At 44.2% G+C, this 56,005-nt stretch carries 67 protein-coding genes and 3 tRNA genes (1 of these 70 running past the window's edge); 38 read left to right on the top strand and 32 right to left on the bottom strand.

Going from position 1 to position 56,005, the window contains the following annotated elements; all coding sequences use genetic code 11:
- From AYW75_RS05985 to AYW75_RS05935, 11 genes are all read right to left on the bottom strand, one after another.
- A protein-coding gene (locus AYW75_RS05985; protein ID WP_231886153.1) for a pseudouridine synthase crosses the window boundary here: on the bottom strand, positions 1-350 show its start. The gene continues 364 nt to the left of window position 1, outside the view; the window shows 350 of its 714 coding nt (coding positions 1-350); its start codon is at positions 348-350; its stop codon lies off the left edge, out of view.
- 158 nt (positions 351-508) lie between these two features.
- The gene (locus AYW75_RS05980) at positions 509-1,126 is read right to left on the bottom strand and encodes a YitT family protein (RefSeq protein WP_067096851.1); all 618 of its coding nucleotides are present in this window, start codon (positions 1,124-1,126) and stop codon (positions 509-511) included.
- A 186-nt stretch (positions 1,127-1,312) separates the two neighbouring features.
- Positions 1,313-1,768, bottom strand: coding sequence for a hypothetical protein (locus AYW75_RS05975; protein WP_067096848.1), 456 nt, complete (start codon positions 1,766-1,768; stop codon positions 1,313-1,315).
- A 79-nt stretch (positions 1,769-1,847) separates the two neighbouring features.
- Positions 1,848-2,459 carry a cob(I)yrinic acid a,c-diamide adenosyltransferase gene (gene cobO, locus AYW75_RS05970; RefSeq protein WP_082856413.1) on the bottom strand — a complete coding sequence of 204 codons (612 nt, stop codon included), beginning with the start codon at positions 2,457-2,459 and terminating at the stop codon, positions 1,848-1,850.
- 1 nt (position 2,460) lies between these two features.
- A complete protein-coding gene (locus tag AYW75_RS05965; protein WP_067096846.1) occupies positions 2,461-3,081 on the bottom strand; it encodes a trimeric intracellular cation channel family protein in 621 nt (206 codons plus the stop codon).
- A gap of 13 nt (positions 3,082-3,094) precedes the next feature.
- Positions 3,095-3,676, bottom strand: a complete 582-nt coding sequence (locus tag AYW75_RS05960) for a histidine phosphatase family protein (protein ID WP_067096843.1) — start codon at positions 3,674-3,676, stop codon at positions 3,095-3,097.
- Positions 3,676-4,449 carry an adenosylcobinamide-GDP ribazoletransferase gene (locus AYW75_RS05955; protein ID WP_067096840.1) on the bottom strand — a complete coding sequence of 258 codons (774 nt, stop codon included), beginning with the start codon at positions 4,447-4,449 and terminating at the stop codon, positions 3,676-3,678. Before AYW75_RS05955 ends, AYW75_RS05960 begins: the two co-directional genes overlap by 1 nt.
- Positions 4,439-5,515, bottom strand: coding sequence for a nicotinate-nucleotide--dimethylbenzimidazole phosphoribosyltransferase (cobT, locus tag AYW75_RS05950; RefSeq protein WP_231886152.1), 1,077 nt, complete (start codon positions 5,513-5,515; stop codon positions 4,439-4,441). The genes AYW75_RS05955 and cobT overlap by 11 nt, the downstream gene beginning before the upstream one ends.
- Positions 5,516-5,535: 20 nt before the next feature.
- Entirely contained in the window at positions 5,536-6,300 is a 765-nt protein-coding gene (rlmB, locus tag AYW75_RS05945) for a 23S rRNA (guanosine(2251)-2'-O)-methyltransferase RlmB (RefSeq protein ID WP_067034507.1), read from the bottom strand.
- 31 nt (positions 6,301-6,331) lie between these two features.
- On the bottom strand, positions 6,332-8,920 hold the full coding sequence (rnr, locus tag AYW75_RS05940) for a ribonuclease R (protein WP_067096837.1): 2,589 nt from the start codon (positions 8,918-8,920) through the stop codon (positions 6,332-6,334).
- Positions 8,921-9,237: 317 nt separating this feature from the next.
- Positions 9,238-10,041: a pyruvate, water dikinase regulatory protein gene (locus AYW75_RS05935; protein WP_067034512.1), complete on the bottom strand. Its 804-nt coding sequence runs from the start codon at positions 10,039-10,041 to the stop codon at positions 9,238-9,240.
- Positions 10,042-10,226: 185 nt separating this feature from the next.
- On the opposite strand from AYW75_RS05935, the gene ppsA reads away from it, so the two are divergent.
- Positions 10,227-12,623, top strand: coding sequence for a phosphoenolpyruvate synthase (gene ppsA / locus AYW75_RS05930; RefSeq protein ID WP_067096834.1), 2,397 nt, complete (start codon positions 10,227-10,229; stop codon positions 12,621-12,623).
- A gap of 102 nt (positions 12,624-12,725) precedes the next feature.
- Here ppsA and AYW75_RS05925 read toward each other — a convergent pair whose 3' ends face one another.
- Positions 12,726-12,992, bottom strand: coding sequence for a DksA/TraR family C4-type zinc finger protein (locus AYW75_RS05925; protein ID WP_067034518.1), 267 nt, complete (start codon positions 12,990-12,992; stop codon positions 12,726-12,728).
- Positions 12,993-13,224: 232 nt separating this feature from the next.
- On the opposite strand from AYW75_RS05925, the gene AYW75_RS05920 reads away from it, so the two are divergent.
- From AYW75_RS05920 to AYW75_RS05905, 4 genes are read left to right on the top strand one after another with little or no spacing between them, the layout of a single operon-like run.
- Positions 13,225-13,737, top strand: a complete 513-nt coding sequence (locus AYW75_RS05920) for a helix-turn-helix domain-containing protein (protein ID WP_067096831.1) — start codon at positions 13,225-13,227, stop codon at positions 13,735-13,737.
- A 49-nt stretch (positions 13,738-13,786) separates the two neighbouring features.
- Positions 13,787-15,232 (top strand): CHASE2 domain-containing protein, encoded by a 1,446-nt coding sequence (locus AYW75_RS05915; RefSeq protein WP_067096828.1) that lies wholly within the window; start codon positions 13,787-13,789, stop codon positions 15,230-15,232.
- A 32-nt stretch (positions 15,233-15,264) separates the two neighbouring features.
- Positions 15,265-15,639 carry a hypothetical protein gene (locus AYW75_RS05910; protein WP_067096826.1) on the top strand — a complete coding sequence of 125 codons (375 nt, stop codon included), beginning with the start codon at positions 15,265-15,267 and terminating at the stop codon, positions 15,637-15,639.
- A complete protein-coding gene (locus AYW75_RS05905; RefSeq protein WP_067096824.1) occupies positions 15,632-16,621 on the top strand; it encodes a M48 family metalloprotease in 990 nt (329 codons plus the stop codon). The genes AYW75_RS05910 and AYW75_RS05905 overlap by 8 nt, the downstream gene beginning before the upstream one ends.
- Positions 16,622-17,055: 434 nt before the next feature.
- On the opposite strand, the gene AYW75_RS05900 is transcribed toward AYW75_RS05905, so the two are convergent.
- The gene (locus tag AYW75_RS05900) at positions 17,056-17,298 is read right to left on the bottom strand and encodes a DUF1127 domain-containing protein (protein ID WP_067096822.1); all 243 of its coding nucleotides are present in this window, start codon (positions 17,296-17,298) and stop codon (positions 17,056-17,058) included.
- A gap of 128 nt (positions 17,299-17,426) precedes the next feature.
- Here AYW75_RS05900 and AYW75_RS05895 point away from each other — a divergent pair, with 128 nt between their 5' ends.
- Positions 17,427-18,386 carry a LysR substrate-binding domain-containing protein gene (locus AYW75_RS05895; RefSeq protein ID WP_067096819.1) on the top strand — a complete coding sequence of 320 codons (960 nt, stop codon included), beginning with the start codon at positions 17,427-17,429 and terminating at the stop codon, positions 18,384-18,386.
- Positions 18,387-18,568: 182 nt separating this feature from the next.
- On the opposite strand, the gene AYW75_RS05890 is transcribed toward AYW75_RS05895, so the two are convergent.
- Complete coding sequence (locus AYW75_RS05890) at positions 18,569-19,618, bottom strand: phage integrase (protein ID WP_067096816.1); 1,050 nt, start codon at positions 19,616-19,618, stop codon at positions 18,569-18,571.
- Between the two features lie 3 nt (positions 19,619-19,621).
- On the bottom strand, positions 19,622-20,269 hold the full coding sequence (locus tag AYW75_RS05885) for a LexA family transcriptional regulator (protein ID WP_067096814.1): 648 nt from the start codon (positions 20,267-20,269) through the stop codon (positions 19,622-19,624).
- Positions 20,270-20,402: 133 nt separating this feature from the next.
- Between AYW75_RS05885 and AYW75_RS05880 the strand changes: the two genes are divergently transcribed.
- From AYW75_RS05880 to AYW75_RS05800, 19 genes are all read left to right on the top strand, one after another.
- The gene (locus tag AYW75_RS05880) at positions 20,403-20,660 is read left to right on the top strand and encodes a hypothetical protein (RefSeq protein WP_067096811.1); all 258 of its coding nucleotides are present in this window, start codon (positions 20,403-20,405) and stop codon (positions 20,658-20,660) included.
- Positions 20,661-20,802: 142 nt separating this feature from the next.
- A complete protein-coding gene (locus tag AYW75_RS05875; RefSeq protein WP_067096808.1) occupies positions 20,803-21,354 on the top strand; it encodes a hypothetical protein in 552 nt (183 codons plus the stop codon).
- Entirely contained in the window at positions 21,347-23,059 is a 1,713-nt protein-coding gene (locus tag AYW75_RS05870) for a replication endonuclease (protein ID WP_067096804.1), read from the top strand. Before AYW75_RS05875 ends, AYW75_RS05870 begins: the two co-directional genes overlap by 8 nt.
- Positions 23,060-23,072: 13 nt before the next feature.
- Positions 23,073-23,273, top strand: coding sequence for a hypothetical protein (locus AYW75_RS05865; RefSeq protein ID WP_067096801.1), 201 nt, complete (start codon positions 23,073-23,075; stop codon positions 23,271-23,273).
- On the top strand, positions 23,263-23,715 hold the full coding sequence (locus tag AYW75_RS05860; RefSeq protein WP_067096798.1) for a hypothetical protein: 453 nt from the start codon (positions 23,263-23,265) through the stop codon (positions 23,713-23,715). The genes AYW75_RS05865 and AYW75_RS05860 overlap by 11 nt, the downstream gene beginning before the upstream one ends.
- A 2-nt stretch (positions 23,716-23,717) precedes the next feature.
- The gene (locus AYW75_RS05855; RefSeq protein ID WP_067096795.1) at positions 23,718-24,191 is read left to right on the top strand and encodes a hypothetical protein; all 474 of its coding nucleotides are present in this window, start codon (positions 23,718-23,720) and stop codon (positions 24,189-24,191) included.
- Positions 24,175-24,789 (top strand): hypothetical protein, encoded by a 615-nt coding sequence (locus AYW75_RS05850; protein ID WP_067096792.1) that lies wholly within the window; start codon positions 24,175-24,177, stop codon positions 24,787-24,789. Before AYW75_RS05855 ends, AYW75_RS05850 begins: the two co-directional genes overlap by 17 nt.
- Before the next feature lie 136 nt (positions 24,790-24,925).
- Positions 24,926-25,081 carry a hypothetical protein gene (locus AYW75_RS18770; RefSeq protein WP_156490817.1) on the top strand — a complete coding sequence of 52 codons (156 nt, stop codon included), beginning with the start codon at positions 24,926-24,928 and terminating at the stop codon, positions 25,079-25,081.
- Positions 25,082-25,084: 3 nt separating this feature from the next.
- Complete coding sequence (locus AYW75_RS05845) at positions 25,085-25,948, top strand: major capsid protein P2 (protein WP_067096788.1); 864 nt, start codon at positions 25,085-25,087, stop codon at positions 25,946-25,948.
- 15 nt (positions 25,949-25,963) lie between these two features.
- The gene (locus AYW75_RS05840; protein WP_067096785.1) at positions 25,964-26,296 is read left to right on the top strand and encodes a hypothetical protein; all 333 of its coding nucleotides are present in this window, start codon (positions 25,964-25,966) and stop codon (positions 26,294-26,296) included.
- Positions 26,296-26,559: a hypothetical protein gene (locus tag AYW75_RS05835; protein WP_067096782.1), complete on the top strand. Its 264-nt coding sequence runs from the start codon at positions 26,296-26,298 to the stop codon at positions 26,557-26,559. The genes AYW75_RS05840 and AYW75_RS05835 overlap by 1 nt, the downstream gene beginning before the upstream one ends.
- Positions 26,559-27,206, top strand: coding sequence for a hypothetical protein (locus tag AYW75_RS05830; protein WP_067096779.1), 648 nt, complete (start codon positions 26,559-26,561; stop codon positions 27,204-27,206). Before AYW75_RS05835 ends, AYW75_RS05830 begins: the two co-directional genes overlap by 1 nt.
- A 3-nt stretch (positions 27,207-27,209) precedes the next feature.
- Complete coding sequence (locus AYW75_RS05825; RefSeq protein ID WP_067096776.1) at positions 27,210-28,034, top strand: DUF3060 domain-containing protein; 825 nt, start codon at positions 27,210-27,212, stop codon at positions 28,032-28,034.
- The gene (locus tag AYW75_RS05820; RefSeq protein WP_067096774.1) at positions 28,034-28,798 is read left to right on the top strand and encodes a hypothetical protein; all 765 of its coding nucleotides are present in this window, start codon (positions 28,034-28,036) and stop codon (positions 28,796-28,798) included. The genes AYW75_RS05825 and AYW75_RS05820 overlap by 1 nt, the downstream gene beginning before the upstream one ends.
- A 2-nt stretch (positions 28,799-28,800) precedes the next feature.
- On the top strand, positions 28,801-29,265 hold the full coding sequence (locus tag AYW75_RS05815; RefSeq protein ID WP_067096771.1) for a hypothetical protein: 465 nt from the start codon (positions 28,801-28,803) through the stop codon (positions 29,263-29,265).
- Entirely contained in the window at positions 29,246-30,190 is a 945-nt protein-coding gene (locus tag AYW75_RS05810; protein ID WP_067096768.1) for a transglycosylase SLT domain-containing protein, read from the top strand. Before AYW75_RS05815 ends, AYW75_RS05810 begins: the two co-directional genes overlap by 20 nt.
- Positions 30,190-30,543: a hypothetical protein gene (locus tag AYW75_RS05805; protein WP_067096765.1), complete on the top strand. Its 354-nt coding sequence runs from the start codon at positions 30,190-30,192 to the stop codon at positions 30,541-30,543. Before AYW75_RS05810 ends, AYW75_RS05805 begins: the two co-directional genes overlap by 1 nt.
- Positions 30,544-30,551: 8 nt before the next feature.
- Complete coding sequence (locus AYW75_RS19120; protein ID WP_269447777.1) at positions 30,552-30,677, top strand: hypothetical protein; 126 nt, start codon at positions 30,552-30,554, stop codon at positions 30,675-30,677.
- A gap of 183 nt (positions 30,678-30,860) precedes the next feature.
- Complete coding sequence (locus AYW75_RS05800; protein ID WP_067096760.1) at positions 30,861-31,442, top strand: hypothetical protein; 582 nt, start codon at positions 30,861-30,863, stop codon at positions 31,440-31,442.
- Between the two features lie 149 nt (positions 31,443-31,591).
- Here the strand turns inward: AYW75_RS05800 and AYW75_RS05795 are convergent.
- The 8 genes from AYW75_RS05795 to AYW75_RS05760 form a co-directional block, all read right to left on the bottom strand.
- Positions 31,592-31,678 (bottom strand) — tRNA-Leu (locus AYW75_RS05795).
- Positions 31,679-31,688: 10 nt separating this feature from the next.
- A tRNA-Cys gene (locus AYW75_RS05790) sits at positions 31,689-31,762 on the bottom strand.
- A 26-nt stretch (positions 31,763-31,788) separates the two neighbouring features.
- Positions 31,789-31,863 (bottom strand) — tRNA-Gly (locus tag AYW75_RS05785).
- Positions 31,864-32,001: 138 nt separating this feature from the next.
- Complete coding sequence (gene pgsA / locus AYW75_RS05780; protein ID WP_067096757.1) at positions 32,002-32,562, bottom strand: CDP-diacylglycerol--glycerol-3-phosphate 3-phosphatidyltransferase; 561 nt, start codon at positions 32,560-32,562, stop codon at positions 32,002-32,004.
- Positions 32,563-32,607: 45 nt separating this feature from the next.
- A complete protein-coding gene (gene uvrC / locus AYW75_RS05775) occupies positions 32,608-34,425 on the bottom strand; it encodes an excinuclease ABC subunit UvrC (protein ID WP_067096754.1) in 1,818 nt (605 codons plus the stop codon).
- A gap of 11 nt (positions 34,426-34,436) precedes the next feature.
- Positions 34,437-35,078, bottom strand: coding sequence for a response regulator (locus AYW75_RS05770; protein WP_067096751.1), 642 nt, complete (start codon positions 35,076-35,078; stop codon positions 34,437-34,439).
- Between the two features lie 218 nt (positions 35,079-35,296).
- Positions 35,297-36,103: a replication protein P gene (locus tag AYW75_RS05765; protein WP_231886151.1), complete on the bottom strand. Its 807-nt coding sequence runs from the start codon at positions 36,101-36,103 to the stop codon at positions 35,297-35,299.
- A complete protein-coding gene (locus tag AYW75_RS05760) occupies positions 36,012-36,845 on the bottom strand; it encodes a DnaT-like ssDNA-binding domain-containing protein (RefSeq protein ID WP_067096745.1) in 834 nt (277 codons plus the stop codon). The genes AYW75_RS05765 and AYW75_RS05760 overlap by 92 nt, the downstream gene beginning before the upstream one ends.
- A gap of 247 nt (positions 36,846-37,092) precedes the next feature.
- Between AYW75_RS05760 and hpf the strand changes: the two genes are divergently transcribed.
- The 6 genes from hpf (at position 37,093) to AYW75_RS05730 (ending at position 39,655) form a co-directional block, all read left to right on the top strand.
- The gene (hpf, locus tag AYW75_RS05755; protein WP_067096740.1) at positions 37,093-37,410 is read left to right on the top strand and encodes a ribosome hibernation-promoting factor, HPF/YfiA family; all 318 of its coding nucleotides are present in this window, start codon (positions 37,093-37,095) and stop codon (positions 37,408-37,410) included.
- A gap of 151 nt (positions 37,411-37,561) precedes the next feature.
- Entirely contained in the window at positions 37,562-38,218 is a 657-nt protein-coding gene (locus AYW75_RS05750; RefSeq protein ID WP_067096737.1) for a Bax inhibitor-1/YccA family protein, read from the top strand.
- Positions 38,219-38,298: 80 nt separating this feature from the next.
- Positions 38,299-38,691, top strand: a complete 393-nt coding sequence (gene tusD / locus AYW75_RS05745; RefSeq protein ID WP_067096732.1) for a sulfurtransferase complex subunit TusD — start codon at positions 38,299-38,301, stop codon at positions 38,689-38,691.
- Position 38,692: 1 nt separating this feature from the next.
- A complete protein-coding gene (locus tag AYW75_RS05740) occupies positions 38,693-39,037 on the top strand; it encodes a DsrE family protein (RefSeq protein ID WP_067096728.1) in 345 nt (114 codons plus the stop codon).
- A 9-nt stretch (positions 39,038-39,046) separates the two neighbouring features.
- A complete protein-coding gene (locus AYW75_RS05735) occupies positions 39,047-39,331 on the top strand; it encodes a DsrH/TusB family sulfur relay protein (RefSeq protein ID WP_067096725.1) in 285 nt (94 codons plus the stop codon).
- Positions 39,332-39,334: 3 nt separating this feature from the next.
- Positions 39,335-39,655: a TusE/DsrC/DsvC family sulfur relay protein gene (locus tag AYW75_RS05730; protein WP_067096722.1), complete on the top strand. Its 321-nt coding sequence runs from the start codon at positions 39,335-39,337 to the stop codon at positions 39,653-39,655.
- A gap of 40 nt (positions 39,656-39,695) precedes the next feature.
- Here AYW75_RS05730 and cobA read toward each other — a convergent pair whose 3' ends face one another.
- From cobA to AYW75_RS05695, 7 genes are all read right to left on the bottom strand, one after another.
- Positions 39,696-40,436: a uroporphyrinogen-III C-methyltransferase gene (gene cobA / locus AYW75_RS05725; protein WP_067096719.1), complete on the bottom strand. Its 741-nt coding sequence runs from the start codon at positions 40,434-40,436 to the stop codon at positions 39,696-39,698.
- A gap of 65 nt (positions 40,437-40,501) precedes the next feature.
- Positions 40,502-41,797 (bottom strand): serine--tRNA ligase, encoded by a 1,296-nt coding sequence (serS, locus tag AYW75_RS05720; RefSeq protein ID WP_067096715.1) that lies wholly within the window; start codon positions 41,795-41,797, stop codon positions 40,502-40,504.
- 55 nt (positions 41,798-41,852) lie between these two features.
- A complete protein-coding gene (crcB, locus tag AYW75_RS05715) occupies positions 41,853-42,224 on the bottom strand; it encodes a fluoride efflux transporter CrcB (protein ID WP_082856411.1) in 372 nt (123 codons plus the stop codon).
- Positions 42,224-43,573, bottom strand: coding sequence for a replication-associated recombination protein A (locus tag AYW75_RS05710; RefSeq protein WP_067096712.1), 1,350 nt, complete (start codon positions 43,571-43,573; stop codon positions 42,224-42,226). Before AYW75_RS05710 ends, crcB begins: the two co-directional genes overlap by 1 nt.
- Before the next feature lie 3 nt (positions 43,574-43,576).
- Entirely contained in the window at positions 43,577-44,182 is a 606-nt protein-coding gene (lolA, locus tag AYW75_RS05705) for an outer membrane lipoprotein chaperone LolA (protein WP_067096708.1), read from the bottom strand.
- Between the two features lie 24 nt (positions 44,183-44,206).
- Positions 44,207-47,032, bottom strand: coding sequence for a DNA translocase FtsK (locus AYW75_RS05700; RefSeq protein WP_067096705.1), 2,826 nt, complete (start codon positions 47,030-47,032; stop codon positions 44,207-44,209).
- Positions 47,033-47,135: 103 nt separating this feature from the next.
- Positions 47,136-48,008 carry a hypothetical protein gene (locus AYW75_RS05695; protein ID WP_067096701.1) on the bottom strand — a complete coding sequence of 291 codons (873 nt, stop codon included), beginning with the start codon at positions 48,006-48,008 and terminating at the stop codon, positions 47,136-47,138.
- A gap of 469 nt (positions 48,009-48,477) precedes the next feature.
- Between AYW75_RS05695 and aat the strand changes: the two genes are divergently transcribed.
- Together aat and infA are read left to right on the top strand one after the other, a co-directional pair.
- Positions 48,478-49,245, top strand: coding sequence for a leucyl/phenylalanyl-tRNA--protein transferase (gene aat, locus AYW75_RS05690; RefSeq protein WP_067096698.1), 768 nt, complete (start codon positions 48,478-48,480; stop codon positions 49,243-49,245).
- A gap of 127 nt (positions 49,246-49,372) precedes the next feature.
- The gene (gene infA / locus AYW75_RS05685; protein ID WP_055461515.1) at positions 49,373-49,591 is read left to right on the top strand and encodes a translation initiation factor IF-1; all 219 of its coding nucleotides are present in this window, start codon (positions 49,373-49,375) and stop codon (positions 49,589-49,591) included.
- A gap of 108 nt (positions 49,592-49,699) precedes the next feature.
- Here the strand turns inward: infA and clpA are convergent, their stop codons facing one another.
- Positions 49,700-51,961 (bottom strand): ATP-dependent Clp protease ATP-binding subunit ClpA, encoded by a 2,262-nt coding sequence (gene clpA / locus AYW75_RS05680; RefSeq protein ID WP_067096695.1) that lies wholly within the window; start codon positions 51,959-51,961, stop codon positions 49,700-49,702.
- Positions 51,962-51,981: 20 nt separating this feature from the next.
- Positions 51,982-52,329, bottom strand: coding sequence for an ATP-dependent Clp protease adapter ClpS (gene clpS / locus AYW75_RS05675; protein WP_082856410.1), 348 nt, complete (start codon positions 52,327-52,329; stop codon positions 51,982-51,984).
- 270 nt (positions 52,330-52,599) lie between these two features.
- On the opposite strand from clpS, the gene AYW75_RS05670 reads away from it, so the two are divergent.
- The 5 genes from AYW75_RS05670 (at position 52,600) to hflD (ending at position 55,834) form a co-directional block, all read left to right on the top strand.
- Positions 52,600-52,845 carry a cold shock domain-containing protein gene (locus tag AYW75_RS05670; protein WP_067096692.1) on the top strand — a complete coding sequence of 82 codons (246 nt, stop codon included), beginning with the start codon at positions 52,600-52,602 and terminating at the stop codon, positions 52,843-52,845.
- Positions 52,846-52,955: 110 nt separating this feature from the next.
- The gene (locus AYW75_RS18615) at positions 52,956-53,663 is read left to right on the top strand and encodes a pseudouridine synthase (protein WP_082856409.1); all 708 of its coding nucleotides are present in this window, start codon (positions 52,956-52,958) and stop codon (positions 53,661-53,663) included.
- Positions 53,596-53,985: an NUDIX domain-containing protein gene (locus AYW75_RS05665; RefSeq protein WP_082856408.1), complete on the top strand. Its 390-nt coding sequence runs from the start codon at positions 53,596-53,598 to the stop codon at positions 53,983-53,985. Before AYW75_RS18615 ends, AYW75_RS05665 begins: the two co-directional genes overlap by 68 nt.
- Before the next feature lie 83 nt (positions 53,986-54,068).
- Positions 54,069-55,178: a tRNA 2-thiouridine(34) synthase MnmA gene (gene mnmA / locus AYW75_RS05660; protein ID WP_067096689.1), complete on the top strand. Its 1,110-nt coding sequence runs from the start codon at positions 54,069-54,071 to the stop codon at positions 55,176-55,178.
- Between the two features lie 26 nt (positions 55,179-55,204).
- Positions 55,205-55,834 (top strand): high frequency lysogenization protein HflD, encoded by a 630-nt coding sequence (gene hflD / locus AYW75_RS05655; RefSeq protein ID WP_067096686.1) that lies wholly within the window; start codon positions 55,205-55,207, stop codon positions 55,832-55,834.
- The last annotated feature ends 171 nt before the right edge of the window (positions 55,835-56,005 follow it).

The following is a 56,005-nucleotide window of genomic DNA, read 5'->3' as shown; positions in this document are numbered from 1 at the left end:
AACAGTCCAGTAGTGTCCATATCTAATCGACCAACAACACGCAGGTCTTTTTGCTCATGAGCTTCAATCAAGTCAAGCACGACAGGGTGCTCACCGTCTTCGGTAGCACACACGTAACCTGCAGGCTTATTAAGTAAGAAGTATTTTTCTTGGGGCCACGCTAAACGTTTATCGCGTAAAAAGACCTCATCCGTCTGCTGCACAGAATGATTGGCTTTTTTTATCTCAACGCCATTAACTGTCACATTTCCTTTACCAATTAATACTTTGGCTTCTTTACGGGACAAGCCCAATGTGTGGGAAACATAGAAATCTAGGCGCACAATGGCATCTGAAAAAGATTTTGACATATATTTTATGGCTGGCTCATTTGATTGGTAAAAGATGTCCTAACAAGACACGCAAATAAGCCATAAAGCAGAGGAAAGTACGGCGTTGCGGGCCTTTAGGGAATGATGATAATCATACCTGACCCGCACCGTTTAAGAAATGGAGTTCTAGATCGTTATTAAAAGGAAACGCTGTAACGACCTGGTTTGTGATTCATGACCAACATAAAGTTCAGCACAATCGCACCCAGCACTGAAATCGCAATCAACGAAATATCGACAACAAAAATAGACATCAAAACAACCAAACAATCGACGGTCATCATAAATTTACCAATCGGTACACCACGTGTTTGGAATAAATAACGCGCTAAAATGTTCAAACCACCTAAACTTGCATTATGACGAAACAACATCACAAAGCCGACACCAATTAGAAAACCACCAGCTATGGAGGCATAAATTGGGTTGATATCATTCAAATGCAAAAACATCGGTGTGATATCAGAAAACGCAGAAACGAGGAACACGGCAGCAAACGTCTTTAACGTAAATTCCCAACCAATACGACGAATCGATAACCAATAGAATGGTAAATTGATCACAAAGAAAATTTGGCCAAATGAAAATGATGTCAGATAGTTCAATAAAAACGCGATCCCTGCGGTACCACCAGTCAACAGCCCAACTTGGGTATAAAAATTAATACCTAGAGCAATCATCAAGGTACCTGCAATGATTGCTTGCGCATCCTCTAAAAAAGTATGGCGCTTGATATCAGACACAGCCACGGACATAAAAACCTCAAATTCAAAAACCTAATAAGCGTGTATTTTAGTCTCTGACACCGGTCTACTCTATGGGAGTCGCTCTCTTTAAAAGACACATCAACTGCAAAGTGTCCAAATTTTTGGACACATCAAGAACGCAACAATGTCATTATTAATAATAACAAGATTGCCCCCAGTGCCAGCATCAACAGATCAGTAACCATAACTTTCATGCCATACTGTTTCAGAAGCGCTTTGCTGCTTTAACCAATTAACACGATGAGCCCGCTTTGCAACAGCCAACTTGTTGCCGTACGTTTGCTGAAATAACTGCCATTCAAAGCGAATATGGTTAGCAACGTGGTCAATCAACTGACGATGCTCTGGCAGGATGCTAGGGTCAACTATGGTATTTTGTAGAAAATGTATGCCGCGTTCAAAATAGTCGTTTGCCTGAAGCCACTCCTTCATTGAAATGGACACTTCAGCCAAACTCATATAGCTGACAACCACCGCAGAAACAGCGGATTCCGCATCGAGATGAAAAGCGTCTTCAAAGGTAGCTTCAGCACAGGCTAAGGCTTTTTTACCCAGTTCCTGTGCGTCAACATAGTCTGCACGCGTATGTGCTTCATTTGCTTGTCGAGTTAAATGTTGCCAGTAAACCATAAGACTCCCCCTCTTTAGATAAAAATGATTATCATCTACAAGATAAAGAAAGTCCACACAAATGAGAAAGATTCTCAAATTACCATTCAATTCCCGGCTGTGCTTTGACACCATGCTCAAACGCGTGACGCTCGTTCGCAATTTTACTGTGTGTGTCAACACTATCGAGTAGCTCACGAGGCGCTGTCCGCCCCGTCATCATGACATTCTGATGCGCTGGTCGATCAGCAAGTGCTTGCACTAAGTCTGCTGCATTTAAGTAGCCGTACTTGTACATATAGGTAATTTCATCCAACAATACAAAATGCACCTCTGGGTTAGACAATGCTTGCTGCGCGACTTCCCATGCTTGATTAGCCGCTTTCTGCTCAAGCTCAGGATCACGTGTTTCCCAAGTAAAGCCATGCCCCATCACATGAAAGTCTACTTGCGGGTGCTGGCCAAAAAACAATTGCTCGCCTGTCTCTTTGCGACCTTTGATAAACTGCACAACAGTGGCTTTTTGTCCATGGCCAAGGGAACGCGCCATCGTACCAAACGCACTGGAGCTTTTGCCTTTACCGTTGCCAGTCAAAAGGATGCTGACACCACGCTCTTGCGTGGCAGCAGCAATCTTTTTATCGACCACTTCTTTTTTCTTTAAGCGCTTAGCCATCTCGATTTCAGCTAGCTGTTCTGGGGTTCTCTCCATTTTATGAGTCTCTTTTTTTAAATAGTAACCAGCTTGGGTAATACAAGCCTTTATGAATTGCGAGGATTCTAAGTATAAAAATCAAAAAGGCCGCGTAAATCGAGTTATATTCATGCCAACGCAAATTTTGTTCCAATAACACCATGAGTATAGCGCCCAAGAAGGCTGGCGTTGCATAGAATTCTTTACCTAAGATTAAAGGTGCGCGATCACTCAATAAGTCGCGGATGATGCCACCCGCCACGCCGGTAATCACACCCATGATGATGGCAATGATCGGAGAAAAGCCCAGCGTTAATACACGCTCTGTTGCCAAAATCGTGAACAAGGCTAAGCCAAATGAATCCGCATAATGAAACACTTGTTGACGATGCTCGATGACACGGACTGCAAAAAACGCAAACATAGATGACACAATCGCGATCCAAAGATAAGACGTATCTTCGACCCAATACACCGCATCCATCCGCAGCACGACATCTCGAATCGTCCCCCCTCCTAGCGAAGCAACCATCCCCAACAGCACAATGCTGAAAATGTCCATATTACGACGCCCAGCTGAAATCACACCCGTGATGGCGAAGGCTGCAATACCAAACATGCCTAATACATACAGCAGCATCTTATCTCCTCACCTACGCGGTCCAGTCGCCTGAGCCTAAACGGTTAAGCAAAGCAAAGCCTTCTCCGATATCAAGTTCCGTAATACTGGAATAAGTCGGATTAAAGCGGAAACACTGCTCTAGAGGAAGCTCACACAACGCCACCAGCATCACCTTAATCACACCAGAATGGGTCACCAACACCGTGTCTTGATCGGCCTTTCGTATACTTTCAAACCAAGCCATTAGCCGTGACAATAAATCATTCAAAGACTCTCCTTGATAAGGCGAAGAATGCATTAGATCGGTGCGCCAAGCATCGATTTCTGACTTAGGAATGTCATTCCATAAACGATTTTCCCAATTGCCAAAATCCACTTCTTTTAACGCCTCAACAGGTTTTGAAGCTGAGTTCAACTGCTCTGCTAACAGGCGTGTTCGTGTTAACGGGCTATGATAAAACTGCCACGCTTTGTCTGGATAATAACGTGTCAGCCAATCGTCAATTGCTTGAGCATCACTCTGCCACGTCGCAACAATTGGCACATCCGTCTGCCCATAACACAACCCTTTCGCAACATCCGGCTCGGGATGTCGAATCAACAACAGCTTCATTACGCTTGCCATCCTAATAATGTAAACAATAGCAACAGTTCTGCGATTTGCTCGCTCGCACCTAACGTGTCGCCGTTATAACCTTGTATGCGTCGGCGTAAATACACTATGCACGCAATGAAACACATAGCCAGTGTAAACAACATCGATACAAACATTGCTCCACCCACCATCAGAGCAACACACAGCATCGACAGCACCACCCATAGAACACCACGCACAGTAAAAGGCGAGATCATTGCGCGTGCTTTACTACCACTCGGATTGACATAAGTAAGACTCGCCATAATCGCCAAAGGTAGCCAGCGAGCGCCAACATGAACACTGATCCACCCCATCAACACAACCCCTATATCGGCGTGCCAATTGGCTTGGATCAACCACTGACTCAGCAGCCACCACTTCAAAGCAAAACTAAACAGGCCGGCTAAAACACCATAACTACCAACACGAGAATCTTTCATAATGGATAAACGTTGCTCAGGCGTCCAACCGCCGACTAAGCCGTCGCAGGCATCCATTAAGCCATCCTCATGGAAAGCCCCTGTCAGCAACACCGCCGACAGCATCATTAAAATGGCCTGAAACGAGGCAGACCATTCTGACATTAGCAGTGGCCAAGCGCTGATCAGTGCGACAATGACACCGACCCATGGTAAAAAGCACACGCTAGGCGTGTGCTTTTTTGGGGAGTCCCACTCAATGTTTAGCGGGATTCGTGTGTAGGTAGCAAGGCTTCTTAAAAAGCCCTGCCAATCCTGGTCAAGTCGCATTACTCACTCCTGCCGATTCAAAGCTAGCCATCTCATTAAAAAATGCTACTGCACTTTGAATTATCGGATAACTCAGAATCGCACCCGATCCTTCGCCCAAACGTAGATCCAGTTTCAGAATAGGCTCCGCATTGAAATACTCGAGCAGCGCTTGATGGGCTTGTTCATTCGACTGGTGAGCAAAAATAGCGTAATCCACCACATGGCTCTGTAGCTTACTGGCAAAAAGCAACGCTACTGTGCAAATAAAGCCATCTACCACAAACGGTTTGCCTAACTCAGCACAGCGTAGCATCGCACCAGACATCGCCAGTATTTCTAAACCGCCCACTTGCGTCGCTACTTCCCAAGGTGCCCACTCGCCGATAGGCTTATTCAATTCCGCCTCAGCTCGTTGCAATGAAGCGGCTATGATATCCGCTTTTCGCGAAACACCTTGTTCGTCTAAGCCGGTGCCGCGACCTGCAGTTTGCTCTGGTGCTTGACCGGTCATTGCACTCAACATGCACGACGACACGCCAGTATTACCAATGCCCATCTCACCAAAAAGTAAGATATCGACACCGGATTTTTCAGCACTCTCGACTTCCTTTGCACCAGCTTCGAGCGCTTGATTCACTTGCTCAAGCGTGAGTGCGGGCGCCACAGAAAAGTCTTGGCTTGCGTAAGCCACTTTACGCTTTGACAGTAGCGGATGATCCGGTAAATCGACCTTCACCCCGACATCCACGACTTTCAGAGCGACGCTATGCTGACGACAAAAAACACTGACGGCGGCACCACCGGCCAAGAAATTCGTCACCATCTGCGGCGTCACTTCTTGGGGGAAAGCACTAATACCTTGATCCACTGCGCCATGATCGGCCGCAAAGACCAGCATCTGCGCACGTTGCAACGACGGCACCAAGGTACGTTGAATACGCGCAACTTGAAATGCAATCGATTCTAACCCACCAAGCGAACCTGGTGGTTTCGTTTTAAAATCAATTTTATGTTGAATATCGTTGTCTAACTCACCACTTAGCGCAGTGACTTCAAAGCTTTTTAACACGACCGTTTCACTCACCTAATAACCATCAACGCAGATTATACACCTGCTTTCACAGCACGTTGACGTACAACTTCATACAAACAAACGCCCGTTGCCACGGAAACGTTCAGACTGGTGACAACACCCGCCATTGGCAGTTTGATCAGGTAATCACATTGTTCGCGTGTCAAACGACGCATGCCGTCACCTTCCGCGCCCATAACAATGGCAGTTGGAATGGTTAAATCTTGCTGATAAAGCGTTTGCGTTGCTTCGCCTGCGGTGCCAAAAATCCAAACACCAAGATCCTGAAGCTTCTTCATCGCACGCGCCAAGTTTGTCACCGAATACACAGGCATACTTTCTGCCGCGCCACAGGCTACTTTGCTTACCGTTGCGTTTAGCGTCGCCGATTTATCTTTTGGAATAACAAGTGCATGTGCGCCGGCCGCATCGGCACTTCGTAAACAAGCGCCTAAGTTATGCGGGTCTGTGACACCATCAAGAATAATGATCAGTGGTGTTTCCTCGAGGTTTTTCACCATACGCTCGAGATCTTTCTCATCACCCATTTTGGTCACCTCAGCGTAGGCAACCACGCCTTGATGAACCACACGATCTTTACTGCTGGTAAACAGCTGATCAAGATCACGACGAGGCACTTGCTGAATGCGAATTTTTTGTTCCTGACACAACTTAATAATACGCTGCATCTTCTTGTCGTCTCGCCCCTCTTGGAGGCGAACTTCTTTCACTTTACCGTCTTGGCCTAGTGCGTTTTCTACGGCGTGAAGGCCATATACCCAATCTAAATCTGCCATTTGGCTGTACTACTCTTTTCAGAAATTGTGGTTAATCTTTAGCACGCGCTTTGGCATTGCTTTTCTTTTTCACCTTGGTCTTAAGCTTCTTGGCTTTGTTACCAATGGCTTTCTTTGCTTTTTTCAAAGGTGATTTTTTATCAGTTTCAGCGGCAGGCTTTTTACTTTTGGGCTTTTTGCCTTTGCTTGAATCCTTTTTCTTATTGGATTTTTGCTTAGGTTTGTTGCTCCATTCCTCTTCAGCTGGCGCTTTTTGCCCTGCACGATCACCCGTTTCTTTGGGCTTCGAACGTCCACCAAGCTCGATAGGAGGCAATTGAGCCAACTGCATTTCAAGCTCGGTCAGCTCATTACGGTCCATACGAGGCTTAGGTTTTGGCTTCGCACGGTTAGCAACCATTTTTAGGTCAATTTTGCGCTGCTCTAAGTTAACACTCGCAACCGTGACACGAACCTGTTCACCCAAACGATAAACTTTACCCGTACGTTCGCCGATCATCGCTTGATGCTCAGGGTCATGCACAAAGTAGTCATCGCCTAAGCCTGATACGTGAACCAAGCCATCGACATACAAACCACCCAGCTCAACAAACAAGCCAAATGGTGTTACGGCTGTTACGATGCCATCAAATTCTTGATCAAGATGCTGCTCTACATACTGACACTTCAACCAAGACTCTACATCACGCGTGGCTTCATCAGCGCGGCGCTCAGTAACCGAACAGTTTTCACCAAACTGATCCATTTCTGCATCATCGTAATCGTAAATTTTGTTGGCTTTGATCGTTGGGCTGCCTGGGACTTTGTAGGCTTGGCGCATTTTTGGTGCACCTTCGCCACGGATCAAATAACGAATAGCACGATGAACCAATAAATCTGGGTAACGACGAATAGGCGACGTAAAATGCGTGTAGGCTTCGTAAGCTAAGCCAAAGTGACCAACATTATCTGGTTGATAAACCGCCTGAGACATAGAGCGCAGTAGCATTGTTTGTATACTGCGTGCATCCGCTCGATCACGGATTTTCTCAGCAAGGTCTGCGTAATCTTGTGGAGTGGGTTTAATACCGCCCCCCATTTCTAGCCCAAGTACTGATAAGTAAGTACGCAGTGCTATCAACTTCTCTTCACGCGGGCCTTCATGGATACGGAACAACGCTGAAATATTCGCCTTAAGCAATAACTCAGCAGACGCCACGTTAGCTGTTAACATGCACTCTTCAATCAGTTTATGCGCGTCATTTCGCTCAATTGGTACGATTTGATCGATCTTCGAATTCTCGTCAAACACCATACGTGTTTCGACAGTATCAAAGTCCATGGCGCCACGAATCTCGCGCGCTTCACGCAATACTTTATAAAGACTGTACAGCTCATCGATGTGGGTGATGATATTTTGGTAACGCTCGCGCAGCTCAACGCCCTGTTCATCTGGCTCAGATGCAATCATTTTTGCAACTTTTGAATACGTCAGACGAGCATGAGAATTGATAATGCCTTCGTAAAATTTATAGCCACGCATTTTGCCACGGCTGGTCAACGAAATTTCTGCCACCATCGCCAATCGATCAACATTTGGATTCAAAGAACACAAACCGTTCGACAGCACTTCCGGTAACATTGGGACGACTCGCCCAGGGAAGTACACTGAGTTACCACGCGAAATGGCTTCCTCATCTAAAGGAGAGCCTTTTTTCACATAATTCGACACATCAGCAATGGCAACGTACAGCTTCCATCCGCCAGCGGTTTTTTCACAATACACCGCATCATCAAAATCACGTGCATCTTCACCATCAATCGTCACAAATGGCGTTTGACGCAAATCCACGCGATGTAGTTTATCTTCTTCGGCTACTTCTGTAGTGAAGTGGCGAACTTGTTTTTCAACCTCTTTCGGCCATTCGTTAGGAATGTCGTAATTATGAATCGCCACATCGATTTCCAGACCTGGCGCCATAAAGTCACCCAGGATCTTTTTCACGATGCCTTTCGCTGGCGTACGACGATCTGCGTAAGTCACAATCTCGACCAAAACGTATTGGCCATGATTCGGATTCAAACCTGATGACTGCTCGATCATAACGTCTTGCGAGATGCGCGGGTTTTCAGGCGTTACAAAAGCCGACCCGCTCTCTTCATAGTAACGCCCTACCAAACTGGTATGCTTGCGCTGTTTGACTTCAACCACAACGCCGTCAAGTCGACCTTTAATGGTTTTACCGGATAATCGCGCTACAACGTAATCACCGTCCATCACCGATTGCATCTGACGCGGCGATAAGAAAACGTCATCGGCATCAGAGCGTAACAAGAAGCCATGGCCATCTTTTTGACCTTGGACATAGCCTTCAATCAGCTCACTATCCAACACAGGGGCATAAGCGTCTTCTGCGTTACTGACCAACTGATGATCGCGACACATGGCAATCAAACGTCGACGAGCAGCTTCAATAGAATCTTCGTCTTTTAAATTAAACGCTTCGCACAGTTCAGGGTGAGTAACAGGATGACCCACCGAGGCAATGTGCTCTAGAATGTATTCGCGACTTGGAATGGGATTATCGTATTTTGATGCTTCCCGATCTCGAAATGGGTCATGAATGCTTTTTTTACTCAAACGGTACCGTCCTATAAGTAGAAGCTCGCCTTTGCGTACTTCTTTAAATGTGTGTTTATCTATGCGTTAAGTATAAGTTATTCTTAAAAAATACTCTCTAACTCACACTACAATCTTCATCATAGCTGCAAGTTACCTCGCTTAATCTTAGTAATTACACAACATGTCTGTCGTTATGTGTCTATTTTGGTAACAAACCTAAGCTAAGGTTACCTGTGAAAACCATAAAAACACGCCTAAAAGTGCTCGATATACGATAAAAAATAGGCCATTTGGCCGACATATCAATTTTTTAGATGGGTTTATTGGTTTTTTTCTTAGCCTCGATTTCGGCTTAAATGCATCTCTGCCATGATTCTGGTGGAAATTTCCTCCACTGATAAAAATGTCGTATTCAAAAACGGTACACGCGCTTGACGATAAATAGCCTCCACTTCATCTAATTCGTAACGACATTGACGCGAAGACGCATATTTACTCGCCGCCATACGTCCTGTGCGAATTTCATGCAAGCGATCTGGGTTAATCGTTAAACCAAACAACTTATGCTTGTGCGGTTTTAAGACCTTCGGCAACCCCACATTATCAAAATCATCTTCTGTTAAAGGGTAGTTTGCCGCTTTGATGCCATACTGCATTGCTAGGTACAAACTCGTCGGCGTTTTGCCTGAGCGAGACACCCCCAGCAAAATAATTTCCGCTTCATCGTAATTTTTGACAGAGGCCCCGTCATCATTCGCCAGAGCGTAGTTAATCGCGTCTATCCTGCAATCATAAACACCCGCTTTAATACCATGCGCTTTTTGCGCATTAGGTTGCGCAGGAACACCTAACGCTTTCTCTATTGGTGACAGCAGTTCACCAAACAAGTTATAGCAATGACTGTCACAGGATTCGATAACAGCACGAATCTTGGGGTCCGAGATGGTAAAGAACACTAACGTCTTTTCACCTCGGTCAGCCTCTTCTTGGAGCTGTCGGCAAAAACCATGCGCTTGATCTAGAGTACTGAGAAACGGCACACTTTCCTGTTTAACAGCCACATCAAAAAAAGACAGCATGGCTTGGCCAAACACTTCCGCAGTGATCGCTGTACCATCTGAGACAAAATATACTTTCACTGTAATACTCCATTTTTGTTGTAAAACAACCACATGAAAAAAACTGATTGAAATAAAACAACATCAAATAATCAATTTTATTCATCTACGTGTCTCTTTTTACAATGACTCTATTCGTTATTAGTTGGCAAGCTAATGAGCGACAACAAAAATAATCATTTTCATAGAGCAAGCTGGAGTACAGTGTGAGCAATTTTATTAAGTGGTTTAGTGATCTTCGTCTTGAAGACGTAGGCGAAGTCGGTGGAAAGAACGCGTCTTTAGGCGAAATGATTTCCAACCTATCTGATTTAGGTATTCAAGTACCCAATGGCTTTGCTACAACTGCTTATGCTTATCAAGCGTTTCTAGAAGAAAGCGGCCTAAATAAGCAAATTCACGATCTATTGGATTCTCTAAACGTTGATGACGTGCAAGCGCTAGCGCAAGCAGGCAAAACGATCCGCACATGGATCGAAGAAGCGCCATTCTCTGACGAATTCAACCAAGAAATCGAACAAGCTTACTCTCAGCTTTCTAATGACAATGAAGGTGCCTCGTTTGCAGTACGCTCTTCTGCGACCGCTGAAGACTTACCGGACGCCTCTTTTGCGGGTCAACAAGAGACGTTTCTAAACGTGCAAGGTTTAGACGCCGTCAAACTGACCATCAAACAAGTATTCGCCTCTCTATTCAATGACCGCGCCATCTCTTACCGTGTCCACCAAGGCTTCGAGCATAAAGGCGTTGCCTTGTCAGCGGGCATTCAAAAAATGGTGCGCAGTGACATTGGCGCATCAGGCGTCTTGTTTACGCTGGACACAGAATCTGGTTTTGATGATGTAGTGTTCATCACTGCGGCCTACGGTCTAGGCGAAATGGTGGTTCAAGGAACCGTTAACCCAGACGAATACCATGTACACAAAGCCACTTTAGACGCACGTCGTCCTGCTGTGGTTCGTAAAACACTGGGCAGCAAAGCTCAGAAAATGGAATACGCCGCAGCGGACAGTGACGAATTTGTTCAAATCGTTCCCGTCGCACTGGATCAGCAAAACAAATTTGCTCTTACAAATGAAGAAATCGAAGATCTGGCACGTCAGTCATTGATCATCGAAAAACACTACCAACGCCCAATGGACGTTGAATGGGCGAAAGACGGCATCGACGGCAAAATCTACATCGTACAAGCGCGCCCTGAAACGGTTCGCTCGCAATCCAATGCGCAAAGCATGGAAAGCTACAACCTTAAGGATTCAGGCCCAGTCCTAACGACTGGCCGAGCCATCGGCCACAAAATCGGCTCAGGTTCTGTAAAAGTGCTTAGCTCCATCAATGAAATGGACCGCATTCAAGAAGGTGACGTACTGGTAACAGACATTACCGACCCTGATTGGGAACCCATCATGAAGAAAGCTTCCGCTATCGTGACCAATCGTGGCGGCCGTACCTGTCACGCAGCGATCATCGCGCGTGAATTAGGCATTCCAGCGGTTGTGGGTACAGGTGATGCAACAGAAACGCTTAAAAGCGGACAAGATGTCACCGTTTCATGTGCGCAAGGCGACATGGGGTTCGTTTACCAAGGTGAACTGAAATTCGACGTTGTCACGTCTGAAGTCGGCAACATGCCTCAGCTTCCGGTTAAAGTCATGATGAACGTAGGCAACCCTAACCGTGCTTTTGACTTTGCTATGTTACCAAACGCAGGTGTGGGTCTAGCGCGTCTAGAGTTCATCATCAACCGCATGATCGGCATTCACCCGAAAGCTCTATTGAATTTCGACAAAATGGATGCGGGCCTTAAAGAAGAGATCAATCACCGTATTGCAGGCTACGAAGGCCCAGTAGAGTTCTACGTTGAAAAGCTTGTAGAAGGTGTCTCTACACTGGCCTGTTCATTTGCAGACAAACCCGTGATCGTGCGTTTATCTGACTTTAAATCGAACGAATACCACAACATGGTTGGCGGTCCTCAGTTCGAACCAGATGAAGAAAACCCAATGCTGGGCTTCCGCGGTGCGGCGCGCTACATAGACGAGTCGTTCCGTGATTGCTTCGCGCTTGAATGTGAAGCCATGCGTCGAGTTCGCAACGAAATGGGCTTCACCAACGTACAAATCATGATCCCATTCGTGCGTACGCTTGAAGAAGCAGAACAAGTGATTGCTCTACTGGCGGAACATGGACTAGTACGTGGCGAGAACGGTCTTAAGATCATCATGATGTGTGAGCTACCATCAAACGCTCTGCTGGCGGATGAGTTCTTAGAATTCTTTGATGGCTTCTCAATCGGCTCAAACGACCTAACACAGCTGACACTGGGCCTAGACCGTGACTCTGGTTTGATTGCGGACAAGTTTGATGAACGTAACCCTGCGGTTAAGAAACTGCTCAAAATGGCGATCGAAGCCTGTAAAGCAAAAGGAAAATACGTTGGTATTTGTGGCCAAGGCCCATCCGATCATGCAGATTTTGCTGACTGGTTGGTGGCACAAGGTATCGACAGCGTCTCTTTAAACCCTGACACAGTGGTTGAGACATGGCTGCATCTTGATGAAGTATTAAAAGCAAATGCTTCATTGAGTCAGAACGCTGTTTAACTAACAGCACTCTCTAAGTTCTTAGCCCCGCAACTGCGGGGCTTTTTTTATGTCAAATGACACCCGATAGTTCTTATGTGTCGATCCATCATAGGTACAATGCTAACGCAACTGGCTGTCTTTACTGCCACTACGGTTATAAAGACTCTGAGCCTTGTCACTGCTTTCTAATTCAGACTGACAAGCGATGCACAAACGCACACCAGGAATCGCATTACGGCGCTTTTCAGGAATCTCTGCATCACATTCTTCGCAGAACTCTAAACTATCACCTACCGTCAAACGACTACGCGCACGCTCGACCGCCGAGTTAACCGTTGCATCAATTTGTTCTTGCACCGCACCTTCGTGCGCCCATCCGCTTGCCATAGGTACTCCAATACAAACTCAATTATTCAATTTAGCCGATAAGTATAGAAAGCAAACTGGATAGAAACAACCGAGATTAAAACCGAAAAAACCGCATTTTGTTGCCATAACGACACCGTATATTAATAGGTCGAATAGCAACAACCAGCAGCAAAGATGCCTAATCGTGGCCTGTTAGATTTTTAATTGGGGAAATTAGCCATACAAGAACAACAAACGACCTTTGGAAAAAATGTGTCTAGTAGAGCCTGGTCGATTCAGGCGTCGCCAAAACTTTGCAGAGTATGTTGCCCATCTCGAAGCAGACAAAGGCTATTCACAAGCTTCCATCGCTGAAATATGTGGTTTTAGCCAAGCGTGGGTCAGCCGTGTGTTAAGTGGTAAAGGTAAACTTATTGACAGCACAGCGCGCGTTATTGAGCAACGTCTAGACCTTCCAGAAGGCTGGCTAGATCGCAGACAAATGACACCGCCCAAAGGCCAGCAGATCAACTCAAACATAGCCGCCAAAACATCTCAAGAATTAATTGCCGCAGTTAAATCCGCAGGCTTTGAAGTCGATACTGAAATACTGACACCGTATTTATCGGCCGTGATCCAGCTCTACAACGCACGCGCCGCCATCCATGACGGTTACGATCCGGAGCAAAATGCCGCACAATTTCAGACCGTATACGAGCAGCTCACCATGCAACTTAAAATGAAAGAAGGTCTTTGGGAGTTTAAGATCTTTTGCTATAAATAAGCCTAACCCTATACTTCATAGGGATATAGAAGTCAAAGGATGCCAAAAAATGGGAAAGGAACGTCTTTTTTTAATCGCAAAGTGGCTGTGTGATGTTGCCTTGTCGCTTAATAGAAGGCTTCGCACTAATGCATCATCGCTCATAGAGTGGTTACGCCCAGCTCTAACACCGGCAATAGAATGGTTACGCTTTGCTGCATTACCTCTTATCAAGGCACTCACTATTTCATCCATAATATTGATAAACCCCTTGGGACTAAAAACAACCAGCCAAAATCAGAGTGAAATGCTAATTTTAGATGCCACGGCCTCGAACTTTGAGGCCGATTCAAAAGTAGCCACGGTAATATTGATAGATGATTATACTATTGAAAAGCATGGATATAGTTATCCCATTGGATATAGAGCTCTTTCAAGAATCTTAAAAACAATTACCTATTATAATCCTAAATCTGTTTTTATAGATATTTTTCAACACTACGAACACACACCAAATCTAGATAACTGGTTAACTCAACTGGAAATATCAAGTAAAGAATTCCCTATTTTTATAGGTAGCGACCCTGACTTTGATACCGAAAAAAGATTAAACAATGAAGATAGCTTAAGAAATAAAATCAATAAAAACACTACTTTATCGCCTATAATTTGGAGAGGACTATCTAAAAATTACCCTTTATTCATCACCCCTGATACTAAAAAAGAAATCACCCCTACTGCTAGTATGCTAATGTACAAATACTATTGCGAAACACACACTTGCAGCATAAATCCTAATATAGAAGAATACAAATTCTATGATCCTATGATTGTGCGCTGGAATAATACAATCCATGAAGATCAGAGTAAATTCATATCCACTAAATGCAAACCTAGAAATAACAGTTTTTTTAAAGCATTAGATCGTCATTTCACCTATGGCTTCAGAACAAGCGAAGAAATCAGCGAAAAACGCGATGTTTGTTCACCGATATTAACAATACTAGCTGATAGCCTACTTGAGCAGGGAGCACTAGATAATCCAGCCCTAAAAAATGCATTAAAGGATAAATTTATATTCATTGGATATAAGCTCTCTGGCTCATCCGATGTAGTTATATCTCCAGTACATGATGAATTACCAGGTGTTTTCTTTCATGCCATGTCTTTCATAAATTTAGTAACTATGGGGGATAACTATTGGAAAAAATCAAAGCCAATAGATGGTTATGCATTCTCTTACATTGACTTATATCAAAATACACTTTACTTCTTAGCGCTATTCTTATCCTTCTATATGAAGAATAAAGTAAATAATTTTAGGAAAATTCATATTGGAAAAAAATTCACCACCATATATTTATTAATACTTGCTACAACAATATACCTAATACTTTCAAAAAAAACAGGACCTTTAGACTGGATTGCATTTACAGGAGTATTTTTTTTATGTCTATCTTCATTTATCACACCCGCTATTTATACTATAAAGAACAGAACATCAAAAAGAAAATGACTTTAAATCAACAATAAACAGGAGGCATATTCATGAGGGCTCAATATTTATTTTCAATTATTCTGGGCTTAAGCAACGTTTCCCACGCAGAAGAAAGAACTATAATTAAATTCAACTTTAATGATGTCCAAATTTGTGAGGGACCTAACACCACCTCAAAGTGCTACACTAAAAAAAGGTCAACACTACCAAACCCTAAAATTGAAAAACTTAAAGTTCTAGATATAACCAAACAAGGAATGGTAAAAACAGTGATAGATGGAAAAACATTATTCACTCATCAAATAGAAGTTAAATTGAGCGGAAAAGCTATAACAAAAAACATTTGCGGGGAAAGAGTTTTCGAATCCTCAGAACCAAGAAAATCATATGGAACGCATGGCCTAGTAGGAGAGTGTGATGAATAAAAAAAATGTTTTAATTGTTTTATTTTTAAGCTTATTTTTATCTGGATGCATAAAAATAGGAGGAGGTGTAAAAAATAAAACTTCAGAAAAATCTGACATTGAAAACATGAATTTCGAAAGTATAGATTCTGCATATAGTAGCATGGAAGGAACATACCTAGATTATGTAGATATAGCTTCAATATGCCAAAAATTCAAAGGGGAAATATCTATAGATAACAAAGCTAAAGTAAAAAAATACACTGAAATAACAAGGAGCATCCTTACTAACATAAACTCTGCGTTAGACTGTAAGGTTTCAATCCCTGTTACTATCGTCGACCATGAATCATATATGGCAATCGCAAGAGAGGACGGGGTTTATTTGACCCGTGGAGTCTTTGACAGTTCAGATTATATTGATGAGATAGCATTCATAATATACCATGAGTCTGTACACTACCTCTTAGAACATCCTAAAACCATGATTCTAAAAGCGGCTTCTTTAAAAGATGAAAAAAAGCGTGCTAATGAAGAATTTAACAGTAAAAAGTCTCAAAACTTTCTGACTGGATTGCTTGGCTCCACCTCTAATTTCATTACAGACAACTACTCTAGAACGATGGAAATAGAAGAAACAAGAGCCAAAAATGGATTATCAACAAAGCATGAAACGCATGCAGATTTAGTTGGAGTCGATTTGTTAGTTAAAGCTGGCTATAGCCCTCAAGCTTTGAGTCATAACCTTGATAATATTAGATCTTGTCTTGGTTATCAGGAAGGTGATCTAAATTCTGCATTTAATTCTCTTAACGAACAAGCAAAAGAAATGAACAAAAATGGGGGTTTATCGAGCTATAGTGACCGCCTTGATTTCTTTGACAGTATGAATAATATTTCCGGCGATCATTCACCAATCCCCTGGCGCGAAAAAATGATCTTTACGTATATAAAGAATAAGCACTCAGGCGCCTTGAGAAATGAGATGATTGAAAATATTTAAAACATATGATCAATATCTTTTTCTGATTGGATACTGGATGAAATGATACTTAAAGTCCTGTATCCAATCAAAATTTAACGTCATGTACAACAACATGAGCATAAATGAAGATGTTCATGTAAACTCTAAAATACTATTAGTCTAACCAGTAGACATATAATATATTTATCCTCTCTTTCTTGTCTTCGGCAGTGCGCCGCAGCAATAGCTCTATCTTAGCTCGATTACACTTAAGCTATTAGAGTCAAATAAAAATTGCGTATTACTAGCTTAAGTATTTAAGAAAAGTAGTTTAGTTGCCTTTAATGGCTGATCTAAGAACTAACGAGAAAGTAGCTCGTGATACGCGACCGCTTTATAAAAACCCATATAGCCACTTATAATCAGCATATAAGTGGCTTTTATATACAATCCTCTCAAGCAGTGTTGGATTATCACTTCCATAATGGCTTGCGGGTTTCGTGATCAACATCGGCTGCTGTCAGCCCAATGTCTTTCAGTTGCGACTCATTTAACGTGTGCAATCTACTCCGTGTGCGAAGGTTATGAGCCACTTTTTTAAAGAGCGACTTCCACGCGTTTATTTTAATTTTACCTAATGTATATCTTCCATTTGATGCTACGCCGATCGTGCAAGGGTTAATGCACTTCAATTGTGCCTCTGGATTCGTCTTCATTACGTTTCTCCTGTGTTCTCATTATCGCTGGGCTTGGTTTGTGATTAAATAATCAACAATAAGCTGTCATAGGACAAACGAGAAAAAGCAGGCTATGATTTAGAAAAACTTATTCATAGGAGAGATCGATGTCTTCGAGTCGCGCCTTACCGCCTCTTAAATCCTTGCTCGCATTCCGCCACTCAGCGCAGACGTTAAGCTTTAAAAAAGCCGCTGATCATCTATTTGTGACGCAAGCCGCTGTAAGTCAACAAATCAAAAACTTAGAACAAACTTTAGGGGTTGAGCTGTTTGAGCGTCACACTCGACAAGTAAGCCTAACGGCGGAAGGTCAGTATTTATCGGACTATGTGGAGAAAGCTTTCCTACTTTTAGAAGAAGGCGTTAAAGGCATCACAGAAGACCCTAACCCGAATACGCTGGTGATCAGTTCGCTGCCCTCTTTCTCGAGTCGCTGGCTGGTATCGCGCTTAGGCGGCTTTCAAGCTCAAGCGCCCGATATCAATCTCCGCCTCAATCTTGATTCCGGTCTATCAACGTTTTCTGACAGCGATTTAGACTTATGTATTCGCTTAGGACGTGGGCAATACGAAGGGCTTATGTCAAAACCTTTATTTGAGGAGCATTTGGTGCTTGTCTGTCACCCGTCTTTGATCAATATGGATGAGCCCATAAAAGCACAAATAGGAAATATTCCCGTCATTACGGATACGGGGCCAGACGTAAAGCATGTATGGCCAGTTCTGCAGCATTTTTTAGAGATGTACGATTTGCCAATGAGGTCCCATTTGCATACAACGGATTCCACCACGCTCATAGAGGCTCTGCTTTCTCGCCAAGGCCTTGCCATGGCACGTTATGGGTTGGTGTATGACCAGATCGAAAAAGGGCAACTGATCTGCCCCATCCCTATTTATATGAAGTCTCAATATGACTTCTACCTTGTCGCTCCAGCACCGCATTTTAAATATCAAAAAGTGCAGAACTTTCAACATTGGCTAGAAACAGAAGTAAAAGCGATAAAGCAATCTTGGAAGCTGTATTTACGAAATCATCCAGAAATGAAAGAAGTGAAGGTTTCGAATTAGATAAAAGAAATGCGAGTCCATGCGCTAAAAACAAGTCAGAAAGCACTGGCTATAAGGAAACAGGCTGAAAGCCTTGATATGAGAGAACTAAAGAAGCGTTAGAGAAGAATTTCAGGCATAAAAAAAGGCACCAAATGGTGACTAAAACAAAAAATCTAACCTTTTGATTTTATTAAATAAAACTAAGCCACTATTTTATCAGTGTCCACTATATGTCCACCTCCTGCCGTTTGGGGGCCATACGTTATAGCATCAATGAAGTGGTCTTTAGCAAGGTGGGCATACTTCATGGTGATAGAAATATCCGAGTGATCTAGTATTTTCATCAATGACAGTATGTTGCCACCGTTGATAACAAAGTGACTAGCGAAGGTGTGCCGGAGGACGTGGGTATTCTGCCCCACGGGTAATTCGATCTTTGCTATTGCGATAGCCTCGGCAAACACATCCATTCTTAATTTACGCGGCTCCTGGTCAAACACAAAATCACCCTTAACTTTTGCGGCGTGGGCTTTGATCTTGTTGAACAGTGTTTCACTTACCGGAATGGATCGGTTCTTACCGTTCTTAGTGTTGGTAAATGTCAGCTTTCCGTGTCGAACCATCTTTTTACTAATGTGCTCAGCTTCTCCCCAGCGTGCACCAGTATTGATACAGATTTCAGAGATTAAACGGGTGTCACCCTCTCCCATATCATCAAGCACTTTCAAAAGTCGCACTATTTCAATATGACTTAAAAAAGACAGCTCGCGGTGATCCAGCTTTAGCTTTTTGACCACTTTAACGGGGTTTTCATAGTCAATGATACCCAGCTTAAACAAGCCATTATAAACCGCTCCTAGCATAACGATATCTTTGTTAACCGTGGCTTTGCTTCGGCCTCTTTTCAGCTTTGCGGACAAGTAACCGTTGAATATCTCTGGTGATAGCTGGCTGGCGACAGGATCGCCAACCCCATCAACAATATGGTCAAGCTTACGTGCACGCGCTTCAAAGTCTTTGAGTTGCAAGCCTATATGGTCTTTCCAAAGCTGTGCTAATTCAGACAATCGGCGGGGGTCTTTTGGCTTTGACTGCCACGGCTTGCCTGTCGTGATTAATTGGGCTTCAACATATTTCTGGTAGCGTTCGGCTTCGGCTTTGGTTTTACACGTCTTACGGTAGCGTTTGCCATTGGCACCGCCTGCACGAAAATCAACTTTCCAGCCGTCCTTTGTTTGTTTAATAGCCATAGGTCACACCATCTTTCTACCGAACCAAACGACACGGCCAATAATCGTTAATCGGTCTAAGTCATGTTTAGATATTTCGATGCTCATGTGATGCGGGTTATCACTGGTTACAGCTATGCGGCCATCAAGCAACTTCTGAACACGCTTAACGAATAGTTCACCCTCGTAGTTGATGACGTATATCCCGCCGTCACTGCCTACGATGTTTTCTGTTCGGTCAATAAGTAGAGAATCGCCATTTGTAATAGTCGGCTCCATTGAATCGCCACGTGCATAGATGCCAATTAAATCACCAGAATTAATACCCTCGCGTGCTAACCATTCGCGACTAAGGGTTAAATGTTGTTCTATGGCTTCAGCTTCGACTAATGTCCCACCACCCGCGCTTGCTTGGATGGCATATTGCGGCACTGAGTAGTGCTTTGCGGTGTTTCCTGATTCCATCATTTCGCCCTTCCCTGTTAGCAACCATTCAAGTGATACGCCTTTATCTAAGGCTGTGATGCAAACTTCTTTGTAAGGAATGACATTTCTATTTTTCCAATTTTTCACACCACTAACGCTAACTCCTAGCGCCTCACAAAGTTGAGTATTGTTTTCAGCATTATGAATACGTCTCAACCTTTCAATTACATCAATAGAATTATTCATTTCCAAAAGCCCTTAAGTTTATTTTTAACCTTTACTTTTGGTAATCTGAAACCTAACATCTCACCTATTGGTAATTTGAAACCAAGAAGTAGCTAGAATGACCACAAAAGTACAAGTTTAGGAGTGTAGACCAATGTCTATAGATTCAAAAGAGCCTAAAAAGGTGTCATTTGTACAAATTGAGTCTGAAGGGGCTCAAGTTGTATTTGGATTGCCGCCATATATGAGCCCTAAAAACTGGGCGCTATTGGTTGGCGATAAAACTGAAGGGGCAGTTAAGAAAGACCTACAGACAGGTGTGATTGCTCGTTATCAGCCAGTAGCAGGCGGCAAAGTGTATGTGAACGTCATCAAAGAAATGCAACGCGCCGAAGCCGCGCCAGATTACTAGGGGGTGGGTATGACCGCCTCACTTCACGAAAGCCGCCAGCAACTCAGCGTCTTTCTTATGCACCAACCACCAAAGCCGCTAAGGGGTCAACTCTGGGCGGCTTACCTTTCAGAACACAAAGCCACACAGGGAGCCAGTGAACATGACAGCACAACCCGCCAGCGTAGCAAACAAAGTCAATTGCCTGTTATTCAGTTTTTCAGCGTCTGAAATCAATGTCGCGAGATTGATCGGCAACCATTGGCGGAAAATGTACGTGTGCCATGAAATAGACCGTGGTGACGTGGCGGGATGGACGTTCATTACTGTTTGGGACCCTGAGCAAACCATAGACAAAATTCAACGCCAGCCATCATTTAGAACCAGTTCCCTAACACAGCACCATTATGAGTTAGGCGAAATCGGCGCACAGCTAAACGCACCGTTAACCCGCTGGGAATTGGAAATGCTGAACAACATGGTAATGGCGGCAATTGAAGGCCGTTTAAACCGCTTCCTATTACTAGATAAAGGCGTAATGAATGACGTTTTAGGCTCATACCTTACGCAGTCTTGGACGTGCAATAGTACCGCCATTGCTTTAGCCGAAAAGCTCCAACTGCTTCAACACTTTGCGGGGATGTCTGATGGTAATGGAATCTACCAATCTGCAATCAACGCCATTCAGCGCATGAAAGGGGTAGAAAGTGTTTAACCCTACTGATCAATGTATTAAATGGCGGAATGAACTTTTAGCTGATGTAAGCCGTGAGGATGCCGCCACATTACGCCAGCGTCTTGACGAGTTAGACCAGTCAAAAGGCTACGTAGAAGCAAACACTTGGTTACGTGGTGTTATTGAACGACTCCAATTGCTTAACCGTGTTTCGGTTATGCGTCCTGCAGTTGAGAAAGAAGCCGATAGACTAGCCGAAGTAATGGGACAACATACCGCTCTTGAATGGTTACGCGGTGTGGTAAGGCGTTTGCGTTACATTGATGCACTCATTACCGATTTAAACGGTGAAGAGCTGGCAAACTGGGCAGAACAGAAAAGCCGCCGTTTTGAAGTAGATTTAACCCGTGAAGCTATGGAAAGCGGTGCGGAATACGCCCGCCGCTACATGGCCGAAAACTTAGCGGTTGCGGGTGTCGAGTTTAACGACTGGGGCAACGGTGACAAAGTGGCCGCTATGGCCGCTCGTATGATCTTGCCCGAATGGTGGATTCGTAACGCTAAAAAGCAATTCCGTATCGTTGAAAACGTGCTTAGGGAATGCGGCCAAGTTCACCGCTACGGTTCGCCTTATGTATCTAGCTGGTCGCTAAACAGATTTCGCAAACAGCAACAATCTAACCGTGCCTTCTTGGAAGGCTGGGAAGCTGTAAACCAGTACAACCAATCCTATACACTCGCTGAATTGTCGGATCGTGGCGTATCCAATCCAGTAAACCGCCGTAATGAGTTGATGACCCGCATCCGTGGTACCGAAGAACTCGCAACAGAGTTAGAGCATGATGGTTTGTTTATTACTCTAACGTGCCCATCTAAATATCATGCTGTCAAAATCAATGGCAAACGTAACAAGAAATTTGACCGTGCTAACCGTCCAACCGTTCGAGACGGACAGAAATACCTTTGTGATACATGGGCAAGAATCCGCGCCTACCTAAAACGTAATGACTTACCAATGTATGGCATTCGCACCGTAGAACCTAACCATGACGGGTGCCCACATTGGCACATGATGCTGTTTTGTAGCAAAGAACATAGTAAGGCCATTATTGACGCCTTCATGCTTTACGGCTTGATGGAAGATGGAAACGAGCGAGGCGCAAAGAAGCAACGTGTAAAAGTGGTTCGTATTGATCCGGCCAAGGGAACGGCTTCGGGCTACGTTGCTAAATACATTTCTAAGAACATTGATGGTAAGCACATCGACACCGACCTTGAAACGGGTCGTAGCGGCTCAGATGCGGCGGAACGTATCACCGCTTGGTCACGCCGTCATGGTATCCGTCAATTTCAGTTCTTTGGTGGCGTATCGGTCACCGTGTGGCGGGAGCTTCGCCGCTTCTCAATCGAAAACGCCCCCACCCTATGCACGGACATTTACCATGCTGCAAATCGCCCCGATTGGGCGGCGTTCACTAAATTAATGGGCGGCGTATTCGCTGGCCGAAATCAGACCTTAAAACCTCATTACGCAGAACCAGAAGAAAACCAGTTTGGTGAATTGGTCGCGTCTATTCAGGGCGTAGCCCGTGGAGCTGAGGTTGTTGTCACTCGTTTATTTGAATGGACAGTGCAAAAGGTCGGGACTCAGGTTTTAGAGGAAAACGAAGTTTTCCCTTGGACTCGTGTCAATAACTGTACGGGGGGCAAAGCCGCCCCATACACCAACCCCATATATCACTAAAGGAAACCAACGAATGACCAACCAAATGACCAGAATGGAAAAAATAGAAAAAGGGCTAAACAAGTTAGGCAATAACTTCACCACGGCGGATACGCTGGGGGCGTTTTCTATGGGTAAAAAAATCGAACTCGCAGAAGAAAGCAGTCGTCTAGCGTATGCCGTTCTATCTGCCGTAGTGGATGAATTAAAGGAGATCAAAGCCAATGGCAAGTAAAGCGCAAGTAATCGGGGAAATTGTTTGCGAGTGTGGGCGCTGTGCATACGTGGAGCAAACCAAGCGTAAAGGCGACTTTCTGCAAGTGCGCTGTAGTGCCTGTGGGGTTGACCAACGCACGGGCAAGACTATCCAAACACGTTGGAAAAATACCATGCAGCCAGTGGGACACTATCACGATAGTAAAACCGTTGCGCCGTTTGGTGCCGCCACGGTGGAGCCTGTCGAAGATACTAAAACGGACACTATCGAAGATAGTCCCGATACACCCAAAGCCACACCACCAGCACCCGCCGCAAAGCCAGCAATCACGCGCCGCGAGACTATTCCGCCAAAGCGTGAAACCAGCGGGGCGGCGTCGCTGTTTGGCTTGGGTGTATTCGTAGTATGTGCGGGTGCTGTGGCTATAGGTTCGGAACTAATGAAAGTAACTAGGGGGTAACTATGTCTGATTATGAGCAAAGCCAAGAAACGGAACTATTAGAAGATAAAATGACAGTTTCATATGATCACGAACAGGACGACGATGAAGGGCTATCTCTTGATGCGTTGATCAATGACGCACAAGAGGAAGCGGAACAGGAAGCCGCCCCGAGCAAAGAGGAAGCCGCCGCCAATCGTGAGCGAGCGGAACGCCTAGCTGATCGTTTCAATAATGGCCTTTGGTGGGGATTGTCAAAAGCTTACCCAGCAGCGGAAGTATCAGAAGATAAGATCGAAGCGGGTAAAGAGGCATTGATTCCACTGGCAGAAAAATACGGTGATTCGATGCCTTCATGGATTGATGACTTTATGGAAAAGCCAGAAATCAAAGCGGGGCTTTACGTGGGAACCGCGATCATGGCCGCGCGTGCTTCACACATGGCGGCGATTGAGGCTGAACAGAAGCAAGGGGGCGAAGTTGGCAAAGAATCCTGATACCAGCTTGCCTAACCGTCACAAATTTATCGCCGCAATTACGGGCGGTGGTAAGACTCAGGCAATAAAAAACCTTACCAAGTCATCAAAACGGGCGGTGTTTTGGGACCCCGATAATGACCACAATTGCCGCCACTACAAAGACAAAACCGCTTTCTTGGGGGCATTGAAATTGGTCATGTCTCGCGGTGGCCGTATCGGTTGGAATGGTGATGACGATGAAACCAGGTTTGAGTGGTTCATGATGGCAGTATGGGCGGCACTGGATGGAACCAAGATGCTTGATGTGGTGGTAGAGGAAGCCGCCGACTTGGGACTAAAACAAACTATGCCGAAATGGTCGGGCAAAGTATGGCGTCGTGCTCGTAAGTATGGCGGCATACTCACGGTAGGTACGCAACGGGTACAAGAAGTTCCCAAAGCGTTTATCACTCAGGCGGGTGAAACCTACATAGGCATTCAAAAGGCCAATGACCAACACTATATCAAGCGACAAACGGGACTACCTCCAACCAAAATGGGGGCATTAGAACCGCTCAACTTCTACAAGCTGACGGGGAACGATGCTCAATTAGTCCGCTTCAAGTACATTGGATAGGGCTTTTTTCACTAATTTCATACTATCCATACTATGGCGATACTATCGGTGGGTTGACCGCCATAGTATCCCGCCCCCTATCGTTCCCCCTGCAAAATGCAATCACATTAAATATGTATTAGGGGAATCCTTACAAATGAATAACGCAGTAGAAAAGGTTAAACAGTCTATCGACTGGAAAACCGTGGTTTCTGTGGGTGTCGGTCTCACTGCTTTCGGCGTCGCAGTTTATGCGGTGAAGAAATCAGGCAAGACAGGCAAAAAAGTAGCTTCTTTAGTAACTGGGGGCTAAGACATGGCACAGTCAAATTTTGACCTTTTACAATCGCCTGATGGTGCAATTGGATCAGGTAGCACACTTAACCTTCGTTTGAGTAACGGCGCACCCATCGAAGCGCTGTACATTGATACAAATATCCCACATGAACTGTTAACCAAAATTAGCATCGTTAATGGTGCTGACGATCACTGGCCAACATCGGGTGATCAAATCGTAAATTTATTTGAAAAACATCGTGACCGAGTAGTTGCCCCCGATGACTTTTTGCCTATCCGTTTTAGTGATCCGGATTCGTTGATGATGGACGTTCAGGGCCTAACGGCGCTAGTACCTGAGTCGGGTGATTCTTGGCTTTTAAAAGTTGAGATTGGAACATTGCCAGCAACCCCAGCTGAGGGTTGGCGGTTCTTTGTGTGGTCGGAAACTACAAGCCCAGTCAAAATGGTTAATGATGGCAGTGGAAAAATCATACCTATTCAACGCGTCCGTACATTAGAACGCCGATTAGATAAAAAAGTGATTACTTCAGCGGTAGAAGGTGTGAATACATTTGATAAATTGATCAAAGGTCAAAACATCAATATTCGCACAATCTACATCAAAGGCGATGTATCAGAAGTTGAATTTGAAGGCAAGCGAGGTGGTCAGATAGTTAACCGCTGGCGTCTTTCAAAAAAACTGAATTCGTATATTCAAAAAGTGCGAGCTCAAAAAAACGGCATTAAGGACATCGCTGGATATTTCATCATTGATCCGATTTCATCGGGTTTTACATTCGCAGACATGATGGTCACGAATTACGATGAAATCAACATCAAATTTAAGTGTGAAACAGCGGGTACAGTTGAGTTCATCACTGACTACGTTAAACGCCGCTAATAACAAGGGGTCATTATGTCAGAGTCTATAAATGATGACACGGGTAATTGGTTTGGGCGGTTGGGCGGTTGGTTTGACGATACGCTTGATAAAGCGATAGACGGTTACATCACAATTGAGTCATCAAAACACGAAACCAGTTCAACGCAAGTGCCTGCAAGCGTTGGCGTAACCGAACCTGTTACACAACCAGTGCAAACGGTGACAAATACGCCGTCTACTGTAATGACTACAACCGCAGCACAGCCAGTTAATAACCAAATAATTCAAGGTATTGATAACAAACATTTGGCGATTGGCGTTGGTGGTCTGGTGCTGATGGTGATGGTATTAGGGGGGCGCAAGTAATGGCAGGCATGGGCGATATGTTCAACGGCGGCGGCGGATACTCGCTTTCTGGTGGCTCCGCTACTGCTGGAGGCAATGACAAAGTTGGTGGCGGTTACTCAGGCATTGCATTTGGTGTGTTGCCACCGTTACCGAGTCTATCAAATTTCTCGACTAATAACGGTGAAACAAGTTTTTCAACTGGACTATCAAACCCAACAATTTTATTGATTGGCGTTGCGGCGTTAGCTGCGGGTGTATTCGTCATTAAGCGGGGTGGTTAATGGGTTTTTTTGATAGTAAATCTAGTAAGACAACAACAAATAACGAAGAAAACCGTACACAAGGTGGTCAGTCTTCTACGGGTAATATTTTAAATTACAACGCAGAAGAAGGATCAACGATTCAAGTGTTAGATGAGGGCGCGGTGCAATCCGCGCTGTCATTAGCGGATCGTGTTGTTCAGTCTAATAATTCAACTGTTTTGCAATCACAAGAAAATGCTTTAGCCACAGCATTGGCGGCTCAATCTCAGGCGTTGGCATCTGCAAATGCTGCGCGAGAACAAGCCATTGCATCAGCTAATGCAATGGCACAGGGCGTTATAACGCAAAGCGGTAAATCAATGGAAGAGATGAGCAAATTTGCTAATGCTTCCTTTGAACGTGTTTCTGACTCTAGTGATTTAGCAATAAAAACGGTCCAAGAATCATCAGACAAGAACATGGAACAGATAAGTGGTGCGTATTCAGCGTCACTAAATACCGTTTCAAGCTCTGCCACTAAAAGCCAAGATCAGGTAAGCAAGATGTTGACTAATGTGATGACGCAAGGACAACAAGGACTACAAGAAAGCGCTCAAAAGTCAATGACATGGATTGTCGGGCTAGCTGCTGTAGCGGTTATCGGCGTGGCACTAGCCAAGGGGTAAGGAATGAAATTACAAGTTACGGAAAGTGCAGTTTCTGACCTTACCGCGAGGGGTGAATATGTGTTTGTAGAGAGGGCCGTTGGTTCTCTATACGTCACATTTGTTAAAGATGGCCAGTCTAAAACCACTGAGATTTCTCAAGGTGAGCAGCTAAGAGGCTCTTTTGATTCAATCCAGTTTCAAGCAAAGGAAACGAGTCAGGAAATTGAGTTTCGTATTGGCTGGGGGGAATTTACACCGAATATTACCGCTGTAACGTCCACCCAGATTGCAGGCATTAACGATGCGGTAACGGTACAGAAAATAATTGAGCAAGTGACCGTTTCAGGCATTGCTAGCGAAGTGGCGGTGTCAGGTATCACCAACGAAGTGGCGGTGTCGGGTATTACCAACGAAGTGGCGGTATCGGGTATTACCAACGAAGTGGCGGTGTCAGGTATCACCAACGAAGTGGCGGTGTCGGGTATTACCAACGAAGTGGCGGTGTCGGGTATTACCAACGAAGTGGCGGTGTCGGGCATTACCAATGCTGTAACCGTTACTGATAACACTGGGGATTCATTTGTTTCAACTGATTACACAGTGTTAGCAAATGACTATATCGACATTCCAGCCCGTGACCGCTCTCAGATTGTTTTCCAGAACATGAGTGAGTCAACAACTAAATGCCGTGTGTCTGATACCGCCGAAACTGAAGCGGTTGGCATGTGGGTAATCGGTGGCGGTTCACTGTTTGGTGAATCGCCAATTCTTAGAACTAAATCAGCGTTGCGAATCTGGAATACCTCCAGCGTTGACGCAGTTGTAACCGTTACGGAGGTGTACTGATGCCAGTAACAGCAATTGATGCGCCTGGCGCTGCAAAATCAGCTATCAACCCTATTTCTGGCGTGTTCGGAACGGGGCAAATCAAACTAATTTTTAATGATGAAAATTTTATTGCTCCCGTCACAGGAAAATATCGTATTCGAGTGTGGGGGGCTGGTGGTAAATATAGATATTCTGCTGCGGGAGCTGGTGGCGGATTCTCAATGAAGACAATAGAGTTAAATGAAGGGGATGTTATTCCTGTAACTGTTGCCCGTTCGTCGATGGGTAATACAACATCATTTGGTGTTCATTTATCCGCAACATCTGGGTCTACATTAACAACGAATAGTAATACTAATACTGTTGGCGGTGTCGGTATTGGTGGAGATGTTAATTATGTTGGTGGGCGGGGAGCATACGTAAGCTCGACGGGTCAATACCGAATGGCAGGTGGTGCGGCGTCACTATTTGGTAATGGTGGTGAGGCGGTAGATTCTAATTATTTGATTGACACAGGCGGTAGCGGCCCATCGTCATATTATCAGCCGATTGATCCAGTTAGTACAACAGGTGGGCACGAAATGACATTTCAAGAATGTTTATTGTATGGGTTAGATTTTATAGGAGCGGGATGCGGTGGAACTGACAGAAGAAACGCTGCCAGCGGTGGTGGTGCTGGGAATATCAGTTCGTATTTTGGTATAGCAGGTTTTCCAGCTGGCGGCGGCTCAGATGGCCCAAATCAAACGGGCGCGAACGGTCTAGTAACGGTGGAGTATTAATTATGTACGGACGTATTAAAAATGGCGTTGTTGTAGACGTTTCTACAGACCCAAACACACAATTTCACCCGATTCTAGCCGCTGAATTTGTCGAGATTCCCGACAAAGTTAAAGCGGGTTGGACATTCGACGGCACGGAGTACGCGCCGCCAGTTGTTCCCGATCCTGAGCCAATCGAACCGGAACAGGTAAAACGGGCGATCATTTCCCCCGTTGATTTTAAGTTTCTGTTTACGTTGACTGAGCGTGTGAAGATCAAAGAGCTACGCGCGACTGATCTAGCACTAGATGACTTTTACAGCATGTTAGACGATCCACGCTTAACAGTTATCGACTTGTCGAACAGTCGCATGATTGAAGGCGTTAACTATGCTGTTAACGCGCTGGCCGTTGCGGAAGTTGTCGCAGACCCAGAGCAACGCATTAGCGAAATTTTGGGGGGCGGTGATGCAGTCACAAATGCCTAAGCTTTCCCCCGTTGCGGGTTCGGAATGCTGGCTTCTGCTAGAAGACTGGTTTTATACCAGTCTTTCAGGCGTTCGCTACTGTGTACCAAAAGGTTTCATTACTAACCTAGACAGCGTTCCCCGCATTCCTGTTATTTACGCACTTTATAAAGGCCGCGTACGTGCTGGGGCTGTATTGCATGACTATCTATATAAAATTGGTCACGACAGAAAAGCCGCCGATGAGCTTTTGATTGAAGTCGGTAAAATCGTGGATTTAGTCGAGCAAGAATACTTAGATAACATATATATGGCGGTTCGCGCACTTGGGTGGACTCTATACGAAGAGAAACAACATGAACAAATCACTACTTTGGACGATGCTGGCCGTGGGGGGAGCGATAGCGATAAAAAAGCCTTGAAGGTGGAGGCACCAGTCACCACCGCCAACACCGCCGAACCTGCACCAGTGCCAACACCCGCAACGCTAGTAAACAGCACACAAAGCCCATTGATTCAGAAAACAACATGGGCATTACCAGCGAGCGCCGCCCAGTATTTTAGTGACATCAGATACGCGGAATATCTGAACGGTATCCCGTCAGGTCTGCTAGGTCGCTTACTCTATCAAGAGTCCCGTTTTCGTTCGGACATTATCAGCGGTGCTACGAAATCAAGCGCGGGTGCCGTGGGTATCGCTCAGATCGTCCCGCGCTGGCATCCAGACGTAGACCCAACAGACCCAAAAGCCAGCATAAGCTATGCGGGGCGTTACTTAGCTAAGCTTAAAAAGAATTTTGGAAGTTGGGAAACCGCCCTAGCCGCTTACAACTGGGGATGGGGTAATGTAACCAACGCTAAACAAGAATACGGCTCAAATTGGCTATCACATGCGCCGACTGAAACACAAAACTACGTCAGTCAGATTTGGGGGGATATTGCATAATGTCACTCGTAACCAACAAACAGTTTTTTGTGCTCGTTGGGTTGGGTTTAGCGGGATCATATCTAGCCTATCGAGCGGCAACAGGTAGCATAAAAGCCGTAGGCGAAGCTGCAGAAGGCGCGGCCACAGATACGGTAGATTTCTTCTTTGGTGATGTAATTGAATTTGGTCAATCACTCTGGGGGCACGTAGATAATCTATTCGAGACAACTGGAGTCTATGAAACCCCTGATGTTTTCGATATTAACTACCGCTCACAAGTTCCAAGTGATTGGAGCGAAGAACAATACATTCAATGGAAAGCTAAGGTGCAATCGGGTGACATGATCAACCCCTACCCGTCTAAAATTTAGGAACAGACATGAACAATAAATGGTTAAAACGGATTACGGGCGTAGTCGTTCTCGCGGTGGCCGTGCAACTTGGCGTCCCCGTCCCTATCGCTTTTGAATTAAGTAAAGAAGCATCTGAACAGGTAGCAGAATAATGGAACTAGCACTATTGGAACAACTCACAGGCGCGGGAGCCAACACCGTTACCATAATTTTCGGTTGGGTGCTAATGAGGCACGAACTGCGAATAATGAAACTTGAAAACCGAAGTGAAAAAGGGGCGAATTAATCGCCCCTTTATCGTAAAGTTCATACAAGTCTAATTTAAAGGTATTTGAATGGAAATATTTAAAGAAATATGGCAATACACAAAGGAACTGTTTAAAGGAAACAAATCATTTCTCCTGATATGTGCAATGTCTGCAGTAGTGCTATCTATTTACTTCTTTTCTGCCCCTTACGACTTTGTTAATGAATACGGTATTTTACAAAACCTACATGTGGTGTGGATGCAGTTAGTTTTGATACTAGCCTTAGGCTTTTTGGGGACTGCATTAGTTTTGATAGGTGCATCATCACTATCAGAGCTTTTAAAACAAAAAATAAAAACTATCATGTCAAAAAGGCGTGAAGGAAAAAAATTGGATAGCTTGAAAAAAACTATGACTGAAGAGTTCGAGCTGAGATGGGAATCTTTAACAACTAATCGTAGAAGATGGCTTCGCAAGGTTGCTAACGATGGTGGATCGACAACCATTAGTAACAGGTGCTATTACAGTGGTGATGACTTAGTTCCTACGCTAATAAGGTGGGGGTATCTTGTGACGGGAATAGAGTTGGCTAATGGTAAATTTTCTGCTTGTTTGATACCTGAATTTTGCAACTGGATTATAGAGAATACAGAGGATGAAACAAACTAACCTAAAATGCCATGCTTTAATGTCCACAAAGTGTCCATGAAGAAGGGTTAAAAACACGTAAAACTGTACAAACAAACAGTACTTTATAGGGTGAAAGGGTAGGTTTTATGCGGTATGCCTTTATTTTAGGCATAAAAAAAGGCACCAAATGGTGCCCGGGACCGGAATCGAACCGGTACGATATTTCTATCGCAAGATTTTAAGTCTTGTGCGTCTACCAATTTCGCCACCCGGGCTTGGTACTGATGGAGGCCGGAGTCGGAATCGAACCGGCGTACACGGAGTTGCAGTCCGCTGCATGACCACTCTGCCATCCGGCCTCATATATCAGTAACTCTTAAGAGATTGGAGCGGGAAACGAGGCTCGAACTCGCGACCCCAACCTTGGCAAGGTTGTGCTCTACCACTGAGCTATTCCCGCGTCTCAAAAGATGGAGCGTATTCTATATGAACTGATTCATACGTCAAGAGAAAATACTAAATAAATTGCTAACTTAGTCACTTTTTTTCGAATCGCTCAATCTTCAATCAATCGTGATTAATCCTTATACAACAACGACTAAGAATTGTTCGATTTACTTGCACTCAATTCAGGCCAGGCCGCTTTTAGGTAGATATACATAGACCAAAGCGTTAGCAGAGCTGCAATTATCAGCACAAATAAACCAAAATCTGCCCACCCTGTTCCCGGTGCATTTGATAATAAAATAAAGATGGCGATCATCTGCATAGTGGTTTTGAATTTACCGACAAATGACACAGCAACGCTTGCACGCTTGCCCATCTCTGCCATCCATTCACGCAATGCAGAAATAACAATCTCACGCCCAACAATTACCGCACTGGCCAAGGTCATTAAAGGGTTGTCATAAGCAGCCACAAGAATAATCAATGCTACTGACACCATCACTTTATCAGCAACTGGGTCAAAGAACGCGCCAAACGGTGTAGATTGATTCAATGCACGTGCGAGGAAACCGTCTAACCAATCGGTGATGGCGGCGATACCAAATATCGCGGCACTGGCATAATAACGCCCTTCCCAAGGTAGGTAGTAGATAACAATAAGAACCGGTATTAAGAAGATACGTAATGACGTAAGAAAATTTGGAATATTCATAAAAGCCTTTAAAAAGAATGCCCAACACTGAAAGATGGGCTTAGCTTAACTTTTATGAAGGTAGAGGTATATCTCTTGCGCTTTATTTCCACCGATACCTTTGACTTTAGCGATATCTTCTTGCGATGCCGCTAAAAGCTCTTGATAACCGCCAAAAGCGGTTAGCAAATCCTTACGTCGTTTCGGTCCAACACCTGGAATATTTTCCAGTACAGAATGTCTGCGCTTTTTATCTCGACGACGACGGTGGTTCTTTATCGCAAATCGATGTGCTTCGTCGCGAATGTGCTGAATCAAGTGCAAAGCTGCCGAATCTGGTGGCAAAACGACTTCGTCTTCTTTCGAACCAATATACAAGGTTTCTAATCCCGGTTTACGAGTATCCCCTTTCGCTACCCCAAGCAAAAATATATCAACGAGACCAAGCTCTGCTAGAACGGCTTCCGCTTGTGATAGTTGCCCTTTACCACCATCAATTAACAATACATCAGGTGCTTCAAGTTCGCCGTCTTTGACACGCTTATAACGCCGAGTTAAAGCTTGATGCATCGCGGCATAATCATCACCCGCTTCAACGCCTTCTATATTGAACGAACGGTAGCGTTTTTTATCCGGCCCATCAGGGCCAAAGACCACACAAGATGCAACGGTCGCCTCGCCACTAGAGTGAGATATATCAAAACACTCCATATGCAACGGCGGTTCTTTGAAGCCGAGCACCTTTTGCAACGCAGTAATGCGACTAAAGTGGTTACGCTTATCTGTTAGTCGAGCCTGTAGACCTTGTTCGGCATTTAATTTTGCTAAGTCAAGCCAGCGTGCACGCTGACCTCGCACACTGTGCGTGACTTCTATTTTTTTGTTCGTGGTTTCAAACAAGGCATTGGCGATGGCCTCTTCATCTTCAATAGGATGACTAAGAATCAAAGATTTAGGCAGCTCTTGTGCGCCACCAACGTATAACTGTGCAATAAACGAAGACAGCAGCTCAGACTCATTCAGTTCAATAGGCATTTTAGGATAGTGACTTTTACTGCCAATTACCTTTCCTTGCCTCACCATCATCACGTGCACACAAAAACCGCCCGGCTGAATTAGCGCCGCAATAATATCTGCATCGCCGGTTTGGCCATAAACGTGTTGCTCTTCTTGAACATGCTTTAGCTGGATAATTTGATCACGTAGTGCGGCCGCACGTTCGAACTCCATATCCGTCGCAGCGTCTGTCATTTTCTCAGTTAACTCAGAGGTTAGCTCTTGATTTTTACCCTGCAAAAACATGTGAGCATGATGCACGTCTTCCGCGTATTCCGCATCACTAATGATACCGACACATGGAGCGGAGCAACGTTTGATTTGATACTGCAAGCATGGACGAGTTCGGTTACTGTAAACCGAATCTTCACATTGCCGAACTCGAAAGACCTTCTGCATAGCAATCAAGCTTTCACGTACTGCAACACCATTTGGGTAAGGCCCATATAGGCGGCCTTCCTTAGATTTACCGCCACGGCGGAACAGAATGGCAGGATGATCATGATTTGAGATTAGGATGTAGGGATAAGACTTATCGTCTCGCAGCAAAATATTATACGGCGGACGATGTTGCTTGATTAAGGTTTGCTCAAGCAGTAAAGCTTCGGTTTCACTTTTGGTGACCGCAATTTCGATGTCATCGATACGACTAACTAACGCCATGGTTTTGGTCGTTAAGCCTGTCGCTCTAAAGTAACTCGACACGCGGTTTTTGAGGTTTTTCGCTTTACCAACGTACAGCAATTCACCTTTGCCATACATGCGGTAAACACCTGGACGTGTTGTTAAATTTTGTACGAAATATTTGGGATCAAAGTCTTGCGACACTCAATTACCTTTTACACCAGTCCAAGCACATTATAACGCATAGCAAGCCGCGCGAGCTCAACATCACTTTGAATTTCAAGCTTGGTAAAAATTCGCTTGCGAAAGGTACTAACTGTTTTATCGGATACGTTTAGCCTATCTGCAATCTCTTTGGTCTTCACACAATCGACGATCATTTGCGCCACCTGAAGCTCACGCTCAGACAATTCACCAAACGGTGAATCAGACCCATTCTTGGTCGTTTTAGATAGCGCTACTTTTTGAGCAACAACACGAGAAAGATATTGTTTTCCTTGGATGACGGTTTCTAATGCTTCAACTAACTCAGATTGATCTGAGCCCTTTGCAACATACCCACTGGCACCTGCTTCCATCATTTTTGCTGGATAAGGCGCGTCATCAGTGCCTGATAATGCAATGACTTTTGTATCAGGGTACAAGCGTTTAATCTCAAGAGTTGCGCCGAGTCCACCAATACCAGGCATATGCACGTCCATTAAAACAATGTCGATGCGTTCATTTCTCAGCACTTTAAGAGCGTCTTCGCCAGTGTGTACGGTTCCCCATACATGGACGCTCGGAATGTCTTCAATGACACGTTTTATCCCTTCACACACCATGGTGTGATCATCGACAATCAGAACCTTACGCATCTCTACCTCATATAAAGCACTAAACCCTATGTACAATATTATCGTTTACGAAACTTTTCGAAAAGAAATAACGACTTACAAAACGTAGTTATTTGTAAGGCTTTTTTAAAGTATTTTCTATCATCATCATTACAAAAATTTTTAACGTTCAACATCACGTAATGTTTTGTAAAAGATATAACCCATCACTTAGCACAAAGCTGATATCTATGAATAAGCTAGTGCGGTAACGTACCTTTATACCCTAAAGCTTTAAGCGACTCTTGTGCTCGCTCACGATACAAACCTCGAATTTTGGTGCCTTTCGTTTTGTATAAGTAGTACAAATATGGTGCTACATCACTTTCTGTCAGATTTAACTGCTTAGACAAATCGCTTAACAAATCATCCAAAATGGGAGCCGATTTATCCTCTATCATAACGGGTTTCGGTATTACTAACTTTTCGCCATTGATCACTTTGTCGACTAAGCGGGTGTAATGCTTTTCAAATATGGGCCTAGTCGTACGCTCATCTTCAGTGCTTAAGTAGTGCCAACCCGTCTCCGAGCCAGCAAAATAAACGGCGGCATGTGACCAACGATTTTCTTGCGGATTATGACGACAGCCACAGGCTTCCATATACGCTTGGCGTGGCTCTGGTAAGCCGTACGCTTTGTAAGCAGTTTGAATAACCGATAAAAACTCTGAAATAGTAGGCGGCCACGCAAAACGTTCTTTGGTCCGCTCCACAGCATAGGCTAACAACGGCTCTTGGAAGCCTTTCAAGGCAATCGCCCACTCACGTTTAGCCAGTTTAACTTCTTCTGTTGTCGAATACGCAGAAGCAAATTTATGTGTGTAAATCGCTTTAAAACGAGCAAATAGCATGTTCACCAACACACGCGTTCGCTGCTCTGCTTCTTGGGAAGCTTGGCTTTGTTCTTGCCCAGTACTACCAGTCTGTGTCGTGAATGTTTGTGAGGGCGCTGCTAACTTGCTCTCGATTGGACTTAGAATTTGCTGTATAGGTTGCGGTTCCTTCATAGGACTGACGATCCGATTGTTTGTATTGCCATTGACGTTTTACGTATTTAAAGAATTCGCTGTTCCATGTACGAACATTTTTACGCTGCTCTTTTATTCTTAGCAAAAACTCCGCTAAAAGAGACTCCGCAAATTCCCGCTCTATACCCGCCTGCTGAATTTGTTCAAAAGTAGCATCTTCAGGTAGCCATTGATCGGGCTGACGCGTTCGCTCTTTGGCTTCAAGATACAAATCAAAGTCAGTTAACCCTCGTCGATCTTTCCCCGAGGCGGGCGTTGGCATTGACGATTCAGTATTTTGTGGCTTCGGGCGCTGAGTAAACTGCGGTTTTGGTTTCGCACCTTGATTATAGGCTTCTGTTTGTAGGCGCGATAATTTGCTCATCGCATCTTCTTTTGTTTCAGCAGACTTCTGAGCAGCTGGCGCAGCAGTCTGTTGCTTTGTCGCTTGAGCATCAGTATGAATTTTCTGCTCACCAGACTCTAATAATATTTCTACGCCGGAGTCTGAACGACGGAACTGTAACACATGCGCCATTTGAAGACTGCTCAGCAAGCGGGCCACATATGGTGCGGTCCAAAAAGGCAGCATTTCAACTAATTCTCTATGAGAAATTTTCATCTGACGAGTACTAAGATGATGTGATCGCTGCTGTAAATAAGTCAGCAATACACTTTCCTCTAGACCAAGCTCGCAAGCTAGGTTAAACGAGACGGGTAACAAAAAATCAGGGGCAGCCATAAACACGACCATTTCGTTCGGGATTGTTCAGTTTACCAAACGGCAAAGCTTTTAGCACGATAACTCGCTTTTCTCATAGGAAGCAAGTACAAAAAAAATCTGTTTCAGAGATTTATGACAAGAACATTTCTTTACAGTTAAAGAGTGTTGACAGGGAATTTTTGGACTCCTATGCTGAAACTGTGCCGTGGAGTTGGACACCTTCCATTCTCCAAGAATCGGCCAACTTTACTGAGGAGAAAGTTGTATGTACACAATAAATATTACTGGTCACCACGTCGACGTCACTCCAGCTATCAAAGATCACATTAATGAGAAAATGAACAAGATTGCCAAGTTAAGTGATCAAATAACCTCCGTCAACGTAACACTTGTACAAGACAGTAAAGAACAAAAAGCAGAAGCACGAATACATCTACCCGGCAAAGAACTGTTTGCTGTCGCGTCTTCTGAAGATCGCTTATTCCATGCCATTGACAACATGATTGATAAATTGGCTCGCCAAGTGGATAAGCACAAAACAAAACAAGCTTCTGGCACCCACAAAGCCGCCGTAGCTTCATAAAATTTAATGATTTCCCAGCGCTAAACGCCTGCTTACCAAGCGGGCGTTTTCGTTTCTTATTAGATACGCACAATAAATATTGAACTTTGGAACTTCTGCCCTCATAGTCTGTCCTATATAAAAGGTTAATCTAACTAGGAGAGCACATATCATGCGTTACACTGATGCCCTTTCGACTCATACGTCCCAGTCGGCTAACAAGACGCTGCGTAACACGTATGGATTACTATCACTAACCTTGCTTTTCAGTGCGTTTACCGCTGGTGTGAGCGTGGTTATGAATTTACCGCCTATGGGCTTAATTATTACATTGGTCGGCTTCTACGGTTTACTATTTTTGACGCATAAATGTAAAAATAGTGCTGCTGGCATTTTATGCGTTTTCGCATTGACTGGCTTTATGGGACTAACTCTGGGCCCTATTCTTAACATGTACCTGAACATGGCCAACGGTGGGACACTGATCATGAGTGCCTTAGCAATGACAGGACTCTCTTTTATGGGTCTTTCTGCCTACGCGCTTATATCTAAAAAAGATTTCAGTTTCCTTAATGGCTTCATCACCATAGGCTTCTTTGCATTATTGTTTGCCATGGTTGCTGGCTTCTTTATCCAACTTCCAGCACTTCAGATCTTTATTTCTGTTGGCTTCACACTTTTCTCTGCAGCCATTATCTTACTGCAAACCAGTGAGATCGTACGTGGTGGAGAAACTAACTACATTATGGCAACAGTGAACCTATATGTTTCTTTGTACAACATGTTCCTAAGCCTATTGTCTCTATTCGGTATGGCAAGCGACGACTAATCGCGCCACAGGATATTAAAAGGCCGCAGACTGCGGCCTTTTTTATGTGTAAAATTTGCTTTATTTTATGAAGCAATCCTATGAATTACTCTCTTTTCATAACAGGCAGTCCAACAAGCAGTAAAGCCTGCCATACGGCACTAGACTTTGCTGAAGCAGTCGTCCAAAACAGCACACATACGCTGTCAGGTGTCTTTTTTTACGAAGAAGCCGTTAGCGTAGCGAATGCGCTGGCCATGCCGCCACGCGACGAATGCAATATTCGAGATGAATGGATGCAGTTCGCCCAGAAACACAGCATTCCTTTATACGTGTGTATCGCAGCAGCACTTCGTCGTGGTGAGCTTAATGAAGCAGAAGCTAAACGTCATGAAGTCCATCACCACAACCTTGCCAGTGGTTTCCAGTTAGAGGGGCTCGGTAGTTTATTAAGTTTAACGCTTGAGTCTGATCGCACCGTGAGGTTCAAGTAATATGTCTACTCTCATCTATCTTTCAAGCTCACCTTATAGCAGCAATACGATTAAAGAAGCTCTGGACCTCGCACTAGTCTTTGGGACATTCGAGCAATCAATCAGCATTGCCATAACGGGTGACGCCTTAGCACTATTAATTGCCTCCCAAACGCCAACAGTCCGACAAGGAAAACATCTATTCAAACTGCTTGATGGGCTAGAGTTTTACGATATCGAGAATATTTATGTAAAGCAGGATGAGATTGCTAAGCTCGCTATTGAAACATGGCCTGGTGTATCCCCTCTAGCGCAAGAAAGCTGGCTCAACATGCTCGATAAATATTCAGACATCTACCACTTTTAAGGGGTAACCATGAAGCTGTATCAGATAAATAAAAGTATGTACCCACAAAGCGTCGAACAAGATTGGCAATTAAGTTTGGTGTCTGGTGATGCGGTATTATTAATGGAGGTCGGTGTACTCCGAGCCCTAACCCAACAATCAATGCTCACTCAACTGATCGAAAAAGGCGTTAATCTCTACTTTAGGGAGCACGATTTAACCGCTAATGGTCTATCTGTATCTTTTGGTGAGGCCATTTCCGATCCACATTGGGTCGATTTGACTACGCAATATGACAAAATTGTATCATGGTGATTTATGACATTATCAGCTAAACATTTCGATGAAGAAGGCTACTTGCTTAACCTCTGTGATTGGAGCGAAGCCCTAGCAGAAGAAATCGCCACACAAGAAGGTCTTGTACTGACAGCGGAGCACTGGGCGGTTTTAACAGTGTTGCGCAACTTCTATCAACAGTTTGAAGTATCGCCCGCTATGCGCCCTTTTGTGAAAGCCGTTGCAAAAGAACTGGGAGCAGAAAAAGGGAAAAGTATCTATCTAATGAAGCTTTTCCCAGGCAGTCCACCAAAGCTTGCTGCCAAAATTGCGGGATTGCCTAAACCAGCTAATTGCCTTTAGAAAAGGCAGCAAATGCTGCCTTTCTTGTCTTAAAGATTGGTTACTTTCCAAACCATGACAGCTTGTCTTGTAATGCGACAACTTCGCCAATGATCAGCAAGGCGGGTGACTTCACTTCATTCTCTAAGGCCATTTGGTGCACATCTTTCATCGTTGAAGTGAACACTCGCTGCTCTATTGAGGTGCCTTTTTCGACAATGGCCACAGGCATAGAAGGACGCATGCCAAATCGAATCAATGACTGACTAATGGATTCTAGGCCAGTCAAACCCATGTAAATCACCAAAGTTTGCGATGGATGTACCAACTCATCCCAAGGCAAATCTGTGGTACCATCTTTAAGGTGACCGGTTAGAAAACGAACCGATTGAGCATAGTCTCGATGCGTAAGCGGAATACCAGCATACGCTGCACAACCAGCTGCTGCCGTTACCCCTGGGACCACTTCAAACGAAACACCTTCACAAACTAACTCTTCCAGCTCTTCTCCACCACGCCCAAAGATAAATGGATCGCCGCCTTTTAAACGAACAACAACCTTACCTTCTTGTGCTTTACTCGCCAGTAACTGATTAATTTGATCCTGCGGCAAACTGTGCAATGACTTGGCTTTGCCAACATAAAGCTTTTCAGCAGCATCAGGGATCATTGCGATGATTTGATCACCGACCAAACGATCGTAAAGCACAACGTCTGCAGCCAAAAGTAAACGATGCGCTTTCATCGTTAACAAGTCAGGGTCACCTGGACCTGCTCCGACTAAATATACTTTACCTGTCATAATGTTTATTTCTCAAACAGAAAAGCCCCACATTGGGGGCTTTTAAAAAATTATTGCAAACCCGATTAACCGATGAGTGTCTTACCGCCCATGTAAGGCACAAGTGCTTCAGGGACAGTAACCGTACCATCTGCATTCTGGTAGTTTTCAAGAATCGCTACCAAAGTACGGCCTACGGCTAAACCTGAACCATTCAAAGTATGTGCCAACTCTGGCTTGCCTGTTTCTGGGTTACGCCAGCGAGCCTGCATACGACGTGCTTGGAAGTCCCACATGTTTGAACAAGAAGAGATTTCGCGGTATTTCTGTTGACCAGGAAGCCATACTTCAATGTCATAGGTTTTATGCGCAGAGAAGCCTAGATCACCACCACAAAGGATAACGGTGCGGTAAGGTAAGTTTAGCTTTTGTAGAATGACTTCGGCATGACCGATCAACTCCTCAAGCGCTTGCGTAGAACAATCAGGACGACAAATGTGTACTAGCTCTACTTTTTCAAATTGATGCTGACGGATCATGCCGCGAGTGTCACGGCCGTAGCTACCTGCTTCACTACGGAAACAAGGTGTATGCGCAACAAACTTCTGATGCAAATCTGCGTCGTTTAAGATCTCATCACGGGCAATATTGGTTACAGGAACTTCTGCCGTTGGGATCAAATATAGGTCACTATTACCACTGTCTTTATCGACGGGAACTTTGAACAAGTCATCTTCAAATTTTGGTAGTTGACCTGTACCGCGTAGCGATGCGGCGTTCACTAAGTAAGGCACATAGATTTCAGAGTAGTTATGCTCTTCGATATGAGTATTCAACATAAACTGAATCAACGCACGATGAAGACGAGCCAGATCAGAGCGCATAACGGCAAAACGAGAGCCAGTAATCTTGGCCGCCATTTCAAAATCTAACATGCCTAGTGCAGCACCCACATCAACATGGTCTTTGACATCGAAGTCAAAAGTACGCTGCTCACCCCAGCGACGAATTTCAACGTTATCATCTTCCGTTGCGCCCGCTGGTACAGATTCGTGGGGAATGTTTGGAATGCTTTCAAGAAACGCTTCCATTTCGGCTTGAACCTGAGAAAGCTGTTCTTTCGCTGCTGACAAGTCATCGCCTAAAGTGGCCGTTTTTGCTTTTAATTCATCTGCCAAAGCTTTGTCGCCCGCTTTCATTGCTGAGCCAATTTCTTTAGATGCGGCGTTACGGGACTGTTGCAGGTTCTCTGTTTCAATCTGAATTGCTTTACGACGTTCTTCTAAACTAGAGAAAGTCGCCACATTTAAATCAAAGCCTTTTTTCTTTAGTAAAGCGGCAATCGCTTCTGGATCCGCCCGTAGAGCTTTAATATCTAACATCGCTGCAACAAAACCTTATGTAGTTGAATATTGAAATAACTGTTGGAAATTGGCCTTAAAAAAAGCGCGCAAGGCCTATGCCTGCGGCTAATGCTAATATACCTAACAAACAGCTTAATGATAAATAGCTTAAGGCACTTAGCCAAGCCTGCTGGTTCACCAGAGACACAATTTCTAGCGAAAAAGTTGAGAAGGTTGTAAAGGCGCCTAAAAAACCGACCATAAGAAAGGGGCGTAATGACTCTAAGCTAGGAATACGCTCACTAATAATCACAAATGCGACTCCCATGAAAAAGCTTCCTAGTACATTAATAGACAGTGTTGCCATCGGAAATGGCGCCTGCCAGAAAGCATTGAACCATTTAGCGACGGCATAACGCGACACAGCGCCTAACGCACCGCCTAAAGCAACCATCAAATAAAGCACTACCAGTTTTCTCCTTCATGATAGCGTTTTTGTGGGCTACACTGATCTTGCTCTTCAAGCCAGGCCAGTTTCTCAGCAATTTTCTTTTCCAACCCTCTATCAGTTGGAATGTAATAACGTTCAGTAGCCAATTCAGCCGGCAAATAGGATTCGCCTGCAGCATACGCATTTGGCTCATTGTGAGCATAGCGATAATCTTCACCATGCCCCATGTCTTTGGCAAGGCTAGTCGGTGCATTACGCAAATGATTGGGCACATCCAAACTTGGCTGTTTTTTTACATCGCTCATCATTTGGTTAAACGCTTTGTATAATGCATTACTCTTAGGTGCGCACGCCATATAAACTGCGGCTTGAGCAATCGCACGATTACCTTCGTATGGGCCGACTCGCTCAAATATATCCCACGCATTTAACCCAATCTGCAAGGCTCTTGGATCAGCATTACCGATATCTTCTGAGGCAATCGCCAGTAATCGTCGGGCAATATAAAGAGGATCACACCCCCCATCGAGCATACGCGCCATCCAATATAATGCGCCATCAGGAGAAGAGCCTCGTACCGACTTATGAAACGCGGATATCTGATCATAAAACACATCACCGCCTTTGTCATAGCGACGAATGCTGCCCCCTAGTATATCTTCTAACTGGGCATTAGTGACCGCTTCTCCGTCCTCAACGAAATCCGCCAGGATTTCCAAAAAGTTCAAGCTACGACGAACATCACCATCTGCAGCCTGCGCTAAGATCGCTAATTGTTCATCTTTAATTTGGATCTTACGATCGCCTAAACCTCGATGAGCATCATTTAAGGCATGCTTCATCGCCGATAAAAGGTCATCAACTGAAGGGGTTTGTAAACGGTAGACTCGAGCACGAGACAATAAAGCGGAGTTAAGTTCAAAAGCTGGGTTTTCAGTGGTCGCACCAACAAACAGAAACGTGCCATCTTCTATATACGGTAGAAAAGCGTCTTGTTGCGACTTATTAAAACGGTGCACCTCATCGACAAACAGTAGCGTCGACTTTTGAGTCATTAAACGCCATTGCTTAGCATCGTCAACCGCCGCACGAATATCCTTTACGCCTGACATAACGGCTGACAGCTCAATAAACTTAGCGTCCAATGAATGGGCAAACAACTGAGCAAATGTCGTTTTTCCTACGCCTGGCGGCCCCCATAAAATAAACGAATGCCCTTGGCGACGTTCCACCATTTTACGCAGCGGCTTTCCTTCGCCAACTAAATGCTCTTGCCCGACATATTCGTCTAATGTTTTAGGACGCATGCGGGCAGCCAGCGGTTGCATTAGGTTAACATCATCGGTGGCAAACAAATCGTCCATTAGTTACTGCTCAATAATTACATCGACGGACTCAGGTAGGTCCACATTGAAATTCTGTTCTGAAACCCCTTCATGAGCCTCTATATTCGAGAACTCAATCACGGTTGTTTGACCTAATACATCTTTGATGCTCATTGCACTGATCGACTTATCATCAAACGACAGTGTTAATGAATCAAACAAGTCTTCTTGATCGTTAGGCGCTAGCTTATAGCTGTCCTTACCGACGCTTTCGACAGCATAATGACTCAATACATTAGCAGCAGAATCTCCCAGCAAAGCTGCAGGTGAATTACCGACTGTTCCCGCAAAAGGTTTACGTGTGGCTTGCTCTAAATCAACATCCCAAATCGTAACCCACTCGCCGTCTGAAATAATTCGCTGCGGAAAAGGTGTAATCGTATCCCAGACAAAACGATTAGGCGCTGCAAGCAAAAAAACACCTTCGCTGTGCTGAACTTGCTCCCCCTGCTCATTATACGTAACTTGGCGAAACTCACCTTCGACGTTGCGATTATCATCAAGCAATTGTGTCAGTGAATCGACTGATGTATCAGCCCAAGCATTCACTGCTAAAAACATGCCTAGCGCACAAATAAAACGACTCATACATTTTCCTCGCGTAACGGATTCCTATTCAGGAATCAGAATCTCTCGTTGACCGTTGGTTCCCATTGGTCCGACTAATCCTGCAGATTCCATTGCTTCAACCAAGTTTGCAGCTCGGTTATAGCCAATTTTTAAGCGTCGTTGAATAGAAGATATAGAAGCTTTACGCGTTTCTATCACAATTTTCACAGCTTCGTCGTATAAGGCATCTTTGTCTTCACCACCGCCTGCGGTCAACTCTTCCGCACTCACGGTCACATCATTAATGTAATCTGGCTCACCACGTGCTTTCCATTCCTCTACCACTGCATGCACTTCTTCGTCCGACACAAATGCACCATGCACACGTATTGGGGTTGGCAGGCCTGCCGGTAGATACAACATATCACCCTGTCCAAGCAGCTGATCGGCGCCACCTTGGTCAAGGATAGTTCGAGAATCTATTTTCGAAGATACTTGGAACGCCATACGAGTTGGTATATTAGCTTTAATCAACCCAGTAATAACATCAACCGAGGGACGTTGAGTCGCTAGTATCAGATGAATACCTGCCGCACGAGCTTTTTGAGCAATACGTGCTATCAGCTCCTCAACCTTTTTACCTACAATCATCATCATGTCGGCAAATTCGTCGACGACAATAACGATGTACGGTAATGGCTCTAGATAAGGTACTGTGCGTGCCACACCATCTTCCGAGAACATCGCCATTTCAGGTGTCCATAATGGGTCTTCAATAGGCTCACCTGCTGCTGCCGCTTCACGAACTTTCTTATTAAAGCCTGCAATGTTTCGCACACCTAATTTGGACATTAATTTATAACGACGTTCCATTTCATCCACCGACCAACGCAAGCCATTAGCGGCATCTTTCATATCTGTTATAACAGGCGTTAATAAGTGAGGGATGCCTTCGTAAATAGACAGTTCCAACATTTTAGGATCAACCATGATCATACGTACTTCGTCAGGCGTCGATTTCAACAACATACTGAGAATCATGGCGTTAACCCCCACCGACTTACCCGAGCCGGTAGTACCTGCCACTAATACATGAGGCATTTTAGCCAAATCGACCACTACCGCTTCACCCGAAATATCATGCCCGAGCGACAAGGTTAAAGGCGATGTTGCATTGTCATACATTGGTGTATTGATTACTTCAGAAAAGTAAACGGTGTCACGGTTTTGATTTGGTATTTCAATACCAATGGTTGATTTACCCGCAATAACTTCGACCACTCGTACACTTAATACACTTAATGAGCGCGCTAAATCTTTAGCTAAGTTTGTGATTCGAGAAACTTTTACACCAGGCGCTGGCTGAATTTCAAAACGGGTAATAACCGGGCCTGGGTTGACCTCTACAACTTCTGCTTTCACACCAAAATCTTGTAATCGTTGCTCTAATAATGCGGAAAGATCTAATAGTTCATCTTCCGTATAACCACCTTTTTTAGGCTTCGGAGGTGTTAAAACAGCTCGATCAGGCAAACTATAAAGTGCTTCAGAGCGCTCAACTTCAGCCGATGGCCCACCAAGGCCATCAAGTTGCTTGGCCTCTGACAACGTTTTCACCGCAGGTTTGTGTGCCGCTGCATCAGGAGTAGGTTGCGCTGATAATTGTGTTTTAGGTAGCTTGACCACTCTCTCTGTTATGATGGTCTGTTCATCCACACCTTGATCCGCTGCAAACTGAAGCTCTGTTTCTTGCTGCGAACGAGTCTGGGTAGAAGATTGCTCCATCGCTACTTGCTCTTCAAGAGACTTTTCAGTACTGAAAGTTTTCTGCTTATGCTGCATGTTAGCAGCTGACAACTTTGTTTTAGATAGTGCACTAGGTTCTTTCTTATCCCATACTTCATCAAAGCTGATATCGCGATGATCTTCTTCGACATACAAGGTATCTGTAAAATCAAAAGTCTCATCGCTGTCATTAAAGGACGCTGAGTCCAGCCCATCAAAACTTGGCTCTCGTTGTTCTCTATTGGTTTCTAGTTGAACTGAGTCTTCTGTCTTGGACGAACGAGCAAACTTGCCTTTCATTTTTTCCCATAAAGACACTTTCTTTTCCGTTTCAGTTGATTCGACCTCTTCGTCGATCACTTGCGTCACTTTCTTCTTGCGGAATATAGCAGGCTTTTCTAATTCGTCTTCTTCGACTGCTTTCCTAGCTGCTTTCTCAGCAGCCTTTTTCGCTTTCTGTTTAGTTGATTTATCATCTTCTTCTACATCCTCATCACGTTGAAAACGTCCAATAACCCACAGATAAGCCATTTCCGTACGCTCGCCAATAAATTCAAGCGCCTGCGACCAATGGACTTGAGCTAAAAGAGTAAACGCGAGTAAAACCAAAGCAAGACTGACTAGAGTAGCACCATCGTAGCCAATCCAGTGATAGAGCAACTGTCCAAGGGATTGGCCTAGAATACCGCCTGCTCCAAACTGGAGCGAAGCATTTCCTACTGTATGCAAGAAACAAAGTGCGGAGCCAAAGCTCAAATATAAAATACTACCAACGCAACAAAGAATGGCATTATTAAGCGGGATCATTTGGTGTGGGTTGCGCCATAATATAAAGGCAACTAATAAGAAAAGAAGAGGTAACGAATAAAAAAGGCTGCCAAAGAAGGCTGACAATAAATCAGCTAACATTGCACCTATCGGACCCATAGAATTTTGAACGGTACCGCCACTACCAGAATAAAACCAACCGGCATCTTCTGGATTGTAGGTATACGTCGCAAATGCAAAAAATAGAAAAAATATCATTGCGGCAATAAACGCCGCCTGCTTCGCGAATGTTCCCCAGACAAGTGATCCTACAGACTCACGCCCTACTTGTGTCAAAAGCCACCTTCCAATGTCATCAGCCAATGTTTAAGGTGCAAGCTTACCATAAAAAAAGCCAGCCCGAAGGGCTGGCTTTCGCTTTTGCTAAGATAGGGAAATCTTAGAAAGAAGCTGTTACACCTAAAACGTTCTTCTCTACACCAGCGTAAACACCGTTGTAGTTTTCAAAGTAGTACGTTAAATCGCCAGCACCATAAGAAGCAACGAAGTAAGTACCATCTTCTTCATTAACACCTTCAAGGTCTTTAGCGTATTGAAGAGTCAAAGTAAGCGCTTCAGTAGCAGCAAACTCGATTCCGAAACCAACTTCTTCAACGTCTGTAGTTGCTGGATCTGTTCCACGCTCACCAGTACCGTAGTTAAGAGAGAATGTAGCTGGACCTGCATTGAATTGAGCACCAACGTTTACTGCGTTAGCATCGCCAATCGCGCCGCCAGAGATACCTAGCTTGATACCTTCAAGATCAGCAACATAAGAAATTGCCGCGCCAACATCTGAATCATCTGTAGAGTTTGTAGTAGCTTCAAGTGCTACAGTAAGGCCTGGAGCTACAGCGTAACGTAGACCAGTGTTATCAGTATCGCCTTGTGCTGTACGTAGATCGATACCAGTGTAACCAATCTCATCCATGCCCATGAATGCGTTCGCAGCTACTGAACCGTCGAAACGACCAAAAGAAACTGCACCTTGTTTAACGTATAGTTTTTCAAAGTTTACAGAAGTACCTTCGTCAGCGCCCGTAGTCGCAACTTCGATCTCTGCATATACGATACCAGTATCGATAGATAGCTCAACTTCACCTACGTCAGTACCATCAGCAAGATCGTTTTTAGCTTTAGAATCACCGTAGTAGCTAGTGTATTCTAAGCCTGCTTCACCAGAAAATACTGGCTCAGCCGCGAAAGTAGATGTAGATACCGCAGCTGCAACAGCTGATACCGCGAAAACAGAAGCAAGTTTAATCGCTTTCATTCAAGATTCCCCTTTAATTATATATGTTCGGTCTTAAGACCTTTTGAAAGGCTTAGCACCTTAAAATTATTTAACGCTGCAATATCAGCGACTTAAACATAGTAAAGCCTATCAATTTCAGTTTTGTGACAAACCCACAACACCGAAAAATTTTTAGCTCATCAGCAGCAATTCGTTTAGTTTTTTTGTTTGCTGCTCTGAACTTACTTGATTAAAACCAAGATTCGCTTTGCTGGTCAAGCATTACAGACACTTTTTTTGATTTTTTTTTGCATTTTTCGTGTTTTGCTTATGTCTTGAGGTTAAAACAAGCATATCAAAGAGTGTTTTCATGCGGTTTACGTACGATTTTAATACATATTCCCTACAAAGAGACAAAAAAAGCGTAACTATTACACTTAACGCTAGGAAAACAAGGTAAAAATTATGGATAATAATGGCATCGGAATAAGCACTTATAAGAGATTCAATGCTAGATCACACTGAAAAAAGCTCAAAAAACACACAAGAGCTCGTTCTTCTGACAGAATCTATCTTTGATACACCAGACCCCTTTAAGTCCTTGGATGACCCAGAAGGGCTCTCTGCAGTCGGTGGCGATTTAAAACCTGAGCGATTAATTCACCTTTACCAGCATGGTTTTTTCCCTTGGTACAGTGACCCCGATCCAATCCTTTGGTGGCATCCACATGAGCGCTGCACACTGATTCCATCAGATTTTCATACCAGCAAATCACTTCAAAAAAGTCTAAAAAATAAAAACTGGCACTGGAAAGTCAACACAGATTTCAGGCAATCTGTCGACATATGCCGTAAACTACGGGCTAACAATGAAGGAACCTGGATATCCAAAGACATCATTGATGCGTATTCAAAATTAAACGAGCAAGGCTTTGCTTTTTCTGTTGAAACTTTTTTGGAGAATGAATTAGCTGGTGGTTTTTATGGTGTTGCCATGGGGAATATGTTTTTTGGAGAATCTATGTATTCGCTTAAAAACAATGGCTCAAAAGTGGCATTATGGCAGTTTTGTCAGTTAGCAGCTGAACTAGGTATACAAATGATCGACTGCCAAGTATATTCAGAGCACCTTACGTCATTGGGCGCCAAGATGATTAACAAACGTGATTTTGTTAATACGTTGCAGCACTTGATACCCAGCCCTAGCCCAAACAGCCGACTAGCAGCACTAGCACAGCAGAAAGAGCCTTTACCCATTACTAATTTTATGGGCTAAATTTGCTTTTTAGCGCTATTTTGGGCAAAATACGGCCGAAATTTTAGCAAACTCGCCAATCACAAGCCTATTTTTAGCCTAAATAGCGAGAGAATGCTTAACCTTAATTAAGAACAGGACACTGATTGTGGCAAAAGAAGACAGCATTGAAATGGAAGGTACGATTGTCGATACCCTTCCAAACACTATGTTCCGTGTGGAACTTGAAAATGGTCACGTTGTGACAGCGCATATTTCCGGAAAAATGCGTAAAAACTACATTCGAATTTTGACAGGCGATAAAGTTAAGGTTGAACTGACACCTTACGACTTATCAAAAGGTCGAATTGTTTACCGTTCTCGCTAATTTAAACGAGAATGTGATTCATAAAAAAAGCCGCTTAGTCATTTAAGCGGCTTTTTTGCGTTTAAGGCATGTCGAAAATAAAGCCTTTCACCCATAGACAGCTTCATGTCAACAACGCACTGGCTCTTTCTTAACAGAGAATGACAGCTCATCTTTCTCTTCGTCTAATGCGACTGAGACAACACCACCTTCTACTAAATCACCAAATAAGATCATATTAGCAAGTGGTTTCTTCAGGTGCTCTTGGATAACACGCGCCATCGGTCGCGCGCCCATCTGACGGTCATAACCTTTACTGGCCAACCAACCGCGAGCTGTATCACTCACTTCAATCAGAACACCTTTAGCATCTAGCTGAGCTTGTAATTCGACCAAGAATTTATCAACAACATTAAAGATAACTTGTTCATCAAGCTGTTTAAACTGAATCACAGCATCTAAACGGTTACGAAACTCAGGAGTAAAGGTTTTGTTAATAGCCTCCATTCCATCTGTAGAATGATCCTGCATAGAGAAACCAATCGACCTCTTAGCAAGCACTTCAGCACCCGCATTCGAAGTCATCACTAATACCACATTACGGAAATCCGCTTTACGACCGTTGTTATCCGTCAGTGTACCGTGATCCATGACTTGTAACAGTAAATTGAAAACTTCAGGATGTGCTTTTTCAATCTCATCCAACAACACAATGCTGTGAGGGTTCTTAGTGACGGCCTCAGTCAGTAAACCACCTTGATCGAAACCAACATAGCCTGGTGGCGCACCTATCAAACGTGATACCGCATGTCGCTCCATGTACTCAGACATATCAAAGCGAATAAGCTCAAGCCCCATGATCTTCGCCAGCTGACGCGTAACCTCGGTTTTACCAACACCGGTTGGTCCAGCCATCAAGAATGAACCAATCGGCTTCTGCTCGGCTTTCAGGCCTGCACGAGACAACTTAATCGCATCCGCTAAGGATTCGATGGCACCATCTTGACCAAACACCACCATTTTCAAGTTGCGCTCAAGATTAGACAGTACTTTCTTATCATCCGAGTTGGCCGCTTTAACTGGCACTCGCGCGATCTTAGAAACGATATCTTCAATATCTTCTACCGTGATGATTTCTTTACGTGTCTCTTCTGGCTGCAAGCGCTGATAAGCACCGGCTTCATCCACTACATCAATGGCTTTATCTGGCATATGACGATCAGGAACATAACGCTGCGCAAGTTCAGATGCGGCCTTCAAGGCTGCGTCTTCGTATTTGATTTTATGATGCTCTTCAAAGGCACCGATAATGCCCTTCAAAATTTCATAGGTATCATCAACACTCGGCTCATTGACATCGATTTTCTGGAATCGACGAGCCAAGGCATGATCTTTTTCGAAGATGCCACGAAATTCTTGGAACGTTGTTGAGCCAATGCAACGTAATTGACCGGAACTTAATGCAGGTTTCAGTAAGTTCGAAGCGTCCATCACGCCACCAGATGCCGCACCCGCGCCAATAATAGTGTGAATTTCGTCAATGAATAAAATGGCATTAGGAAGCTTTTTCAACTCGCCTAAAAGATGTTTTAAACGCTTCTCAAAATCACCACGATATTTGGTACCCGCTAAAAGAGCACCAAGATCTAACGAATAAACAATACCGTCAGCTATCACATCAGGCACTTCGCCATCCACAATACGCTTAGCAAGGCCTTCAGCAATAGCGGTTTTACCCACGCCTGATTCACCCACTAAAAGCGGGTTATTTTTTCGGCGACGAGAAAGTGTTTGTACAACTCGCTCAACTTCGTTTTGGCGCCCAATTAATCGATCTATTCGACCTGCTTTTGCTTCTTCATTTAAGTTTGTCGCATACTTTTGCAGCGGTGCATTAGCTGTTTCATCACCGTCTTCGTCTTCTTGCTCAATGGGTTCATCTGGTGTTGAGCCGCCTAGTTTTGAAATACCATGAGCCACAAAGTTTACGACATCGATACGCGCAACGTTGTGACGACGCAGTAAGTATACGGCTTGGCTTTCTTGCTCACTAAAGATCGCCACCAATACGTTTGCACCGGTCACTTCGCGCTTACCAGATGATTGAACGTGGAAAACCGCACGCTGGAGCACACGCTGAAACCCTAGGGTAGGCTGCACTTCCCGCTCTTGATCGTCTTCTGGGATAAGGGGGGTAGTGCTGTCAACGAACTCTTCTAACTCCTTGCTCAAAGTTTCTAACGTAACACCACAAGCCTCTAGCACTTTGTTTGCGGCAGCATTGTCAATCAAAGCTAATAAAAGGTGCTCAACGGTCATAAATTCATGACGCTTATCTCGAGCGGCTTTGAAAGCATTATTCAAGGTTTGCTCTAGTTCTTTATCTAGCATCGCTTATCCCTCACTAAAAATCAGTCGACTTTTTGCAAGTCGCACATTAGGGGGTGCTCGTTTTGCTCTGAAAACTGCTGCACCATAGCTACTTTGGTTTCCGCAATACCATACGGGTAAATGCCACAGACACCCTTCCCTTTGGTATGTACTTCCATCATTACATGCTGGGCTTTTTCTGAATCCATATTGAAAAAGCGCTGAAGAATAAATACGACAAAATCCATTGGCGTATAGTCATCGTTAAATAAAACCACCTGATACATAGACGGTGGCTGAAGATCAGTTTCATCTGGAGCAATCGCAACTGACGAGTGACCGTTATCATCGTCCTCTAAACTTAGACTAATTTGCTTCGATGCAAACATCTCGGACCTCAAACACTACAAATATTCACGTTAATTAGCATTTCCTCAATCCATAGTTACTCAGAAAGTGGAAAACAATAAGAATTTTACAAATCCACAATAGAGTTCTACTCTCAAGTTATATGTGGTCAAAAGTCACACAATTAAACCCTATTGAAATCATGAAAGTGAGTTTAACAGATCTTTAATCACATATATCAAACCGAATTCATTAACAGCGTTTATTTGCGGTTCGGCTAATCGAGCCAAAGAGTATTGAAGGAGTGACTCATGCATCGTGGATCCGTTAAATGGTTTAATAACGCAAAAGGATACGGCTTCATTGTATCTGACAGTTTTGACGAAGATTTGTTCATTCACTATTCAGCGATCAACGTCGAAGGTTACAAAACCCTTAAGGCAGGCCAAACTGTCACATTTGACACCTCCCCTGGAAAACGAGGCTTACACGCCGTTGAGATTACGCCAGTTGGGAGCGAAGCTAACGTCGAGGAAGATATTACAGAATCAGCCTAGCAAAATTTAAAGATCACTAGACCAATCAAATATTCAACTACCTCTGGTATGATCAAATATTCTAGAGGTGTATTACTACACCCTAAACTTTCTGTTTAAGTGTTTCTACCATGCTTTTGTTATTAAACAAGCCCTTTCAAGTCCTCAGCCAATTTACGTCCGATGGGCATAAAAATACCCTCGCAAGCTATGTAGATATTCCTGCAGTCTACCCTGCGGGTCGGCTAGATTTTGACTCTGAAGGTCTTTTATTGCTGACCGACAAAGGTCCTTTACAGCATTTGATTGCCTCTCCAAAATTCAAAATGCCGAAAACCTATTGGGTGCAAGTGGAAGGTGAGATTAATGAAGATGCCATTAAAGCACTTCAAGTAGGTGTAGAGTTAAAAGATGGGCTTACCAAGCCTGCAGAGTGCCGTAAGATGGACTCACCTGATATTTGGAAACGAATACCACCTATTCGTGAACGCGCCAATATTCCAACTAGCTGGATTGAACTCAAAATAACTGAAGGCAAAAACCGTCAAGTCAGACGTATGACCGCCCATGTTGGCTTCCCGACACTTCGTCTGATTCGAGCTGCAATAGGCCCCTACAGCGTTGAAAATATTGCGCCTGGGGAATATGTCATTGCCGAACCCACACCAGAACTTGATGAACAGGTCACACAATTTGAACGAGAAAAAGCGAGAAAGACTCCCTCACCTAACCGTCGCAGCCCTAGTAGTGGATCGAAACAATCGCTACCTAATGGTAACCGAGACTCAAGACGGGGAGATCGTTATCAACCAACCAGCCGGTCACGTGGAAAACGGTGAGTCGCTTCAACAAGCCGTTATCAGAGAGACTCTAGAGGAGTCTGGTTGGCAGATAGAACCTAAATCTGTTTTGGGATTGTATGCCTTTACGCCTTACTCAGGTGCAGATACATATCATCGCGTATGTTTTATTTGCAAACCGAAACACAAGACAGATCAGGCACTCGACAAAGATATTATTGAATCTAACTGGCTCACAAAAGATGACATACTAGCTCACAAACAACGAAGTCCATTAATTATGCAATGCATCAATGATTATGAACGCGGCCAATCATTCGCAATAGATAGCATCAACAATATGCACATTTTGCCAGACTAAAGACCTCAACAGCTGGATCCGCTACAATACACACTTATTCTAATGACGGGCCTTTACCCCGTTCCCACTATTAGAGAGAACCGATGAGTACAGAAAACCCAAACGCATCCATTAAAGTCATCGTTGGCATGTCCGGCGGTGTTGATTCATCTGTGTCCGCACTTCTTCTGCAGCAACAAGGCTATACAGTCGAAGGCTTATTTATGAAGAACTGGGATGAAGATGACGGTACAGAATACTGCACTGCGAAAGATGACTTAGCCGATGCACAAGCAGTTTGTGATAAGTTAGGCATTCACCTTCACACCGCCAATTTCGCAGCAGAATACTGGGACAATGTCTTTGAACACTTCCTCGAAGAATACAAGGCAGGCCGCACCCCCAACCCTGACATTTTATGTAACAAAGAAATCAAGTTTAAAGCGTTTTTAGAGTATGCACTCGAACTTGGTGCAGACTTCATTGCAACAGGGCATTATGTTCGTCGAGGCGAAATAGAAGGCGAACCAGTATTATTAAAGGGCCTTGATAACAATAAAGATCAAAGCTACTTCTTATATGCTGTTGGTAAAGATGAGATCGGACGCACATTCTTCCCTGTTGGTGAATTAGAAAAGCCCGAAGTACGCCGTCTAGCCGAAGAGTTCGACCTTGTGACACACAATAAGAAAGACAGTACGGGCATTTGTTTCATTGGTGAACGTCGCTTCAAAGACTTTCTTGAACAATACTTGCCAGCGCAACCAGGCAACATTGAAACTCTTGATGGAGACATCATAGGTAAGCATCATGGTTTGATGTATCACACAATTGGCCAACGTCAAGGTTTAGGTATTGGCGGTTTATCAAATTACCCTGATGAACCTTGGTATGTGGTTGAAAAAGACTTAGGCCGTAATGTTTTAGTCGTGACTCAAGGCGGCCAGCATGAATCCTTATTTAAGACCCACCTAATTGCCGATGGGTTCGACTGGGTTGCACGTCACAAACCAAACATGCCGTTGACTTGTATGGCCAAGTGTCGCTACCGCCAACCAGATCAAGAGTGCACATTAACAGAACTGTCAGATGGCCGATTAGAAGTTAGCTTTAAGGAACCACAACGTGCTGTAACACCAGGTCAATCAGTGGTTTTCTATGTTGGAGAACATTGTCTAGGCGGTGGCATCATCAATGTTGCATTTAACAAGTAACTCATACGATTCGCTTGGAGCAGACTATGCAGCACAGTGAAAAAGAACAAGCCATTGCATTAGCAGCGATTTTTCAAGCTGCTGAGCTGGTTGCCAACTTAGCGCGTAAGGGTAATACCGATCAGAGCTACGCTGAGCCGATGCTTAATAGCATATTGATGGTTAATGCCCCTGCAACCGAGGACATATACGGAGGTCAATTTGACTGTCAGGGTAACCTGGCACTTGGGCGACGTATTGCAACAGAGGTCATGGGCAAAGGCAAAGATGCCGTCAACCCGGACACCATTCGTTATGCGTTAAGCATGATCCATCTTGAATCTAAGCTACACAAAGACTCAGATATGCTTTCAGCAATCGGTCAGCGACTGAATCAACTGGAGCGTCAATTAGAGCACTATGAATCTGTCATGCATGAAAACGTGATCGCAGGTATTTCCGGAATGTACCAAGACACCTTAAGTAAACTATCGTTTCGCATACAGGTACATGGAGACAGCCGTTTCTTACAGCAACCTCACATTGCCCACCAAGTACGTGCCATTTTAATGGCTGGCATTCGTGCTGCTATGCTTTGGCGACAAGTAGGCGGAAGACGCTGGCATCTTATTTTTAAACGTAAAGCACTTCTGAAACAGCTTGAAGGTCGATTTTAATTTTCTCTACACTTCTAGTTCCAGAAAAGAAGTAAATTCGATATTTGCTTCTTTTCTGCTCCCCATATTTACAACAATCATTTAGATCAATCTTGACTATATTCTTGAGCAATATTTCTCCCCCTCTAATTGAGGTAATATAATGACCAAAAATTTAATCAAGACTGATTA

Source organism: Marinomonas atlantica (assembly GCF_001639725.1).
Classification (GTDB): Bacteria; Pseudomonadota; Gammaproteobacteria; order Pseudomonadales; family Marinomonadaceae; genus Marinomonas; species Marinomonas atlantica.
This window is presented reverse-complemented; position numbering and strand designations above follow the sequence as displayed.

What these genes read in the sequence shown, in the direction of transcription:
- AYW75_RS05980 (WP_067096851.1), bottom strand. Translation starts at nt 1,126, where the DNA reads ATGTCCGTGGCTGTGTCTGATATCAAGCGCCATACTTTTTTAGAGGAT.
- AYW75_RS05975 (WP_067096848.1), bottom strand. Translation starts at nt 1,768, where the DNA reads ATGGTTTACTGGCAACATTTAACTCGACAAGCAAATGAAGCACATACG.
- cobO (WP_082856413.1), bottom strand. Translation starts at nt 2,459, where the DNA reads ATGGAGAGAACCCCAGAACAGCTAGCTGAAATCGAGATGGCTAAGCGC.
- AYW75_RS05965 (WP_067096846.1), bottom strand. Translation starts at nt 3,081, where the DNA reads ATGCTGCTGTATGTATTAGGCATGTTTGGTATTGCAGCCTTCGCCATC.
- AYW75_RS05960 (WP_067096843.1), bottom strand. Translation starts at nt 3,676, where the DNA reads ATGAAGCTGTTGTTGATTCGACATCCCGAGCCGGATGTTGCGAAAGGG.
- AYW75_RS05955 (WP_067096840.1), bottom strand. Translation starts at nt 4,449, where the DNA reads ATGCGACTTGACCAGGATTGGCAGGGCTTTTTAAGAAGCCTTGCTACC.
- rlmB (WP_067034507.1), bottom strand. Translation starts at nt 6,300, where the DNA reads ATGGCAGATTTAGATTGGGTATATGGCCTTCACGCCGTAGAAAACGCA.
- AYW75_RS05925 (WP_067034518.1), bottom strand. Translation starts at nt 12,992, where the DNA reads ATGGCAAGCGGATGGGCGCACGAAGGTGCGGTGCAAGAACAAATTGAT.
- AYW75_RS05920 (WP_067096831.1), top strand. Translation starts at nt 13,225, where the DNA reads ATGTGTCTAGTAGAGCCTGGTCGATTCAGGCGTCGCCAAAACTTTGCA.
- AYW75_RS05915 (WP_067096828.1), top strand. Translation starts at nt 13,787, where the DNA reads ATGGGAAAGGAACGTCTTTTTTTAATCGCAAAGTGGCTGTGTGATGTT.
- AYW75_RS05910 (WP_067096826.1), top strand. Translation starts at nt 15,265, where the DNA reads ATGAGGGCTCAATATTTATTTTCAATTATTCTGGGCTTAAGCAACGTT.
- AYW75_RS05905 (WP_067096824.1), top strand. Translation starts at nt 15,632, where the DNA reads ATGAATAAAAAAAATGTTTTAATTGTTTTATTTTTAAGCTTATTTTTA.
- AYW75_RS05900 (WP_067096822.1), bottom strand. Translation starts at nt 17,298, where the DNA reads ATGAAGACGAATCCAGAGGCACAATTGAAGTGCATTAACCCTTGCACG.
- AYW75_RS05895 (WP_067096819.1), top strand. Translation starts at nt 17,427, where the DNA reads ATGTCTTCGAGTCGCGCCTTACCGCCTCTTAAATCCTTGCTCGCATTC.
- AYW75_RS05890 (WP_067096816.1), bottom strand. Translation starts at nt 19,618, where the DNA reads ATGGCTATTAAACAAACAAAGGACGGCTGGAAAGTTGATTTTCGTGCA.
- AYW75_RS05885 (WP_067096814.1), bottom strand. Translation starts at nt 20,269, where the DNA reads ATGAATAATTCTATTGATGTAATTGAAAGGTTGAGACGTATTCATAAT.
- AYW75_RS05880 (WP_067096811.1), top strand. Translation starts at nt 20,403, where the DNA reads ATGTCTATAGATTCAAAAGAGCCTAAAAAGGTGTCATTTGTACAAATT.
- AYW75_RS05875 (WP_067096808.1), top strand. Translation starts at nt 20,803, where the DNA reads ATGACAGCACAACCCGCCAGCGTAGCAAACAAAGTCAATTGCCTGTTA.
- AYW75_RS05865 (WP_067096801.1), top strand. Translation starts at nt 23,073, where the DNA reads ATGACCAACCAAATGACCAGAATGGAAAAAATAGAAAAAGGGCTAAAC.
- AYW75_RS05860 (WP_067096798.1), top strand. Translation starts at nt 23,263, where the DNA reads ATGGCAAGTAAAGCGCAAGTAATCGGGGAAATTGTTTGCGAGTGTGGG.
- AYW75_RS05855 (WP_067096795.1), top strand. Translation starts at nt 23,718, where the DNA reads ATGTCTGATTATGAGCAAAGCCAAGAAACGGAACTATTAGAAGATAAA.
- AYW75_RS18770 (WP_156490817.1), top strand. Translation starts at nt 24,926, where the DNA reads ATGAATAACGCAGTAGAAAAGGTTAAACAGTCTATCGACTGGAAAACC.
- AYW75_RS05845 (WP_067096788.1), top strand. Translation starts at nt 25,085, where the DNA reads ATGGCACAGTCAAATTTTGACCTTTTACAATCGCCTGATGGTGCAATT.
- AYW75_RS05840 (WP_067096785.1), top strand. Translation starts at nt 25,964, where the DNA reads ATGTCAGAGTCTATAAATGATGACACGGGTAATTGGTTTGGGCGGTTG.
- AYW75_RS05835 (WP_067096782.1), top strand. Translation starts at nt 26,296, where the DNA reads ATGGCAGGCATGGGCGATATGTTCAACGGCGGCGGCGGATACTCGCTT.
- AYW75_RS05830 (WP_067096779.1), top strand. Translation starts at nt 26,559, where the DNA reads ATGGGTTTTTTTGATAGTAAATCTAGTAAGACAACAACAAATAACGAA.
- AYW75_RS05825 (WP_067096776.1), top strand. Translation starts at nt 27,210, where the DNA reads ATGAAATTACAAGTTACGGAAAGTGCAGTTTCTGACCTTACCGCGAGG.
- AYW75_RS05820 (WP_067096774.1), top strand. Translation starts at nt 28,034, where the DNA reads ATGCCAGTAACAGCAATTGATGCGCCTGGCGCTGCAAAATCAGCTATC.
- AYW75_RS05815 (WP_067096771.1), top strand. Translation starts at nt 28,801, where the DNA reads ATGTACGGACGTATTAAAAATGGCGTTGTTGTAGACGTTTCTACAGAC.
- AYW75_RS05810 (WP_067096768.1), top strand. Translation starts at nt 29,246, where the DNA reads ATGCAGTCACAAATGCCTAAGCTTTCCCCCGTTGCGGGTTCGGAATGC.
- AYW75_RS05805 (WP_067096765.1), top strand. Translation starts at nt 30,190, where the DNA reads ATGTCACTCGTAACCAACAAACAGTTTTTTGTGCTCGTTGGGTTGGGT.
- AYW75_RS19120 (WP_269447777.1), top strand. Translation starts at nt 30,552, where the DNA reads ATGAACAATAAATGGTTAAAACGGATTACGGGCGTAGTCGTTCTCGCG.
- AYW75_RS05800 (WP_067096760.1), top strand. Translation starts at nt 30,861, where the DNA reads ATGGAAATATTTAAAGAAATATGGCAATACACAAAGGAACTGTTTAAA.
- pgsA (WP_067096757.1), bottom strand. Translation starts at nt 32,562, where the DNA reads ATGAATATTCCAAATTTTCTTACGTCATTACGTATCTTCTTAATACCG.
- AYW75_RS05770 (WP_067096751.1), bottom strand. Translation starts at nt 35,078, where the DNA reads ATGCGTAAGGTTCTGATTGTCGATGATCACACCATGGTGTGTGAAGGG.
- AYW75_RS05765 (WP_231886151.1), bottom strand. Translation starts at nt 36,103, where the DNA reads ATGAAGGAACCGCAACCTATACAGCAAATTCTAAGTCCAATCGAGAGC.
- AYW75_RS05760 (WP_067096745.1), bottom strand. Translation starts at nt 36,845, where the DNA reads ATGGCTGCCCCTGATTTTTTGTTACCCGTCTCGTTTAACCTAGCTTGC.
- hpf (WP_067096740.1), top strand. Translation starts at nt 37,093, where the DNA reads ATGTACACAATAAATATTACTGGTCACCACGTCGACGTCACTCCAGCT.
- AYW75_RS05750 (WP_067096737.1), top strand. Translation starts at nt 37,562, where the DNA reads ATGCGTTACACTGATGCCCTTTCGACTCATACGTCCCAGTCGGCTAAC.
- tusD (WP_067096732.1), top strand. Translation starts at nt 38,299, where the DNA reads ATGAATTACTCTCTTTTCATAACAGGCAGTCCAACAAGCAGTAAAGCC.
- AYW75_RS05740 (WP_067096728.1), top strand. Translation starts at nt 38,693, where the DNA reads ATGTCTACTCTCATCTATCTTTCAAGCTCACCTTATAGCAGCAATACG.
- AYW75_RS05735 (WP_067096725.1), top strand. Translation starts at nt 39,047, where the DNA reads ATGAAGCTGTATCAGATAAATAAAAGTATGTACCCACAAAGCGTCGAA.
- AYW75_RS05730 (WP_067096722.1), top strand. Translation starts at nt 39,335, where the DNA reads ATGACATTATCAGCTAAACATTTCGATGAAGAAGGCTACTTGCTTAAC.
- cobA (WP_067096719.1), bottom strand. Translation starts at nt 40,436, where the DNA reads ATGACAGGTAAAGTATATTTAGTCGGAGCAGGTCCAGGTGACCCTGAC.
- serS (WP_067096715.1), bottom strand. Translation starts at nt 41,797, where the DNA reads ATGTTAGATATTAAAGCTCTACGGGCGGATCCAGAAGCGATTGCCGCT.
- AYW75_RS05710 (WP_067096712.1), bottom strand. Translation starts at nt 43,573, where the DNA reads ATGGACGATTTGTTTGCCACCGATGATGTTAACCTAATGCAACCGCTG.
- lolA (WP_067096708.1), bottom strand. Translation starts at nt 44,182, where the DNA reads ATGAGTCGTTTTATTTGTGCGCTAGGCATGTTTTTAGCAGTGAATGCT.
- AYW75_RS05695 (WP_067096701.1), bottom strand. Translation starts at nt 48,008, where the DNA reads ATGAAAGCGATTAAACTTGCTTCTGTTTTCGCGGTATCAGCTGTTGCA.
- aat (WP_067096698.1), top strand. Translation starts at nt 48,478, where the DNA reads ATGCTAGATCACACTGAAAAAAGCTCAAAAAACACACAAGAGCTCGTT.
- clpA (WP_067096695.1), bottom strand. Translation starts at nt 51,961, where the DNA reads ATGCTAGATAAAGAACTAGAGCAAACCTTGAATAATGCTTTCAAAGCC.
- clpS (WP_082856410.1), bottom strand. Translation starts at nt 52,329, where the DNA reads ATGTTTGCATCGAAGCAAATTAGTCTAAGTTTAGAGGACGATGATAAC.
- AYW75_RS05670 (WP_067096692.1), top strand. Translation starts at nt 52,600, where the DNA reads ATGCATCGTGGATCCGTTAAATGGTTTAATAACGCAAAAGGATACGGC.
- AYW75_RS18615 (WP_082856409.1), top strand. Translation starts at nt 52,956, where the DNA reads ATGCTTTTGTTATTAAACAAGCCCTTTCAAGTCCTCAGCCAATTTACG.
- AYW75_RS05665 (WP_082856408.1), top strand. Translation starts at nt 53,596, where the DNA reads ATGGTAACCGAGACTCAAGACGGGGAGATCGTTATCAACCAACCAGCC.
- mnmA (WP_067096689.1), top strand. Translation starts at nt 54,069, where the DNA reads ATGAGTACAGAAAACCCAAACGCATCCATTAAAGTCATCGTTGGCATG.
- hflD (WP_067096686.1), top strand. Translation starts at nt 55,205, where the DNA reads ATGCAGCACAGTGAAAAAGAACAAGCCATTGCATTAGCAGCGATTTTT.